General features: G+C 71.9%; 46 protein-coding genes, 3 tRNA genes and 1 pseudogene (1 of these 50 running past the window's edge). 21 read left to right on the plus strand and 29 right to left on the minus strand.

Annotated elements, in window-relative coordinates; all coding sequences use genetic code 11:
• Both ABD369_RS41560 and ABD369_RS25990 read left to right on the plus strand, forming a co-directional pair.
• Positions 1–96, plus strand: a pseudogene (locus ABD369_RS41560) (DUF4097 family beta strand repeat-containing protein); the annotation flags it as partial.
• 101 nt (positions 97–197) lie between these two features.
• Positions 198–1,007, plus strand: a complete 810-nt coding sequence (locus ABD369_RS25990) for an alpha/beta fold hydrolase (protein WP_344638967.1) — start codon at positions 198–200, stop codon at positions 1,005–1,007.
• A gap of 110 nt (positions 1,008–1,117) precedes the next feature.
• On the opposite strand, the gene ABD369_RS25995 is transcribed toward ABD369_RS25990, so the two are convergent.
• From ABD369_RS25995 to pdhA, 6 genes are all read right to left on the minus strand, one after another.
• Positions 1,118–1,837 carry a helix-turn-helix transcriptional regulator gene (locus tag ABD369_RS25995; protein WP_344638968.1) on the minus strand — a complete coding sequence of 240 codons (720 nt, stop codon included), beginning with the start codon at positions 1,835–1,837 and terminating at the stop codon, positions 1,118–1,120.
• Between the two features lie 16 nt (positions 1,838–1,853).
• Complete coding sequence (locus ABD369_RS26000) at positions 1,854–2,786, minus strand: alpha/beta hydrolase (protein WP_344638969.1); 933 nt, start codon at positions 2,784–2,786, stop codon at positions 1,854–1,856.
• Positions 2,787–2,925: 139 nt separating this feature from the next.
• On the minus strand, positions 2,926–4,605 hold the full coding sequence (locus ABD369_RS26005) for a globin domain-containing protein (protein WP_344638970.1): 1,680 nt from the start codon (positions 4,603–4,605) through the stop codon (positions 2,926–2,928).
• 284 nt (positions 4,606–4,889) lie between these two features.
• Positions 4,890–6,218 (minus strand): dihydrolipoamide acetyltransferase family protein, encoded by a 1,329-nt coding sequence (locus tag ABD369_RS26010; protein ID WP_344638971.1) that lies wholly within the window; start codon positions 6,216–6,218, stop codon positions 4,890–4,892.
• Positions 6,219–6,223: 5 nt separating this feature from the next.
• Positions 6,224–7,201 (minus strand): alpha-ketoacid dehydrogenase subunit beta, encoded by a 978-nt coding sequence (locus ABD369_RS26015; protein WP_425557783.1) that lies wholly within the window; start codon positions 7,199–7,201, stop codon positions 6,224–6,226.
• Positions 7,202–7,266: 65 nt separating this feature from the next.
• Positions 7,267–8,409 (minus strand): pyruvate dehydrogenase (acetyl-transferring) E1 component subunit alpha, encoded by a 1,143-nt coding sequence (gene pdhA / locus ABD369_RS26020; RefSeq protein ID WP_344638973.1) that lies wholly within the window; start codon positions 8,407–8,409, stop codon positions 7,267–7,269.
• Between the two features lie 232 nt (positions 8,410–8,641).
• Here pdhA and ABD369_RS26025 point away from each other — a divergent pair, with 232 nt between their 5' ends.
• Positions 8,642–9,088 carry an Lrp/AsnC family transcriptional regulator gene (locus tag ABD369_RS26025; RefSeq protein ID WP_344638974.1) on the plus strand — a complete coding sequence of 149 codons (447 nt, stop codon included), beginning with the start codon at positions 8,642–8,644 and terminating at the stop codon, positions 9,086–9,088.
• A 55-nt stretch (positions 9,089–9,143) separates the two neighbouring features.
• Here the strand turns inward: ABD369_RS26025 and ABD369_RS26030 are convergent, their stop codons facing one another.
• Entirely contained in the window at positions 9,144–9,734 is a 591-nt protein-coding gene (locus ABD369_RS26030) for a TetR/AcrR family transcriptional regulator (RefSeq protein WP_344638975.1), read from the minus strand.
• Positions 9,735–10,007: 273 nt separating this feature from the next.
• On the opposite strand from ABD369_RS26030, the gene ABD369_RS26035 reads away from it, so the two are divergent.
• On the plus strand, positions 10,008–11,300 hold the full coding sequence (locus tag ABD369_RS26035) for a hypothetical protein (RefSeq protein ID WP_344638976.1): 1,293 nt from the start codon (positions 10,008–10,010) through the stop codon (positions 11,298–11,300).
• A 144-nt stretch (positions 11,301–11,444) separates the two neighbouring features.
• The gene (gene paaN, locus ABD369_RS26040) at positions 11,445–13,145 is read left to right on the plus strand and encodes a phenylacetic acid degradation protein PaaN (protein ID WP_344638977.1); all 1,701 of its coding nucleotides are present in this window, start codon (positions 11,445–11,447) and stop codon (positions 13,143–13,145) included.
• Positions 13,146–13,312: 167 nt separating this feature from the next.
• Here the strand turns inward: paaN and ABD369_RS26045 are convergent, their stop codons facing one another.
• The gene (locus ABD369_RS26045) at positions 13,313–14,572 is read right to left on the minus strand and encodes a bifunctional glycosyltransferase family 2/GtrA family protein (RefSeq protein ID WP_344638978.1); all 1,260 of its coding nucleotides are present in this window, start codon (positions 14,570–14,572) and stop codon (positions 13,313–13,315) included.
• 110 nt (positions 14,573–14,682) lie between these two features.
• On the opposite strand from ABD369_RS26045, the gene ABD369_RS26050 reads away from it, so the two are divergent.
• From ABD369_RS26050 to ABD369_RS26065, 4 genes are all read left to right on the plus strand, one after another.
• Positions 14,683–16,164: an FAD-dependent monooxygenase gene (locus tag ABD369_RS26050; protein ID WP_344638979.1), complete on the plus strand. Its 1,482-nt coding sequence runs from the start codon at positions 14,683–14,685 to the stop codon at positions 16,162–16,164.
• Between the two features lie 559 nt (positions 16,165–16,723).
• On the plus strand, positions 16,724–18,889 hold the full coding sequence (locus ABD369_RS26055; protein WP_344638980.1) for a protease pro-enzyme activation domain-containing protein: 2,166 nt from the start codon (positions 16,724–16,726) through the stop codon (positions 18,887–18,889).
• Between the two features lie 189 nt (positions 18,890–19,078).
• Positions 19,079–20,080, plus strand: a complete 1,002-nt coding sequence (locus tag ABD369_RS26060; protein ID WP_344638981.1) for a hypothetical protein — start codon at positions 19,079–19,081, stop codon at positions 20,078–20,080.
• A 185-nt stretch (positions 20,081–20,265) separates the two neighbouring features.
• Positions 20,266–21,273, plus strand: a complete 1,008-nt coding sequence (locus tag ABD369_RS26065; RefSeq protein ID WP_344638982.1) for a peptidoglycan-binding protein — start codon at positions 20,266–20,268, stop codon at positions 21,271–21,273.
• A 109-nt stretch (positions 21,274–21,382) separates the two neighbouring features.
• On the opposite strand, the gene ABD369_RS26070 is transcribed toward ABD369_RS26065, so the two are convergent.
• From ABD369_RS26070 to ABD369_RS26090, 5 genes are all read right to left on the minus strand, one after another.
• Positions 21,383–22,039, minus strand: coding sequence for a TrmH family RNA methyltransferase (locus ABD369_RS26070; protein ID WP_344639047.1), 657 nt, complete (start codon positions 22,037–22,039; stop codon positions 21,383–21,385).
• A 5-nt stretch (positions 22,040–22,044) separates the two neighbouring features.
• Positions 22,045–24,159 carry an FUSC family protein gene (locus tag ABD369_RS26075; protein ID WP_344638983.1) on the minus strand — a complete coding sequence of 705 codons (2,115 nt, stop codon included), beginning with the start codon at positions 24,157–24,159 and terminating at the stop codon, positions 22,045–22,047.
• A gap of 9 nt (positions 24,160–24,168) precedes the next feature.
• Complete coding sequence (locus ABD369_RS26080) at positions 24,169–25,344, minus strand: HTTM domain-containing protein (protein WP_425557774.1); 1,176 nt, start codon at positions 25,342–25,344, stop codon at positions 24,169–24,171.
• Positions 25,341–25,982 carry a DUF5819 family protein gene (locus ABD369_RS26085; protein WP_344638984.1) on the minus strand — a complete coding sequence of 214 codons (642 nt, stop codon included), beginning with the start codon at positions 25,980–25,982 and terminating at the stop codon, positions 25,341–25,343. The genes ABD369_RS26080 and ABD369_RS26085 overlap by 4 nt, the downstream gene beginning before the upstream one ends.
• Positions 25,983–26,129: 147 nt before the next feature.
• A complete protein-coding gene (locus tag ABD369_RS26090; protein WP_344638985.1) occupies positions 26,130–27,341 on the minus strand; it encodes a rhodanese-like domain-containing protein in 1,212 nt (403 codons plus the stop codon).
• Between the two features lie 345 nt (positions 27,342–27,686).
• Here ABD369_RS26090 and ABD369_RS26095 point away from each other — a divergent pair, with 345 nt between their 5' ends.
• Positions 27,687–30,479 carry an ATP-binding SpoIIE family protein phosphatase gene (locus ABD369_RS26095; protein ID WP_344638986.1) on the plus strand — a complete coding sequence of 931 codons (2,793 nt, stop codon included), beginning with the start codon at positions 27,687–27,689 and terminating at the stop codon, positions 30,477–30,479.
• 288 nt (positions 30,480–30,767) lie between these two features.
• Here the strand turns inward: ABD369_RS26095 and ABD369_RS26100 are convergent, their stop codons facing one another.
• Positions 30,768–32,486: a phosphatidylglycerol lysyltransferase domain-containing protein gene (locus tag ABD369_RS26100; RefSeq protein ID WP_344639049.1), complete on the minus strand. Its 1,719-nt coding sequence runs from the start codon at positions 32,484–32,486 to the stop codon at positions 30,768–30,770.
• Between the two features lie 394 nt (positions 32,487–32,880).
• On the opposite strand from ABD369_RS26100, the gene ABD369_RS26105 reads away from it, so the two are divergent.
• Both ABD369_RS26105 and ABD369_RS26110 read left to right on the plus strand, forming a co-directional pair.
• On the plus strand, positions 32,881–33,552 hold the full coding sequence (locus tag ABD369_RS26105) for a response regulator (protein WP_344638987.1): 672 nt from the start codon (positions 32,881–32,883) through the stop codon (positions 33,550–33,552).
• Positions 33,549–34,730, plus strand: coding sequence for a sensor histidine kinase (locus tag ABD369_RS26110; RefSeq protein WP_344638988.1), 1,182 nt, complete (start codon positions 33,549–33,551; stop codon positions 34,728–34,730). The genes ABD369_RS26105 and ABD369_RS26110 overlap by 4 nt, the downstream gene beginning before the upstream one ends.
• A 119-nt stretch (positions 34,731–34,849) precedes the next feature.
• Here the strand turns inward: ABD369_RS26110 and ABD369_RS26115 are convergent.
• Positions 34,850–34,933: transfer RNA gene (locus tag ABD369_RS26115), tRNA-Leu, on the minus strand.
• 436 nt (positions 34,934–35,369) lie between these two features.
• On the opposite strand from ABD369_RS26115, the gene ABD369_RS26120 reads away from it, so the two are divergent.
• The 7 genes from ABD369_RS26120 (at position 35,370) to pknB (ending at position 43,905) form a co-directional block, all read left to right on the plus strand.
• Positions 35,370–36,254 (plus strand): FHA domain-containing protein, encoded by an 885-nt coding sequence (locus ABD369_RS26120; RefSeq protein ID WP_344638989.1) that lies wholly within the window; start codon positions 35,370–35,372, stop codon positions 36,252–36,254.
• 12 nt (positions 36,255–36,266) lie between these two features.
• The gene (locus ABD369_RS26125; protein WP_344638990.1) at positions 36,267–36,785 is read left to right on the plus strand and encodes an FHA domain-containing protein FhaB/FipA; all 519 of its coding nucleotides are present in this window, start codon (positions 36,267–36,269) and stop codon (positions 36,783–36,785) included.
• A 6-nt stretch (positions 36,786–36,791) separates the two neighbouring features.
• On the plus strand, positions 36,792–36,953 hold the full coding sequence (locus ABD369_RS26130; RefSeq protein ID WP_344638991.1) for a hypothetical protein: 162 nt from the start codon (positions 36,792–36,794) through the stop codon (positions 36,951–36,953).
• Positions 36,950–38,554: a PP2C family protein-serine/threonine phosphatase gene (locus tag ABD369_RS26135; RefSeq protein WP_344638992.1), complete on the plus strand. Its 1,605-nt coding sequence runs from the start codon at positions 36,950–36,952 to the stop codon at positions 38,552–38,554. Before ABD369_RS26130 ends, ABD369_RS26135 begins: the two co-directional genes overlap by 4 nt.
• Before the next feature lie 123 nt (positions 38,555–38,677).
• Entirely contained in the window at positions 38,678–40,066 is a 1,389-nt protein-coding gene (locus ABD369_RS26140; protein ID WP_344639050.1) for an FtsW/RodA/SpoVE family cell cycle protein, read from the plus strand.
• Between the two features lie 76 nt (positions 40,067–40,142).
• Entirely contained in the window at positions 40,143–41,606 is a 1,464-nt protein-coding gene (locus ABD369_RS26145) for a peptidoglycan D,D-transpeptidase FtsI family protein (protein ID WP_344638993.1), read from the plus strand.
• A gap of 256 nt (positions 41,607–41,862) precedes the next feature.
• Positions 41,863–43,905 (plus strand): Stk1 family PASTA domain-containing Ser/Thr kinase, encoded by a 2,043-nt coding sequence (gene pknB, locus ABD369_RS26150; RefSeq protein ID WP_344638994.1) that lies wholly within the window; start codon positions 41,863–41,865, stop codon positions 43,903–43,905.
• A gap of 55 nt (positions 43,906–43,960) precedes the next feature.
• Here the strand turns inward: pknB and ABD369_RS26155 are convergent, their stop codons facing one another.
• From ABD369_RS26155 to ABD369_RS26180, 6 genes are all read right to left on the minus strand, one after another.
• Complete coding sequence (locus ABD369_RS26155; protein ID WP_344638995.1) at positions 43,961–44,623, minus strand: hypothetical protein; 663 nt, start codon at positions 44,621–44,623, stop codon at positions 43,961–43,963.
• Between the two features lie 129 nt (positions 44,624–44,752).
• On the minus strand, positions 44,753–45,529 hold the full coding sequence (locus ABD369_RS26160; protein ID WP_425557784.1) for a class E sortase: 777 nt from the start codon (positions 45,527–45,529) through the stop codon (positions 44,753–44,755).
• A gap of 33 nt (positions 45,530–45,562) precedes the next feature.
• Positions 45,563–46,543, minus strand: coding sequence for a class E sortase (locus ABD369_RS26165; RefSeq protein ID WP_344638997.1), 981 nt, complete (start codon positions 46,541–46,543; stop codon positions 45,563–45,565).
• Between the two features lie 4 nt (positions 46,544–46,547).
• Entirely contained in the window at positions 46,548–47,210 is a 663-nt protein-coding gene (locus ABD369_RS26170; RefSeq protein WP_344638998.1) for an aminodeoxychorismate/anthranilate synthase component II, read from the minus strand.
• 67 nt (positions 47,211–47,277) lie between these two features.
• Positions 47,278–47,448, minus strand: coding sequence for a hypothetical protein (locus tag ABD369_RS26175; RefSeq protein ID WP_344638999.1), 171 nt, complete (start codon positions 47,446–47,448; stop codon positions 47,278–47,280).
• A 123-nt stretch (positions 47,449–47,571) separates the two neighbouring features.
• The gene (locus ABD369_RS26180; protein ID WP_344639051.1) at positions 47,572–48,321 is read right to left on the minus strand and encodes a DUF881 domain-containing protein; all 750 of its coding nucleotides are present in this window, start codon (positions 48,319–48,321) and stop codon (positions 47,572–47,574) included.
• A gap of 216 nt (positions 48,322–48,537) precedes the next feature.
• Between ABD369_RS26180 and crgA the strand changes: the two genes are divergently transcribed.
• The gene (gene crgA, locus ABD369_RS26185; RefSeq protein WP_344639000.1) at positions 48,538–48,786 is read left to right on the plus strand and encodes a cell division protein CrgA; all 249 of its coding nucleotides are present in this window, start codon (positions 48,538–48,540) and stop codon (positions 48,784–48,786) included.
• A gap of 308 nt (positions 48,787–49,094) precedes the next feature.
• On the opposite strand, the gene ABD369_RS26190 is transcribed toward crgA, so the two are convergent.
• On the minus strand, positions 49,095–49,988 hold the full coding sequence (locus ABD369_RS26190; RefSeq protein ID WP_344639001.1) for a rhomboid family intramembrane serine protease: 894 nt from the start codon (positions 49,986–49,988) through the stop codon (positions 49,095–49,097).
• 249 nt (positions 49,989–50,237) lie between these two features.
• Between ABD369_RS26190 and ABD369_RS26195 the strand changes: the two genes are divergently transcribed.
• On the plus strand, positions 50,238–51,122 hold the full coding sequence (locus ABD369_RS26195; protein ID WP_344639002.1) for a DUF5324 family protein: 885 nt from the start codon (positions 50,238–50,240) through the stop codon (positions 51,120–51,122).
• 102 nt (positions 51,123–51,224) lie between these two features.
• On the opposite strand, the gene ABD369_RS26200 is transcribed toward ABD369_RS26195, so the two are convergent.
• The 7 genes from ABD369_RS26200 to gyrB all read right to left on the minus strand — a co-directional run.
• Positions 51,225–51,297: transfer RNA gene (locus ABD369_RS26200), tRNA-Ala, on the minus strand.
• Between the two features lie 169 nt (positions 51,298–51,466).
• Entirely contained in the window at positions 51,467–51,598 is a 132-nt protein-coding gene (locus ABD369_RS26205; RefSeq protein WP_211785814.1) for a DLW-39 family protein, read from the minus strand.
• 478 nt (positions 51,599–52,076) lie between these two features.
• Positions 52,077–52,150, minus strand: a tRNA-Ile gene (locus ABD369_RS26210).
• A gap of 16 nt (positions 52,151–52,166) precedes the next feature.
• Positions 52,167–53,513 carry a class I SAM-dependent methyltransferase gene (locus ABD369_RS26215; RefSeq protein ID WP_344639003.1) on the minus strand — a complete coding sequence of 449 codons (1,347 nt, stop codon included), beginning with the start codon at positions 53,511–53,513 and terminating at the stop codon, positions 52,167–52,169.
• A gap of 221 nt (positions 53,514–53,734) precedes the next feature.
• Positions 53,735–54,331: a DUF3566 domain-containing protein gene (locus ABD369_RS26220; protein WP_344639004.1), complete on the minus strand. Its 597-nt coding sequence runs from the start codon at positions 54,329–54,331 to the stop codon at positions 53,735–53,737.
• 218 nt (positions 54,332–54,549) lie between these two features.
• Positions 54,550–57,144, minus strand: a complete 2,595-nt coding sequence (gene gyrA, locus ABD369_RS26225) for a DNA gyrase subunit A (RefSeq protein ID WP_425557776.1) — start codon at positions 57,142–57,144, stop codon at positions 54,550–54,552.
• A gap of 51 nt (positions 57,145–57,195) precedes the next feature.
• Positions 57,196–57,671 carry the end of a DNA topoisomerase (ATP-hydrolyzing) subunit B gene (gene gyrB, locus ABD369_RS26230; RefSeq protein ID WP_344639005.1) on the minus strand. Its footprint extends 1,558 nt past the window's final position, so 476 of the gene's 2,034 nt are visible here — the last part of the coding sequence; its start codon lies beyond the right edge, outside the window — the gene reads right to left on this strand; its stop codon occupies positions 57,196–57,198.

Genomic DNA, 57,671 nt, shown 5'->3' on the forward strand with positions numbered 1-57,671 from the left:
GGCCGCATCAGCAACGCCCTCAAGAACGACGGCACCACCGAACTCGACATCCGCGCCACCACCTCCAACGGCGACATCACCGCCCGCAGCCTGTGAGCAGCCCAAGGTGCGGCCGTGCTCGGAACCGCGGCCGCACCTGCTACGGCGACACCGTCCACCGCTCCTGATCCACTTCCGACCCCGGAGAGAGGCAGACCATGACCACCAAGCACTCCGCCACCGCCTGGACCGGCATGGTGTCGGTCGATGACACCGCACTGGCCGTGACCGACACCGGCGGCACCGGCACTCCCGTGGTCTATCTCAACGGCTCCTACGCCGACCAGTCGCACTGGCGGCGCGTCATCACCGGCCTCGGCGGCGGCTACCGGCACATCACCTACGACGAGCGTGCCCGCGGCAAGTCCAAGCTCTCGGCCGACTACTCCTTCGAGGCCTGCATCCGCGACCTCGACGCCGTCCTCAAGGCCAGGGGCGTGGAGCGGCCGATCCTGGTGGGCTGGTCCTACGGCGCCCTGATCGCGATGCACTGGGCCGCCCGCAACCCGGACCGCGTCCAGGCGGTGGTGTCCGTGGACGGCGCGTTGCCGAGCGAGTGGCTCGACGAGGCCACCCGGGAGCAGGTCCGCACGCTGTTCCGCCGCCTGAGCCCGGTGTTCCCGATCGCCCGCCGGCTCGGCATGGCCGCCCGGATGAGCGCCGTCCAGCACGCCGAGATCAACCTCGAACTCAACGAGCTGTGCGCACCCGCCGCCCTCGACCCGGTCTTCGACCAGGTGACCGCACCGACCCGCTACGTGCTCGGCACTGGCGGCAACCTGGGCGCCGACGCGAAGGTGATGGAACAGCTCCGCGCCAACCTCGACCCGGTCCTCGCCCGCAACCCGAACATCCGGGTCAGCACGAAGGTCGCGAGCAACCACTCCAAGATCCTGCGCAACGACTTCCGAGCCGTCGCCGACGCGGTACGCGAACTCGCCACCACCCGTGCCCTCCAGGCCGCCTGAGCCGTCACGAACGGCGTCACGGTGACAGCACACCCGTCCGCCCCCAGGAATGCGCGACACCTCAACACGCGGGCCCACCAGTCCCGAGGCCGATCCAGAACCTCCGGTCCTCACGACGGGGACGTGAGCGAAGCCAGCGAGGTTGGCCGCACCGCACCGGCGGCGGCCGAGCCGAGCAGCAGGCTGGCCAGGTCATGGGGCGGTGCCTGCTCACCGGTCGGAGTCGCCGCTGCGATCCGGTCCAGTCGGAAGCCCCGGCCGGCCCGCCGGGTGCGGCACCAGGCGATGAGGTACCACCTGCCCTCCGCGGTGAGCAGTCCGGCCGGTTCCACCACGCGGTCGCTCTCCCAGCCTGCCGCGTCGACGTAGGACAGTCGCAGCACCGTGCCGGTGGTGAGGGCCTGTTCCACCGCGGTTCGGACCGACTCCGCGGTCCGGGTCGGCAACGCGACGATCCGTGCGGCGAGTTCCTGGGCCGCGACCGAGGCGGGACCGGTCATCGAGGCCGCGATCTTCTGGGAGGCCGTGCGGGCCGCACCGGCGTAGGGGGCCGAGGCGTCGGCCGCGGCGAGTGCGGCGACCAACGCCGAGGCTTCATCGGTGGTGAAACGGATCGGGAGGAGGGTCATCGCCGGGTCGATCGACCAGCCCCCGCCCCGCCCGGGTGCGGCGCGCACCGGGACGCCGGCCTCCATCAGTGCCTGAAGGTCACGCTGCACCGTGCGCGTGCTGACCTCGAACCGCGCGGCGAGCGCGGCGACCGTCAGCAGCCGCGGCGCCGCGGCGCGCAACTCTTCCACCAGTGCGTAGAGCCGAGGAGTGCGGTTCACGGGGTCGACGCTACCGTCAGGCGCTAGCCAGGAAGTCCCGCTCACGCTGCAGTTCCCGCTCGGTGATGGTCAGTGGGAACAGAGTGAAACCGTGCATCGCGCCGGCGACGACGCCGAGCTGCACGGGCGCCCCCGCCGCCCGCCACCGGGCTGCCAGGAAGAGCGAGTCGTCCAGCAGTGGATCCTCGGTCCCGACGACGATCCGGGCGGGCGGCAGGCCGGTCAGGTCGGCGAAGAGCGGCGAGACCTCCGGGTCGCGGCGCTGCTCCGCCCCCATCCCCGGCGTGAAGAGTTCATAACTGCCCCGCATCGTCTCGGTGTTGCTCAGCAGCCGCCTGGAGCCGAACGACCGCTGGCTCGGTGTCATCGACAGGTCGTACGGGCCGAAGAGCAGGTGGGCCGCCCGGAACGCGCCGGTGATGCCGTGCCGGTCGCGGAGGCGCAGCAGCGTCAGGACGCTCAGGTGGGCGCCGGCCGATTCGCCACCGATCAGCAGCCGCTCGGTACCGAACTCGGCCGCGGCGTGGTCCACCAGCCACCGGGCGGCCGCTTCGCAGTCGTCGGGTCCGGCGGGGAACGGGTGCTCCGGCGCCAGGCGGTACTCCACGCTCACCACGGCCAGCCGTGCCTGTTCGGCGAGCCGCCACAACCTCTCGTCCTGCCCGTCCGCGGAGCCGAACGCCCAGCCACCGCCGTGGATGTGCAGGTACACGCCGTCGACGTGGTCCGGCACGAACGTCCGGACCTTCACCCCGCCGGCGACGACGCGGTCCCGGCCCTGCGGCAGTCGCACCGGTGGGGTGTCGCCACCGAGCCGGTTGCGCCGCAGGAGCGCCAGCACGGTTGCGTCCGGCGCCTGCCCACGAGCTGGGCGGCTCGCGGCGGCAGCCTCGAACTGCTCGTTGAAGGCCAGGGTCTCGGCGAGGCAGTCCTCATCAGTGATCATCATGCGTCGACAGTCGCAGCTCTCTGCGACAACACCCCGTCACCTTTTCCGAGTGAACCGCGTCACACTCCTGTCGCGCGACCTGTCCCCGTCGTCCTGGCCGCCCGACGCCGTGAGCGCGCCCGCGTCCGCGGCGGTCGGTTCACCGTGCCGCCGGCTCCCCCGGCAGGTCGTGGTGGATCCGCTCCGCCAGTACCCCGGACCGCCGAAGGGCCGCCGCGGTCCGTCGCACCATCGCCGGCGGCCCGCTGAGGTAGGCCGCGTGGCCGGACCACGGTCCGCGCCGTGCGATGGCGTCCGGGAGCTCTCCGCTCTCCGCGCCGGCCCCGCCGGACTCCTGTGAGAGGACCGGGCGGACGGTGATCCAGGGGTTGCCGCGGGCCAGCCGCCGCAGGGCGTCGAGGCCGTACAGCTCGGTGTGCCGGCGGGCGCCGTAGAACACCTCGACCGAGCGGCCCCGGGTGCCGTGGGCGGCCAACTCCTCGACCAGCGCGGTGACCGGCGCGATGCCGGTGCCGCCGCCCACGCAGAGCAGGTCGGCGCCGTCGGCGTGGTCCAGCACCATGCCGCCCTCGGCCGGTCCGAGCCGCAGTACGTCCCCGGGGGCGGCCCGGCGTACCAGGGCGTTGCTCACCCAGCCCGCCTGGACCGCCTTGACGTGGATGGTCAGCAGGCCGTCGGGGCGCGGCGCGGCGGCGAAGGAGTAGTGCCGCCAGACCCGGGGCCACCAGGGCGTCTCCAGGGCGGTGTACTGGCCGGCGCGGTACGGGTACGCCTGGTCGGGGCGGAGGGTGAGCACCGCGATGTCGGGGGTGCTCAGCCGGTGCGCGACGATCTCCGCCTGCCACCAGGGCGGCGAGGTCTTCGCCGCCTGCTCGGCCGCGTCGGACATCACCCGGGCGACCTGCCCGTACGCCCGGCGCCAGGCCAGTTCGGCCTCGGCGGTCCAGTGGCTGCCGCAGTACCGCTCCAGGGCCGCGACCAGGCACTCGCCCACCGAGCCGTAGTGGCCGCTCAGCGTCCCGTACTTGCGGTGGCTCCGGCCGAGCGGGGCCAGGTACCCGGCCAGCACGGCGGGGTCGGCGGCGTCGCGGACGGCCGTCAGCAGGGTTCGGAACAGCCGGTCGCGCTGGAGGTCCATGGCGGCCGGGAAGAGCGCCCGGATCTCCGGGTCGCGCAGGAAGAGCAGGGCGTAGAAGTGCGCGGTGGCGCGGTCGGCGACCGGTTCCACGACGGCCAGGCAGGATCGGATCAGCTCGATGTCCCCTGCGGTGGGCGGCTGTTCGGCTCCCCACCTGCCCGCTCCGGCGGCCACGGGCATCACGGCGGCGACCGGCTGCGGCAGCGCGGGGGCTCCGGGGACGGCGGCCAGCGCCGGGAGCGCGGGGAACGCCGACCCGCCGGGCAGAGCCGGCCGTGGCGGTGCTGCGGGGAGCGGCGGCGCGACCGGGAGCCGGGAGGCGTCCGACGCCCAGGCCCGGGACCAGTGGTCGCCCGGACCGGCCCAGTTGAGCCCGGGGGCCCGGGTGAACATCGGCTCGATCGCCGGCGCCAGCGGCAGTAACGGCAGCGCCACGGTCGAGCTGGTCGTCCCGGGCCCCGGCGGCCCCACCGGGGGGAGCGGGGGCTCCACCCGGGCCGGCAGCGCGGGCGCCGGCACGGCCGGCGGCCTGGTCGGGCGCGGCGGGATCGCCAGCCCGGTCCCGGGCGGCCTTGCGGGCACCGCCAGTGGGCCGGTGCCGGGCAGTTGGCCCAGCGGCGGCTCCGGCGCCGGCTCCAGGGCGGGCAGCTGATCCGCAGCGGCCTCCGGCAGCTGGGGCACGGGGTCCGCTGCGACCGAACCGAAGCCCGCTCTGACGAGTAACGGTGTTGACTTCAAAGCGACTTGACGAGTGCCCAAGAGAATCGTTCCGCCCCGGTCGTCCCTGCTACCACACCTTGCTCTGCTCTGCTGGAGCCCCGGTAGCCTGGCACGCTCGGACAGTTCATCGGGCAAATCGCGCAAAGTACGGACACCCGGGCCGGGAGCCCGGTACCCTCACCGCCCTGCCGGAACCCGCATGCACGTCGGGGCCCGGCCCCATCGGAACCGGACCCCGGCCGCCGCTACAACTGGCGCAGCAGCATCCCCGGCTGCTCGACGCAGTCCGCGACGAAGCGCAGGAAGCCGCCGGCCGTCCCGCCGTCGCAGACCCGGTGGTCGAAGGTGAACGACAGCTGGGTGACCTGCCGGACGGCCAACTCGCCCTCGTGCACCCAGGGTTTGGCCGCGATCCGGCCGACGCCCAGCATCGCCGCCTCGGGATGGTTGAGGATCGGCGTGGAGCCGTCCACTCCGAAGACGCCGTAGTTGTTGAGCGTGAAGGTGCCGCCGGTGAGCTCGGCCGGGGTGAGCGTCCCGGCGCGGGCCGACTCGGTCAACCTGGCCAGCTCGGCGCCGAGTTGCTCGGTGTTGAGCAGGTGGGCGTCCCGGATCACCGGGACCACCAGGCCGCGGTCGCTCTGCGCCGCGAAGCCGAGGTGCACCGCTCGGTGCCGTCGGATTCCCGAACCGTCGTTCTCCACACTGGAGTTGAGTTCGGGGAAGCGAACCAGACCGGCCGTGCAGATCCGGGCCAGCAGTGCCAGCACGCTCACCTTCGGACCGGCCGCCCGGTTCAACTGGGCGCGCGTCTCCATGAGTCCGGTCGCGTCGGCGTCCACCCAGCAGGTCGCGGCGGGGATCTCCTGGTGGCTGCGGGTGAGCTTCTCGGCGATCGTCCGGCGCAGCCCGCGCAGCGGTACGACCTCCTCGTCGGCGACCGCGGCGGGAACCGGCGCGACAGCCTCCGACAGCGCCCGCTGCACATCGGCTCGCATGATCAGGCCGTCGGGACCGCTGCCGGTGATCCGGGCCAGCTCAAGGCCGTGTTCGCGGGCCATCCGCCGCACCAGCGGCGAGATCACCGGGACCACCGCGGACGCCACCACCCGAGCGGCCTCCGGCACCGGAGCAGGAGCGGGGGCGGGGGCAGGAGCAATCGCCGGAGCGGGCCCATCGATCCGGACCCGGGCCCGGCGCCCGCCCTTGGGGCTCTCCAGCACGCCGTACCCGACCAGCGGACGCTCGTTCGCCGCACCGGGCGCCGCAGCCCCGTCCGCCGCAGCCTCACCGGCCGGTCCGGAGCCCGTCCCCGTGCTCCCGCCCGCCGCAGCGACGGCGACCGTCACCAGCGGCGCCCCGACCGCGATCTCCTCGCCGACCTCGCCGAACCGCGCGGTGACCACCCCGCCGTAGGGGCAGGGCACTTCGACCACCGCCTTGGCCGTCTCGACCTCGACCACCGGCTGGTCGACGGCGATCACCTCGCCGACCTCGACCATCCAGCGGACCACCTCGGCGCCGGTGAGCCCCTCGCCGAGGTCCGGCAGCGTGAACTCGCGTACCACGGGCATGATCGTCACTCCTCCCACTGCAGCCGGGCGACCGCGTCCAGGATCCGGTCCACCCCGGGGAGGTGGTGGTGCTCCAGCATCGGCGGCGGGTAGGGGATGTCGAAGCCGGTGACCCGCAGCACCGGCGCGGCCAGGTGGTGGAAGCAGCGCTCGGTGACCCGGGCGGCTATCTCCGCGCCGACCCCGCCGAAGCCGGTCGACTCGTGGACGACCACCGCCCGCCCGACCGAGCGGACCACCTCGGCGACCGTCGCGTCGTCGAACGGCACCAGACTGCGCAGGTCGAGCACCGCGAGGTCCCAGCCCTCGGCCCGCGCCGCCTCGGCCGCCTCCAGGCAGACCGGCAGCGAGGGCCCGTAGGTGATCAGGACCGCCGAGCGGCCGGTCCGCCGCAGCACCGCCTTGCCGATCGGCTCGACGGGCACGGCCGGGTTCCACTCCTCCTTGCCCCAGTAGAGCCGCTTCGGCTCCAGGAAGACCACCGGGTCGTCCGAGGCGATCGAGGCGCGCAGCAGGCCGTAGGCGTCGGCGACGGTGGCGGGGGTGACCACGTGCAGGCCGGGGGTGGCGGTGTAGTAGGCCTCGGAGGCGTCACTGTGGTGCTCGACGCCGCCGATGCCGCCGCCGTACGGGATCCGGACGGTGATCGGCAGCGGGAGCTTGCCGGCCGTGCGGTTGCGCATCTTGGCGACGTGCGAGAAGAGCTGTTCCAGTGCGGGGTAGGCGAAGGCGTCGAACTGCATCTCCACCACGGGCCGCAGCCCGTACATGGCCATGCCGATGGCGGTGCCCAGGATGCCGGCCTCGGCGAGCGGGGTGTCCAGGCAGCGCTGGGGGCCGAACTCGGCGGTGAGTCCGTCGGTGATCCGGAAGACGCCGCCGAGGGCGCCGACGTCCTCGCCCATCACATGGACGGTCTCGTCGGCCCGCATGGCGTCCCGCAGCGCGGTGTTGAGTGCCTGCGCCATGCTGGTGCTCTTCATGGCGGCGGAGGGCTGCCGCTCAGCGGCCCGGTCGAGGGCGGTGGCGGGCGAGGTGTGGGACGTGCTCATCGGCCCTGCACCTCGGCCTCCGCGGCCAGCTCGGCCGCCAACTGGGCCGCCTGCTCTCGCAGTTGCGGCGTGGGTTCGGCATAGACATGGGCGAACAGGGACATCGGATCCAGTTCGGCGTCGGAATGGAATTCGGCGCGCATCCGGGCGGCCAGCGCCTCGGCCTCGTCCGCGGCCTCCTGCACCAGCTGGTCCTCCAGCAGCCCGGCGGCGCGCATGTGACGCTCCATCAGCAGGATCGGGTCGTGCTCGCGCCAGGCGGCGACCTCCTCCTCCTGCCGGTAGCGGGTGGCGTCGTCGGCGTTGGTGTGCGCCTCGATCCGGTAGGTGAGCGCCTCGACCAGGGTCGGGCCGCCGCCGGAGCGGGCCCGCTCCACGGCCTCGCTGAGCACCGCGTGCACGGCGGGCGCGTCGTTGCCGTCCACCAGCCGGCCCGGCATGCCGTAGCCGACGGCCTTGTGGGCCAGGGTGGGCGCGGCGGACTGCTGGCTGAGCGGTACGGAGATCGCGTACCCGTTGTTCTGGACCAGGAAGACCACCGGAGCGTGCAGTACGGCGGCGAAGTTCAGCGCCTCGTGGAAGTCACCCTCACTGGTACCGCCGTCGCCGAGCATGGCCAGCGCCACCGCGTGCTCGCCGCGCAGGTGGGCCGCGTGGGCCAGCCCGACGGCGTGCGGCGCCTGGGTGCCCAGCGGGGTGCAGAGCGGCGCGGTCCGGGTGGCGCGCGGGTCGTAGCCGGTGTGGGCGGAGCCGCGCAGCAGGGTGAGCGCCTCCAGCGGGTCCACGCCCCGGGCCACCACGGCGAGGGTGTCCCGGTAGCTGGGGAAGAGCCAGTCCTGCTCGTGCAGCGCCAGTGCGGCGGCGACCTGGCAGGCCTCCTGGCCGGTGGAGGCGGGGTAGACGGCGAGCCGGCCCTGCTTGGTCAGGGTGGTGGCCTGCTGGTTGTAGCGGCGGCCGACGACCAACCGCCGGTACAGCTCGCGCAGCAGCACCGGGTCGGTCTTCTCCAGCAGCGGGGTGCCGAGGACCCGCACGGGGGAGGGGTCGGGCAGCAGCGGTGCCGGGTCGGTGCGGGCGGTGGTCGCGCCGGGGAGCCACCCCGGGACGGAGGCTGAAAATCTGTGGTCGAGAACGGTCATCTCGGCACCTCCGGTGGGTGGGGAGGGGGTGCGACAGGGGCGGGGGTGATGCCGTGGTGAGCGAGGGGCGGCGCGGCAGGCCGTCGGGCCTCGTCGCTCCCTACCGATTGTTCGGTTGTCTGGTCATTCTGGCCACAGCTGAGCCAAGGTGGTGGACAATCGGCCCGAACAGCGCTCTCCTGGTGCCACCATGTCCATTCCGAGAGAGCGGGGGGCCGTGTCCGCTGAACAGATGTCCAGGCTCGACCGAGTCGACCGTTCGATCCTCCGCCTGCTCCAGCAGGACGGACGGGCCTCGATCCGCTCGGTCGCCGAACGGGTGCACGTGTCCCGGGCGAACGCGTACGCCCGGATATCCAGGATGGTCGAGGACGGGGTGATCCGCGGCTTCACCGCCCGGGTGGACCACGAGCGGGCCGGCCAGGGCGCCTCGGCCTACATCACCCTCAAGATCGTGCAGAACTCCTGGCGGACGGTGCGCGAGCAGCTGCTGGGACTCCCCGGGGTGGCGCACATCGCGCTGGTCGGCGGCGAGTTCGACGTCCTGCTACTGGTGCACACCGCCGACAACCGCGCACTGCGCGAGCTGGTCCTGACCAGGATCCAGAGCATCTCCCAGGTGCTGGCGACCCAGACCCTGCTGGTCTTCGAGGAGACCGACCAGGTCCCGCCGGACTAGCCGGACCTCCCGAGGTCCGGCCGGATCGCCCGGACCGGGCTGGGGCAGGCCCTGACTACGCGGTCGGTGCACGCAGCCCGTCGAAGGCGAGGTGCACGACCGCCTCGGCGATCCCGTCCTGCGCCCGGACGCCCGGCCGGTACCACTCCACAATCGAGTTGATCATGCCGAACAGCAGCCGGGTGGCCAGCCGGGGCTCCACGTCCGAACGCAGCTCGCCCTCGGCGACCGCGGCCCTGAGCAGTTCGGCGACCTGGTGGTCGAACTCCCGCCGCCGCTCCAGCGCCCACTGCTCGGTCGGCGTGTTGCCCCGTACCCGGAGCAGCAGCGTGACGTACGGCAGCTCCTCCAGCAGCACCTCGGCCGTCCGCCGCACCACGTGCTCCAGCCGGTCCACCGGCCGGCCGCTCCGGGCGGCGGGCTCGTCGAGGATGGTGAACAGGCCGTCCAGCGCCCGGCCGACGGCGAGGCGCAGCAGCTCCTCCTTGCCGCGCACATGGTGGTAGATCGAGGACTTGGAGATACCGGCCGCCTTCGAGAGGTCCTCCATGGACGTCCCGTCGTACCCGCGCTCGTTGAAGACCTCGACGGTCACGGCCAGCAGTGACTCGACGGTGTACGTGGTGCGGGTGGTGTTCTCGGCCATGGGAACGAGTATCCTCGCCGCCCCGGGTGCACGTCAGCCTGGGGTCGAAACGTCCGGATGGCCTCGACAGCGCCCACCGGTGATTTCCGCACCTTTTCCGGCCAATACCGGATTCCGTCCGAAAATCGGCCAAAACTCCGCGAAAGCGAATTCCCGCACCACCCCCACCCGGAACCGAGAGCCCCGGGGTTTCCAAGGCGGCCGGATAGACTCGCCGTTCACCGCCGACGATCCCGGCGGGGTGGTGACGGCGACCGGTGGAGGGGCCCCGCAGTGAGCGCGATACAGGAGACGGTGGCAGCGGACCGCCGTCCGCTCCCCGGCGAGCCCCCGGTGCCACCGTCCTCCTCCGCGCCCCCGCCCTTCCCCGGCACCGAGACGTTCCGCGAGCGCCTGCGCCGGGGCGCGGCCGCGTTCGGCCCCGCCCTGGCGCTGTTCGGGGCGGTGAAGCTGATCGGCTTCTCGGTCTTCATGCTGCTGCTGGATTCCTCCGGGCGGTTCCACCAGCTGGACCCGAGATTCGGCGGCGGCGCGCACCCGTGGGATGTCGTGGGCAGCTGGGACGGCTGGTGGTACCAGCAGGTCGCGCAATTCGGCTACCACCCGGAGCTGATAGCGGACCACGGTGGATTCTTCACCGTCCAGCAGAATTCCTCGGCCTTCTTCCCGCTCTATCCGGGTCTGATGCGCTTGGTCTCCGACTGCACCGGCATCGGCTTCTACGGCGCCGGAATGCTGGTTTCGATCGTGTCCTCCTTCGCCGCCGCCGCCGGGATCTTCGCGGTCACCAGGCAGCTGGCCGGGGCCCGGGCCGGCGTGATCGCGGCCGCGGTATGGGGCGCCTTCCCGGGCGCGGGTGTGGAGTGGGCGGTCTACACCGAGTCGCTGTTCGTCGCGCTGACCGTCTGGTCCTGCTACTTCGTGATCAGCCGGCAGTGGCTGAACGCGGCACTGATCACCTTCATCGCCGGCCTGAGCCGGCCCACCTCGATGACCCTGATCGCGGGCGTCGCGCTCTCCGCCGCCGTCGCCCTGTTCCGCCGCCGGGACGGGGTGCTCGCTCCGCTGAGCGCGATCCTGCTGCCCCCGCTGAGCTTCTTCGGCTACATCGGCTGGGTCGGCTACCGGATGGGCCACTGGGACGGTTACCTCACCCTGCAGCGCGGCGCCTGGCTGCACTTCTTCGACTTCGGCAAGTACACCTCCGACGCGGTCACCCACATCCTCACCGGCGACAACAACTACCTCTTCGCGTACCCGACCGAGGACCTGATCGCCGTCCTGGTGCTGTTCGCACTGCCCTGCCTGCTGGTCCCGCTGCTGCGGCTGCGCCCGCCGCTGGTGATCACCGTCTACACCCTGGGCACCCTGGTGCTGGTCCTCGGCAGCCAGCAGATGTTCGGCACCCTCTCCCGCTTCGTGCTCCCCGTCTTCCCGCTCACCATCCCGATCGCCCTCGCCCTGCGCCGCCTCTCGCTGCCCTCCCTGGCCACCGTCCTCGGCGTGGGCGCCGTCGCCTCCGGCTGGTTCGCGGGCTACGTCGTCTTCGAACTCGGCATCCCGTAGACCGCGGAAGGGCCCAGGGGCGCGGAGCCAATCCCTCCGAGTCCACGACATCCGTCCTCGCGCGCCTCGCGGTTACCCCTGTGCCCCGACCGATCGTTCGGTTACTCTGAGGGGTGTCCCGTCCGCCCCTTGGAGGAGCGCACCATGGCCGCTGCGACCCCTGCCCTCTCGGTCGCCGAACTGATCGAACGCCACCAGGACACCCTCGACCGAGCCCTCGCGGCGATCCGCAGCCGCGACTACTGGTCCCCCTACCCCGAGTTCCCGAAGGCGTACGGCGAGAGCGGAGCGGCGGACGGCAAGGCCGCGTTCGAGGCTCTGCTCGGCGGCGTCTTCGCCCTCGACGGCCACCCCACCGACGGCGAGCTGGTCGGCGGCGAGACCTCGCCGTACGGCATCGAGCTGGGCATCAGCTACCCGCACGCCACGCCCGATGCGCTGATCGGCGCCCTGCAGGCCGCCCGCCCGGCCTGGGCGGCGGCGGGCCCGGCCGCCCGCGCGGCGGTCTGCCTGGAGATCCTGGACCGGATCAACAAGCGCTCGCACGAGTTCGGCCACGCGGTGATGCACACCACCGGCCAGGCGTACGGCATGGCCTTCCAGGCCGGCGGCCCGCACGCCCAGGACCGGGGCCTCGAAGCCGTGGTGTACGCCTTCGCCGAGCAGACCAGGCTGCCCGAGCGCGCCGACTGGACCAAGCCGCAGGGCAAGCGCGACCCGCTGACCATGGTCAAGGAGTTCACCGTGGTGCCGCGCGGGCTCGCGCTGCTGATCGGCTGCAACACCTTCCCGACCTGGAACGGCTACCCGGGCCTGTTCGCCTCGCTGGCCACCGGCAACCCGGTGCTGGTCAAGCCGCACCCGCGCGCCACCCTGCCGCTCGCGCTCACCGTACGGGTGGCCCGCGAGGTGCTCGCCGAGGCCGGGTTCGACCCCAACACGGTCTGCCTGGCGGCCGAGCACGAGGGGTCGACCGTCGCCCAGGTGCTGGCCGTCCGGCCCGAGGTGAAGGTCATCGACTACACCGGCTCGACCTCCTTCGGCGACTGGCTGGAGGCCAACGCCAAGCAGGCCCAGGTCTACACCGAGAAGGCCGGCGTCAACACGGCGGTGGTCGAGTCGACCGACAACTACCGCGGAATGCTGGCCAATCTGGCCTTCGCGCTCTCGCTCTACAGCGGCCAGATGTGCACCACCCCGCAGAACATCCTGATCCCCCGCACCGGCATCGACACCGACGAGGGAAGCAAGTCCTACGACGAGGTGGTCACCGACCTGGCCGCCGCGATCGACGGCCTGCTGGGCGACGACGCCCGGGCCGCCGCGATCCTCGGCGCCGTGGTCAACCCGGGCGTGCTCCAGCGCACGGTGCAGGCGGCGGGCGGCGAGTTCGGCGAACTCGCGCTCACCCCGCGGGTGGTGGCCTCGCAGGAGTTCCCGGGAGCGGCCATCAGGACGCCCGCCCTGGTCAAGGTGGACTCCGACAAGCCGGACGACCGGGCCACCTTCCTCAGCGAGTGCTTCGGGCCGGTCTCCTTCGCAGTCGCGGTGGAGTCCGCCGAGGCCGCGGTCGAGCTGCTCCGCCGCACCACCGCCGAGCAGGGCGCGATGACCGCCACCGGCTGGACGGTCGACGCAACCGTCGAGGCCGCCCTGGTCGAGGCCGCCCTCGACTCCGGTGTCTCGCTCTCCCTCAACCTCACCGGCGGCGTGTACCCGAACCAGACCGCCGCCTTCTCCGACCTGCACGGCACCGGCGCCAACCCGGCCGCCAACTCCGCCTACTGCGACGGCGCGTTCGTCGCCAACCGCTTCCGCACCGTCGAGATCCGCCGCCACAGCTGACCCCGGGTCGGGACCGGAGACGGTTCGGGGGCGCGGGGAACCACGCGAGTGACCATGCACGTCCGCAGCGGGCTGGTCGCGCGGTTCCCCGCGCCCCCGAGGGCATCACCCGCCTGCCCCGAGGGGTCGCGCCCACACCTCGGTCGGCCCCGGCCACTGACCCGGCGTCAGCGGTTCCGCTTCGGGTTGAACACCCACACCCGCATCAGCGCGAAGCGCACCACCGTGGCCACCGCGTTGGCCGCCACCAGCACCGCCAACTCCCCACCGTGCCGGGCCGACGGCCACGCCACCCCCTGCAGGCCGATCGCCGCACTGCTCAGCACCAGCCCGATCGCGAACGCGATCCCGCCTTCCGCCTGGGCCCGTACCGCTCCGCGCCGCCCGGTCACCCCGAAGGTGAACCGCCGGTTGGCCGCCGTGTTGAGCACCGCCGTCAGCACCTGCGCCACCGCGTTGGCGACCAGCGCGGGCGCCACCTGCCGCAACAGCAGGTACAGCAGCATGTACGAGGCCGTGCACACCGCGCCCACCACCGCGAAGCTCGCCAACTGCCAGGACAGGCCCGGCGGTAGCTGCGCCGCCCGCACCCGGGTCGGCAGGCTCTCGATCCGTCCGGCGCCGGTCAGCGAGCGCCGGGTGACCCGGGCCATGCCCTTGAGGTCGTCGATCACCGTACGGACGATGTCCACCCGGCTGTCCGGGTCGTCCACCCAGTCCACCGGCACCTCGTGGATCCGCAGCCCGGAGCGCTCGGCCAGCAACAGCAGTTCGGTGTCGAAGAACCAGGCGTCGTCCTCCACCTCGACCAGCAGCTGCTTGACCACCTCCGTCCGCGCCGCCTTGAACCCGCACTGCGCGTCCGAGAACTTCGCCGCCATGGTGGCCCGCAGCAGCACGTTGTAGCTGCGCGAGATGAACTCCCGCTTCGGCCCGCGCACCACCGCCGAACCCCGGTGCAGCCGACTGCCGATCGCCAGGTCGCTGTGGCCCGACAGCAGCGGCGCGACCAGCGGCAGGAAGGCCTCCAGGCCCGTCGAGAGGTCCACGTCCATGTACGCGACCACGTCCGCGTCGCTCGCGCCCCAGACCTGCCGAAGCGCCCGCCCGCGCCCCTTGAGGTCGAGGTGCACCGCCTCGACCTGCTCGATCTCCCCGGCCAGCGCGGTCGCCACCCGCCAGGTGCCGTCGACACTGGCGTTGTCGGCGATGGTGATCCGGTACGGGTAGGGGAAGGTCTCACCGAGGTAGGCGTGCAGCCTGCGGACACACCGCTCCAGGGTGTGCTCCTCGTTGTAGACCGGGACGACCACCTCGACCAGCCGGGTACGGGGGAGCGCGTCCACCGCGCCCGAGGGCAGCGGATCGACCGTGGGCATCCCCCGGCGCACGGACTGAGTCGGGTCGGCGAGCGCGGGCTCTGTCATGTCGGTGAGATTCACAGCCCGATCTGGGGCAGCGATGATGGAAGGCTGAGAGCGAGCTGAGAACCGGCTCGCCGGCACGCAACGCCGGTCCGACCACCAGGAGATGGCAGATGTCCGACAAGCAGCAGACCTCGGATGTCGTGATCGTCGGCGCGGGGCCCACCGGGCTCCTGCTGGCCGGCGATCTGGCAATGGCGGGGCTGCGGGTGACAGTGCTGGAGAAGCGCGCGGCCGAGTCCAACCTCACCCGCGCTTTCGCCGTCCATGCCCGCACCCTGGAGCAGTTCGACGATCGCGGCCTGGCCGACGAACTGATCGCCACCGGCCAGGTGATCGACTCGCTGCGACTGTTCGGCCACGTCGCGCTGGACACCAGGAAGCTGCCGACCCGCTTCCCGTTCGTCCTGATCACCCCGCAGTCCAGCACCGAACGCCTGCTCGCGGAGCGGGCGTTGAAGGCCGGCGTGACCATCGTCCGGGGCACCGAACTGATCGCGCTGCGCCAGGACAGCCGCGGCGTCGCCCTGGACGTGCGCACCGAGGGCGAGAGCGTCACGCACACCGCGAAGTACGCGGTCGGCGCCGACGGCGTCCGCAGCACCGTCCGCGACCTGCTCGGCATCCCGTTCCCGGGGGAGTCGGTGATCAGCTCGGTACTGCTGGCCGACGTCCGCCTCAGGCGGGAGCCCGAGGAGGTGCTCACCTTCTACGCGACCGCGCAGGGCTTCGCCTTCCTCGTCCCGTTCGGTGACGGCTGGTACCGGGTGATCGCCTGGGACCGCAGCCGGCAGCGCCCCGAGAGCGCCCCGGTCTCGCTCGCCGAGATCGCCGACATCACCCGCACCGTCCTCGGCGTGGACTACGGCCTGTACGAGGCCCGGTGGATGTCCCGCTTCCACAGCGACGAACGCCAGGTGCCCAACTACCGCTCCGGCCGGTTCTTCCTGGCCGGCGACGCCGCGCACTGCCACTCCCCGGCCGGCGGCCAGGGCATGAACACCGGCCTGCAGGACGCCGCCAACCTGAGCTGGAAGATGGCCGCCGTCATCCGGGGATGGGCGCCCGACGCCCTGCTGGATACCTACCAGACCGAGCGCCACCCCGTCGGCCGGATGGCGCTGCGCAATTCGGGCGCCATCGTCCGGCTCGCGCTGGCGCACTCCGCCCCGGCCCGCGCGCTGCGCACCGCCCTGGCGGCCGGCGCCGGGCGCGTCGGCCCGCTGGCCGAGTTCGGAGCCCGGCAGATCTCCGGGATCGGGATCAGGTACCCCGCGCCCAAGGGCTCGCACCACCTGGTGGGCCGCCGGATCCCCGACCTGCGCCTGGCGGTGGACCAGCCCGGCGGTCCCGCCCGCCTGCACGAGGCGCTGCGGGCCGGCCGGTCCGTCCTGATCAGCAATGACGAACTGTCGGTGGCCGAACCCTGGGCGAGCCGGATGGTCACCGCCGCGCCGGCCGACCCGCACGGCAAGCTGCGGGACACCGTCCTGCTGGTCCGCCCGGACGGCTACGCGGCCTGGGCCGGGATCGACCCGAGCCGCGGCGAGCTGCGCGCGGCGCTCTCCCAGTGGCTCGGAACTCCGGCAGACTGAGAATTCCGGACAATTTGCTGGAAATCAGCAGCTGTTGACCATCTCATGGCACCGGGCCGTTTTGGCCCGGTTTCCATAGCCGGCCATCGAGCACCGGTGGCGGTCGCCGGAGCGGGGGCGCAGCGGGTCGAGCGCTGCGCCCACCCGTCCGACCCACCGGCCCACCGCGGCCGAACACCTCCTCAGGTGAGTCGAGTTCGGCATCGCGCCGCACACGGACGAGGCAGGCCGAGGTGAGCCGGCTCGGACACCCGGCGTGACTCCTCCAGGCAAACCCGGTCGTACCGAAGGGTGTTGAGCGGATCTAGCGGGAGCGCTTCGCCGGCCAGCACGGGCACAGGCGACGGGGACCGACCGCGCTCCGGGTCCAACTCGGGCTCCTTGCCGCTCCATTCACTGTATGGAGGTTTCGTCATTCTGTGGATGAGTTGAAGTTCCACACTTGACTGTTTTTTAGGAACCAATTACTTGATCATGGGCCCAATCCTGAAAGTTTTCTGGGAAGTTCTGACCCAACGTTTTCTGGACCGGAACACCCCCCCACTTTCCGGAGGAGCCCGTGCGACCCCGCTCGCTCGCCCTTGCCTCGGCACTGGCCGTTCTGCCGCTGACTGCGGCCTCCCTGTGCGCGACCGCCGCGTACGCCGCCCCGCAGGCCAACGTCTCGGCCGCCCGTGTGGCACTGCCCAACACCGTGACCCCCGCGGTGGCCCACTCGCAGAAGCAGGGCGATGTCCCCGCCGCCCAGCAGATCTCGGTGGCCGTCAGCCTCAAGCTGCGCAACACCGCCGAGCTGGACACCTTCCTGGCGGCGCTGAGCAACCCGAAGTCGCCGCAGTTCGGCAAGTACCTGACCCCGGCCCAGTTCACCGCCCGCTTCGGCCCGACCCAGGCCGATGTCGCGCAGGTGCGCTCCTACCTGGAGGAGCAGGGCCTGAAGGTCACCTCGGTCAGCGCCAACCGCCAGGTGGTGAACGCCAGCGGCACCAACGAGCAGATCGCCAAGGCCTTCGGCACCCACGAGAGCCGTTACGTCGACAAGCTGGAGAACAAGGCCTTCTTCGCCAACGACGACGCCGCCTCCATCCCGGCCTCGCTGTCCGGCGTGGTCCAGGGCGTCTCCGGTCTGAACAACAAGACCGTGCGCACCACCCGGATCGCGAAGCCTCAGAACGCGGCCCAGCACGCCACCCCGAGCGGCTTCGGCCCGGCCCAGTACAACGGCGCCTACAACCTGAACAAGATGGGCACCGACGGCAGCGGCACCACGGTGGCGCTGTGGGAGTTCGACGGCTACTCGTCGTCCAACCTGACGACCTACGACGGCCAGTTCGGCCTGACCGGCCCGGCCGTGCAGACCGTCTCGGTCGACGGCGCCAGCTACGACAGCAAGCCGGGCGAGGGCCAGGGCGAGGTCGAGTTGGACTCCGAGATCGTCCGCGGTGTCGCGCCCAAGGCCCAGCAGCTGGTCTACGAGGCCCCCAACAGCGACCAGGGCGAGATCGACATGGCCGCCAAGATCGTCTCGGACAACAAGGCCTCGGTCATCTCCATCTCGTGGGGCTCCTGCGAGCCGGACACCACCGCCTCGTCGATGACCGCCATCGACAACACCTTCAAGCAGGCCGCCGCCCAGGGCATCAGCATCTTCTCCGCCTCCGGCGACGACGGCTCGCGCGACTGCACCCGCTCCACCAGCGGCTCCTCGGTCAAGGCCGTCGACTTCCCGGCCTCCAGCCCGCACAACACCGGTGTCGGCGGCACCAACCTCAAGGTGAGCGGCAGCACCTACTCCTCCGAGAGCGCCTGGAGCACCGCCGGCGGCGGCGTCTCCACCCAGTTCTCGAAGCCCAGCTGGCAGACCGGCACCAACGTGACCGGCACCATGCGCACCGTTCCGGACGTGTCCTCCAACGCCGACCCGAACAGCGGCTTCGCCATCTACACCCAGGGCACCAGCTCGGCCGGCTGGCAGGTCTACGGCGGCACCTCCGCCGCGGCACCGCTGTGGTCCGGCTACGCGGCGCTGTTCAACCAGAAGGCGAAGGCCGCCGGCCAGGCCGCGCTCGGCGAGGCCAGCCCGAAGCTGTACTCGGTCGCCAACAGCAGCAACTACAGCTCGGCCTTCCACGACGTCAGCACCGGCTCGAACCAGGACTTCCCGGCCAAGGCCGGCTACGACCAGGTCACCGGCTGGGGCACCCCGGTCGCCGACCAGCTGAGCAACGCCCTGCTCGGCGGTGGCAGCGGCACGACCCCGCCGCCGTCCGGTGGCTGCACCACGAGCCAGCTGCTCGCCAACCAGGGCTTCGAGAGCGGCAACACCGGCTGGACCGCCTCCAGCGGCGTGATCACCACCGACTCCGGTGAGGCCGCCCACTCCGGCTCGTACAAGGCCTGGCTGGACGGTTACGGCTCCGCCCACACCGACAGCCTCTCGCAGACCGTCAGCATCCCGGCGGGCTGCAAGGCCTCCTTCAGCTTCTGGCTGCACGTCGACACCGCCGAGACCGGCAGCACCGCGTACGACAAGCTGACCGTCCAGGCCAACTCGACCACGGTGGCGACCTACTCCAACGCCGACGCGGCTTCGGGCTACGTCCAGAAGACCATCGACCTGTCGGCCTTCGCCGGCCAGACGGTCACCCTGAAGTTCACCGGCACCGAGGACTCCTCGCTGCAGACCAGCTTCGTGATCGACGACACGGCGCTGAACATCTCCTGACGCCTGTTCACTGCCGGTTGCCGGTACGGGGTGCGCCCCGTACCGGCAACCGTGTTTCCGGGATGTTTCAGTATTCGAAAAGATCAGGTTTATCTTGCGTGACCACTGTCATACGTACGAGTGGATGACGTAGCCTCTCGAACGTACGTAGGGTTCCCACCGAACTCGCCGGGTGGGGAAGGTGTCCGGATGGCCTCACAGCAACCGCAGCACGCCGGACGGCTCAGGCTGGTCGGCGAGCACCGGGACGGGCCCGCCCGTGTCCCGGTCCAGCAGGCCGGCGGACCGCGGCCGGTGGCGTCGGCCAACTTCGCCGAGGCGCTGCACGCCGCCATCGAGAGCAACGGTCTCAGCCTCGACCGGATCCGCACGGAACTCGGCCAACGCGGCGTCAGAATCAGTGTGACGACGCTCAGTTACTGGCGTCGGGGGCGCAGCCAGCCCGAGCGTGCCACCTCGATGCGCGCCGTCCACCTCCTCGAGGAGCTGCTCGGCCTCCCGCACACCACCCTCTCCAACCTGCTCGGCCCGCCCCGCCCGCGCGGTCGCTGGGTCTCCCCCGCCGCCACCAGCAGCCTGCGGGTCGAGGACGTCTGGCCCGGCCAGGACGAGATCTCCGGAGTCTTCGCCGAGCTGGACGCCCCGCCGATCGGGGAGCTGGAGCGACTCAGCATCCACGACGCCTACTACGTCGACGAGCACCGGCGCGGCTACCTGCTGCGACTGCGCCAGGTGGTCCGGGCCACGGTCGGCGGGGTGTCCCGCTGCCTGGTGGTGCACAAGGCCGACGAGGAGGCCACCGGCTGCCCGGAGATCACCTCGGTCCGGCACGCCCGGCTCGGCCGGGTCCGCCGACGACCCGAGAGCGGCCTGCTGGTGGCCGAACTGGTGCTGGACCGCCCGCTCGGCCTCGGCGACAGCACCGTCATCGAGTACGAGGTGGAGATCCCGCCCGGCGCCCCGACCACCATCTACGCCCGGCGGTTCGCCGTCCCGGTGCGCGAGTACGTGCTCCAGGTGCACTTCGACCCGGCCGCGATACCGGCGCACTGCGAGCGCTTCGACCGCGCGCCGGGCACGGAGGAGGACCGCGCACGCCGGCAGCTGTGGATCGGCGCCTCGGCCAGCGTCCACGTCCTGGCACCGGAGCAGGAGCCGGGTCAGCTCGGCATCCGCTGGGAGTGGGAGTAGCCCGCCGGGCGGAGGCCGGACGGCCGGACTCCCGTAAGCCGTCCGGCTGACCTGCCGCCACCGGACCGCCCCGTGCCCGGGGCTCCACCACCTGTCTGATTTATCCCATCCATCCCGATATTCCAGCCTTCGGCGGGGAACGTATGGCTCCTTCCGACCCCCCGGACCGAGAGGCTGGAACCACCGTGCTGACGGACTTCACCCAGATAGAGCCCGCCGACGACGTCCACCGAGGCCGTGCCGCCGGCCCCCGCACCGGGCCGCGTCCGGCTCGCCCCGGTGACCGCGGCCACCGGGCCGCGCGCGGGGCCCGGCGGGCCGCCGTCCTGCTCGCCGCGGTCGGTGCGGTGTTGGGCGGCGCGTCGGGCGCGGCGGCCGAGTCCGCCCCGCGGCCCGGCGGCGGCGCTGCCACGGCCGACGCCCCCGACCCGACCACCGTGCCCGGTACCCCGCAGGGCGAGGTGGCCGGACTGTTCGGCACCGGGGCGCCCAGGCCGCACCTGCGCTCCCTCCCCGCCACCAGCCGCTCCGAGATCCTCGCCCGCGCCCAGCGCTGGGTGGACCAGCAGGTGCCGTACAGCATGAGCAGCTACTGGTCGGACGGCTACCGCCAGGACTGCTCCGGGTTCGTCTCGATGGCCTGGGGCCTGGGCAGCAGCCAGACCACCTGGACCCTGCCCGACTTCTCCGCCCGAATAGCGAAGGGCGACCTCCAGCCCGGCGACGCCCTGATCTTCAACGACCCGGACAGTCCGCAGGGCGGCTCCCACATCGCCCTCTTCGCCGGCTGGGCCGACTCCTCCCACACCTGGTACCTCGCCCTCGAACAGACCAAGCCGAACACCCGGCGGCAGTCCACCCCGTACGCCTACTGGAGCAACTCGGACGGCTACCTCCCGTACCGCTACCGGGGACTGACCGCTTCCGGTGGCAGCTCCTTCCCCGGCGCCGACAAGTTCGGCCCCGGCGCGCACAACCCGTACGTGAGGCAGCTCGGCGAGATGCTGATCGGCCGCGGCGGCAGGCGGTTCTACTCCGAAGGCCCGGACGAGAGTTGGAGCGAAGCCGACCACCGGGCCACCGAGGCCTTCCAACTCGCCCAGGGCTGGGCCGGTTCCGAGGCCGACGGTTATCCGGGCAAGGACACCTGGGACTACCTCACCAACCACGAGGGCCACGACATCCCGGCCTGAACGACCCGCCAGCGGCGCGGGGGACACGTGCGAGCACGGTTCCCCGCGCCCGCGGCGACCGCCCTCGGCGGACCTGGCCCAGGGCCGCGTGCACGACGCCGGCCAGGCCCTAGCCGAGGGCGGCGTGCACCCGCACCCAGGCGTGCATGGCGATGGCCGCCGCCGCGCCCGCATTGATCGACCGCGTCGACCCGAACTGCGCGATGGAGCACACCGCCGTCGAGTGCGCCCAGGCCTCCTCGGTGAGTCCGGGCCCCTCCTGCCCGAACAGCAGCACACAGCGCTCGGGCAGTTCGTACGTCTCCAGCGGCACCGCGCCCGGCAGGTTGTCGATCCCGATGATCGGCAGGCCCCGCTCGGCGGCGAAGGCCGCCAGGGTGGCGACGCTGTCGTGGTGCCGCACGTGCTGGTACCGGTCGGTGACCATGGCGCCGCGCCGGTTCCACCGCCGCCGCCCGACGATGTGCACCTCGCCCGCCAGGAAGGCGTTGGCCGTCCGCACCACCGAGCCGATGTTGAAGTCGTGCTGCCAGTTCTCCACCGCGACGTGGAAGCCGTGCCGCCGGGTGTCCAGGTCGGCGACGATCGCCTCGCGGGTCCAGTAGCGGTACCGGTCCAGTACGTTCCGCCGGTCGCCGCCCGCGAGCAGCTCGGGGTCGTACTGCGGCCCGGCCGGCCACGGTTCGGGATGCGGTCCCAGACCGACCTCCCGGTCCTCGGGAACGAAGGCGTCGTCGTACTGCTCGCCCTCGTGGGGCACACCGATGCTGCTCACGCCCCCGAGGGTACGGTGCGCCGGGTCCTGACCGCCCGGTCGAGGTCGGTGACCGCCGCCATCACCAGCCGGGCGCCGGCCCTGGCCACCTCGGTGCGGTCCTCCTTCGGCAGCTCGGCCAGCCGGCTGTCCCAGCGCTCGTGCGCCGAACGCAGCCCGCCGAAGTCCACCCGGTCCCCGACCAGCAGCGCGGCCGCCGCGACGGCGGTGGCGTAGCGCAGTTCCTCGGCGAACGCGGCCGCGCCGGGCACCGGCCCGGTGTCCGGGCCGGGCAGATGGGCCTCCATCAGGAGGGTCGAGCGGCCGAGCAGCCCGACCGCGGCCCACGCCTTGTCGAGCTGCTTGCGCGAGAGGTCCGGCTGCCTGGCGGCGGGCGAGACCGGCTCGGCGTCCGCCCGCTCCATCGCCAGCAGCAGCTCGGAGCGGGCCTCCCGGTAGTCCAGCAGCGTCGTCCGGACCCGGTGGCCGCCCTGCGCCGGATCCCCGTACACGGTCAGCACCGCCGCCGAGTACCGCCCGGCGGCGGCCAGCCACTCGGCGAGGCGCTCGGTGAGCCTGGCGGTCTGCCAGGTGGGGAAGAGCGCGTAGGCGACCAGCGCGACCAGGCCGCCGAGCAGGGTCAGGGCGACCCGGTCCAGCGCGGTGTGCACGGGATCGCCGGGCTGCAGCCCGAGCAGGAAGACGACGTAGCTGGAAACGCAGGCGGTCATCACCGCGTACCCGGTGCGCAGGGTGAGGTACGCGCCGCCCATGAAGGCGACCGCGAGCGCGGCGGACAACCAGGGCCCCGGGTGCAGCAGCTGGACCACGGCGGTGGAGACCGCGACCCCGGCCACCGTGCCGGCCAGCCGGGCGACACCCCGGCTGAAGGTCTGGGCGAAGTCCGGCCGCATCACCATCGCCGCGGTGAGCGGCGCCCAGTAGCCGTGCTCCAGGCCGAGCAGCCGCGCCGCCAGGTAGGAGAAGGTCACCACGCCCGAGAGCCGTACCGCGTGGTGGAAGACCGCCGAGTGCGGCTGGAGCTGGCGCCGGACGGCCTGGAGGGCGACCGGCAGCAGCCGGAAGATCGACGGCCGGTACAGACCGGTGCCGATCGCGGGGGAGCTGACGGTGTCCTGATCGTGCTTGTCGAGGGTGTCGGCGGCGGCGCGCAACAGCGCGGCGAGCCGGCGGGCGGAGCGCCGGGCGGCACCAGTGAGCCTGGGCCCCTCGGGGTCGGAGCCGGCCAGGGTGAGGGTCGGGGTGGTCCTGGGTGAGCGCAGCGGCTCGCCGGTGCGGACCGCCCGGGCGAGCGCGTCCATGGACTCGGCCGCGGCGGCGAGCACCTCGCGGGCCCGGTCCCGCGCCGGGCCCTCGGCGGGAGCTCCGACCCCGGGGTCGGCGAGCGCGGCCAGGGTGGGACGGATCCGCTCGGCGATACCGCGCAGGCCGTGCAGTTCGGGCGGGCGGTGCCGGGCCTGCCAGGGGGTCAGGGCGGCGGCCTGGCGGGCGAGGATGAACGGGTCCGGGTCGAACAGGGCGACCGGGTCCTGGCGCAGCCGGCGGGCGTAGTCGGCGAGCGAGGCGTAGGTGTCGGCGAGCGCGTCGCGCTGGGCGCGCCAACTCTCGATCGGCCAGAGGGTGACCACCAGCGCCTGGGCGGCGCCGCCGAGCGCGCAGAGCAGCCCGTGCCACAGCGCGGCGGGCACGCTGACCGGCAGTTGGACCACCACCAGCATCACCGAGACCGTGGTGGAGGCGACCACACCGCCGCTCGGTCCGACCGCCCAGGCCATCCCGGCGGCGAACGCCCAGACGGCGAGCAGCACCGGGAAGGCGCCGGGTACGCCGACGGCCAGGTAGCCGAGGAAGGTGCTGACGCCCAGTCCGGTCCCGGCGGCAACGGCCAGCGAGACCCGCGGGCGGAAGCTGCGCTGGAAGGTGGCGGTGCCGGCGGTGAAGGCACCCATCGCCGCGGAGGTGGCGAGCGCCGGCCCGCCGGCCGCCAGCGCCGGGAAGATCACCAGGGCGGCACCGAGCGCACCGCGCACCGCGCGCCTGGGGTTGGAGAGCGAGCGGTCCAGGGTCAGCCCGGCGCGCGCGGTGGCGCGGAGCGCCGTAGACCAGGACATACCGGAAGTCTAGGGTTCGCGCCGCCACCGGTGCCCGAGCGCCCGGGCCCCGCGGCCCACCCGCAGGAGCGCGGAGGTCGGCAGGAAGACCGCGTCCGCCGCGATCATCGCCAGCGAGAAGAACGGCAGCCCGAGGGTGACCGCGATCCCCGCGTGCTCCGCCATCATCACCGCCAGCAGCACGTTCTTCACCCGCCGGTTGGCCAGCGTGAAGGGGAAGGCGACCTGCGTGATCACCGTGCCGTAGCTGAGCAGGAAGACCGGCAGCAGGCCGGCGCCGAGCACCCCCGACAGCCCGGGCCAGGGCGTGAAGTAGTCCAGGTGCAGCGGGTAGTGCAGCGCGGTGCCGTCCTGCCAGCGCGAGCCCTGCACCTTGTACCAGCCGGCGGTGGAGTAGATCAGCACCACCTGTCCGGCGATCACCGCCATCGCGCAGTTGTGCAGCATGTTCGCCAGCGCGTCCGGTACGTCACGCCACTCGCTGCCGGGCAGCGAGCGGTTGACGGCCCACCAGAGCCCGGCGACCGCCCACGGCACCCACAGCAGACCCACCGGTCCGGCCGGTCCCGCCGAGGAGGTCAGTCCCGTCGGCCCCAGCAGCAGCACCAGCCCCAGCAGCGCCCAGAGCCAGACCGCGCCCCCGTCCCTCGCCCGGCGGGCGTCCAGCGACCACACCCGGGCGCAGCGGGTGAACACCAGGTACACGGCCATCAGATGGATCACGTTGTCGCCGCCGTCACCGGCGAAGACGGCCCGGTTCTGCAGCGAGAGCACGGTGACCAGGAAGAGCACACCGCTCGCCCGGGTCCGCCAGCCCAGCGTGAACAGCACCGCCGCGACGATCGCCAGGTGGTAGACCAGCTCGAACCAGAGCCGCCCGTGGTACCAGGAGAGCACCGTGAAGGCGTGGTTCTCGGCGAGGAGCCGGGCCGCCAGTTCGTCCGACCAGGGCGAGCGGTCCCCGTACAGCACCCGCCGGTTGGGCCACTCGCGCAGCAGGAAGCCCGTCCAGGTCAGGCCGAACCCGATCCGCACCACCGCCGCCTGGTACGGGAAGGCGGCCTTGGTGGTGAACAGCTCGAAGGCCCGCGCGAACCGGCCCGGCGGGGGAGCGGCGGGCGAGGTCCCGGGCCGCCGGGGGACACCGGGCGGCAGCGGCGGGCACTCCTGCTGGGCACCCGTCACAGCAGCCCCCGGTAGTCGTCCTCGTCCACCGGCCACCAGGCCAGCTCCCGGTAGGAGGTCCCGGTGGGGACCTCCTCCCCGCTCCAGGCGGGCGGCGCGATGGTCGCCGTCCCCACCCGGAACTGGATCTGCAGGATCCGCTCGCCCCCGGCCGTCCGCCCGAAGCGCTGCAGCGCGACCCGCTTGAGGTACTCCTCGGCCGCCTTGCCGCGCTCGCCGACCGCCGTGCCGTCCCCGGCGGAGTGCGTGGAGTCGTAGAGGTCCCAGGCCCGGCGCAGCAGGTTCTGGTCCGCATGGCTGGGAGCCGGGTTGTGCCGTATCGCCGCGATGTCCTGCGCGGTCAGGCCGACCCAGTCCCGGGTGCGTATCCGGCCGGTGTCGGAGATGGTCTGCACCCGGGCGTCCACGGTGATGTTCTGCTGCAGCGGGTTCGGCGCGAACAGCTTCCAGTTCTGCTCGAACTCCGGGTACACGATGCCGCCCAGCTGCGCCCGGTAGCGCTGCGACAGCGCGTTGGGCGGCGCCGACTGCAGGAACAGCGCCCCCAGGAAGACCGCGCTGCCGCCGATCAGGAACGCCGCCGCGCAGCAGAGCACCGCCAGTGCCGGCAGCGACCAGCCACGCCCCGACTCAGCCATGCACGCCCCCCAGCGGCGCGAGGTACCACGCGCCCGGCCCACCACCGCGGATCCCGATCCCACCACGAGCAGGTTGCACTATCTCAGGGCCCGGCCGAACCGCGCGACGGGGGTGCCGCGCCGCGCCCCGCCGGGACCCGACGGGGATCAGAGCACGAACGGGTCCCGCCCGTTCGCGCTCACCATCGGCCGCCCGGCCGCCTCCCAGGCGAACATCCCGCCGTCCACGTTCACCGCGTCCCGGCCCTGCGCCACCAGGTACTGCACCACCTGCGCCGAACGGCCGCCGACCCGGCAGAGCACGTACAGCCGCCGGTCCGGCTCGGGCAACTCGTCGATCCGGGCGATCACCTCGCCGATCGGGATGTGCAGCGCACCGTCCACGTGGCCGGCGTCCCACTCGTCCTGCTCACGCACGTCGAGCAGAGCTGCGTCGGCGGGCACCGAGGCGGCGTCCGTACTGGGTAGCTGGGTGAACATCGTCGGGTTCTCCTGAGGGTCTCGGTGGTCTCCACCATTGTCCGGTACTGCACGACCACGGGAGGCGCCGTCCGGTACGGGGGCGAGCAGCCGGTCGAGCTCGGCCTGCCGCTCGGCGGCCTTGGCCAGCAGCTGCTCGGCGAGCTCGGTCAGCAGCCCGTCCGGGTCCTGCGGCGCCAGCCGCAGCAGCTCGCCCATCGCACTGCGCTCCAGGCGGACCTGCTCGGCCGCCACCTGCCCGATCTTCGCCTTCAGCCACTCCAGCCGCTGGCGCAGCCACTCCAGCCGGTCCGGGGCGTCGGGCTCCGGCGCGGTCTCCGGCGCGGTGGACCACTCCTCGGCCAGCTGCTCCAGCGCCCCGGTGTCACCGTGCGCGTACGCCTCGTTGACCCGGGCGATGAAGGCGGAGCGGCGCTGCTGCTCGGCCTGGTCGGTGCTCAGATCGGGATGGGCGCGCCGGGCCAGGTCGCGGTAGATCCGCTGCGCGTCCTTGCCGGGGCGGACCCGGCGCGGCGGCTCGGGCTCGGCCACCTCCGGCGGCAGATCGGCCAGCAGTGCCTCCAGGTCGGGCAGCGCCTCGACCCGGCCGCGGGCCTCGGCGGCCCGCCGGATGTCCTCCGGACTGCCGCTGCGGACCGCGACGGTCTCCGCGATCAGCGCGTCCAGCTCGTCCAGCCGGGCGTACAGCGGCCCGAGCAGCTGATGGTGGACGAGTGCGAAGTTGTCGATCTCGACCCGCAGGGTCTCGACGTCGACCTCCAGCGTCAGCCAGGCGAGTTCGGTGGCGGCCACCAGCTCCTCCAGCTGCTGCCGTTCCGGGTCGGTCCACTGGACGGGGCTCTCCGCGCTCACCTGCTCGCCTTCATCCGTCACGGCCATCCGCCACGGCCGTCCACCGCGGCCGTACGGGCTGCCACCCTACCCGGGCCCCGACGGCCGCAAGTGCTCCTCCGATCGGATGAACCGGAGGTACAAGCCCGGCGCGCACCACAAGACACGCAACTGATACTGACGAATCTCCCCGATTCGCTATCAGTGGCGGCGCTCTCCGTGCTTCGCTGGAAGGCGCACGACCAGCCGCACCGGCAGCCGGGCGGCGGGGACACGCAGCGACACGAACAGCACCGGCACCCAGCATCCGAGCACCGCCACGACAGCACACGTACACAGGAGCTCACAACGGCCGCCCTCCGCGCGACGGCCAGGCGGGAGCAGATCGAATCCATGGTGGACGAGCCCAACTCCACACCGCGCCCGGACGGCCCCCCGGGTGACCAGCACCCCGGGGTGGTCGCCTTACTGCGCCTCGCCTCCGTGCTGATCGGCCCGGACCGCCGGATCGCCCAGTGGAACCGGGCCGCCGAGGAGCTCTTCGGGCACCGCGCGGAGGTGGCCTGCGGCCGCACGGCCTCCGGCCTGCTCCCCGCCGTCGACCCGCGCGCCGAGACCGCGGCCGCCCGCCCGCCCGGCACCGCCCGGCGCTGCGACGCCTTCGACACCCTGGACGACCTCACCCAGTTCGAGCAGGGCGCCTGGACCGGGTCGATGACGGTGACGGACCGCGAGGACCGCCCCCGCGACGTCCTCTGGTGGGCCTACCCGCTGACCGAACCGGGCGGGCGCAGCCTGCTCGCCCTGGCCACCGACGCCCGCCAGCTGCGCGCCTCCGGCCCCCGGATCGCGCTCGGCACCCGGCTGCTCTCCTACGCCGCCGCCCAGGGCGCACCGGGCGGCGCCCACCGGGTGTTCGCCGCCCTGGCCCCGGCCGGGGAGCGCGGCGCCGACGCGCTGGCCGCCCTGCTGCCCGGCGGTTCACCCGAACGCCGCGCCCGGCTGCTCGCCCAGCTGGCCGCCGCCGGCCTGCCCGCGCTCTGGGTGGACGCCACCACCAGACTCCCCGTCCTCCCCTACGAGCCGGCCGGCTCCGGGGTGGCCCGGATCGCCGCCGGGCTGGGCCGCCGCTACCCGACCGCGCAGCAGCGGGCCGTCCAGCCCAGAGCCACCCGGCGCCCACCGGAGGCGGGCCGCCCCGGCGGCGGGCCGGTCGCAGCAGGCCTGCAACTGCTGCCCGCCGAAGGCGCCGACGGCTCGCGTAGTCTCAACACCGCCGTCCCCGGGCCGCGCGAGGCCGCCGCCGCGGCCATGGCCGCGGACGGCGACCAGAGCACCGCCGCACCCGCCGATACGGACGGTCACCGGGTCAACCGTCCGCACGGCACGTCCCTCGGCCCGTCCGGCCCGATCCCGGGAGGCTCCGCCATCGAGTCCGCCGCCAACGGCCGCACCCCCGTGCGCGACGCCGACCTCCCCACGGGGCCGGCCGCCCCCTCCTCCGTCGAGGTGCTGACCAGCAGCCAGGCCGGCGAGCAGCTGGCCCTGCTGAGCGATGTCGGCAGCAGCGTCGGCACCACCCTCGACCTGGACACCACCGCCCGCGAGCTGTGCCAGGTCCTGGTGCCCCGAGTCGCCGACTTCGCCTGTGTGGACCTGATGGACGGGCTGATCTCCGACTCCGAGCTGCCCGCCAACCGGCCGGACGACCAGACCATGCTGCGCCGGGTGGCCCGCGCCTTCAACGCCTCCTCCGGCCACTGGGAACACGTCCTGGACGAGGGCGCGCTGCTGGCCATGCCCCGCTCCACCCCGCCGGGCCTCGCCCTGCAGGAGAACCAACCGGTCCTGGTCCCGGTGATCAACCCGGACGTCGCGGTGGACTACGCCGCCTCGCTCGGCGGGCCCGACCTGGTCCCGGTGGTGGTCGGCCGCTCGATGCTGGTTCTGCCGCTCTCCGCCCGGGGCACCGTGCTCGGCATCCTCAAGCTGCTACGGCTGCCGGACCGGGCCGCCTTCGACAAGAGCGACGCGGCGACCCTTCGCGAACTGGCGGCCCGGGCCGCCCTCTCGCTGGACAACGCCCGGCTGCACCGGGCCGAGGCCAAGGTCGCCACCACGCTCCAGCGCTCGATGATCCCCACCCGCCCGCCGAAGATCCCCGGCGTCCAGATCGCCCACCGCTACATGCCCGGCGACCGGCGGGCCGAGGTCGGCGGCGACTGGTTCGACGCGATCCAGCTGCCCGGCAGCCGGGTCGCCCTGGTGGTCGGCGACGTGATGGGCCACGGCCTGCACTCGGCCGCCGCGATGGGCCGCTTCCGCACCGCGATGCAGACCCTGGCCGCCCTCGACCTGCCGCCCGGACAGCTGCTGCGCCATCTGGACAACCTGGCCCAGAAGCTCGGCGACGACCATCTGGCCACCTGCCTGTACGCGGTCTACGACCCGATCAACCGCACCTGCGAGCTGGCCAGCGCCGGCCACGTCCCCCCGGTGCTGGTGCACCCGGACGGCCGGGGCGAGCTGCTGGAGATCCCCGAGGGCGCGCCGATCGGCGTGGGCGGGGTGCCGTTCGTGGCCAAGAAGATCGACGTCAGCGACGGCTCGATGCTGGTGCTGTGCACCGACGGCCTGGTCGAGGTCCGGGGCGGGGACATAGGAGCGGGGCTCGCCGCCCTCTGCGGCAACCTGATCGACCCCAAGCAGACCCCCGAGGAGGCCTGCGACGTCGTCCTGGACCGGCTGCACTCGGAGGACCGGCAGGACGACATCGCCCTGCTGGTGGCCCGCTTCGACGGGGTCGCCCCGACCGAGGTGGCCACCTGGGAGCTGTCGGTCGGCGACGCCGAGGTGCGCCGCTCCCGCGCCCTGGTCCGCGAGCAGCTCGCCGCCTGGCAGCTGACGGCGCTCGCCGACACTGCCGAACTCCTGGTCAGCGAACTGGTCACCAATGCGGTGCGGGTGGCCAGGGACCACGTCCAGCTCCAGCTGATCCGGGTCGACAAGCTCCTGGTCGAGGTCAGCGACGACAACCACAACCTGCCCTCGCTGGAGCCCGCCGAGTCCATGGACGAGAGCGGCCGCGGCCTCCACCTGGTCAGCAAGCTGTCCGAACGCTGGGGCACCGCCCGCAAGGCCGTCGGCAAGGTCGTCTGGTTCGAACTCGCCCTTCCGCGCCGCTGAGCACCCCGGCGGCACGGTGATTCCGTGCGGCACTGCAGCAACCACAGGCAACGGATGAACGCTGCATCTCAGCTCGAAAGGGAGATCACGGGTCATCCTGGAGGCGGAGAAGAAGAGGGGGCACCGCCGATCGGCGGTGCCCCCTACTCGGGTCACGGTATTCGGTTCTGTTCAGCCGGGCATTCGAGCGAGTCGTTCCCGTACGACCGGAGCCGCTCCGGACGGGCTCCCTCCGCCCCCCGGCGGAGGGTCACCCCACCCATTCCCGCTCGGCTCCGCCACCGGCAGCTAGGAGTTGTCCGCCGAGACGGCGGCCTTCGCATGCCGGCGACGGAACAGGGCGGGGAGGCTCGGCACGGTGATGAAACCCTCCGCGCGGGCGCTGGCGATACCGATCCGGGGAATCTCGCTGCTCTTCTCGAAGAGCAGATAACGCGGCTCCCAGATCGGCCGGTACTTCGCGTTCGCCCGGTAGAGGGATTCGATCTGCCACCACCGGGAGAAGAAACCGAGCACCGAACGCCACAGCCGCAGCACCGGCCCGGCACCCAGCTTCGAACCCCGCTCGAAAACGGACCGGAACATCGCGAAGTTCAGCGAGACCCGGTCGATCTCGACCTCCTTCGCCCGCTGCAGGAGTTCGATCACCATGAATTCCACCAGGCCGTTCTCGCTCTCCCGGTCCCGGCGCATCAGGTCCAGCGAGAGGCCCCGCTCACCCCACGGCACGAAGCTCAGCAGCGCGCTCAGCTGGCCTTCCGCGTTGTGGCACTCCAGCATCACGCAACGGCCGTCCCCCGGGTCGCCGAGGCGGCCGAGCGCCATCGAGAAGCCGCGCTCGGTGGCACCGTCCCGCCAGTGGTCCGCCTTCCCGACCAGCTCGGCCATCTCGGCCTCGGGAATCTCCTCGTGCCGGCGGATCCGCACCGTGTACCCGGCCCGCTTCACCCGGTTGTACGCCTGCCTGACCACCCGCATGGCCCGGCCGTCCAGCGAGAACTCGTCCAGCTCGACGATCGCCTCGTCGCCCAGTTCCAGCGCGTCCAGACCGTGCCGGGCGTAGATCACCCCGGCCTCCTCCGAGGCACCCATCACGGCCGGCGCCCAGGCGTGCTCCCTGGCCTCGGCCAGCCAGGCGTCGATCGCCCCCGGCCAGGCCTCCGGGTCGCCGATCGGATCGCCGGAGGCCAGCGACACACCGCCGACCACCCGGTACGCCACCGCGGCCTTGCCGCTCGGCGAGAAGATCACCGCCTTGTCGCGGCGCAGCGCGAAGTACCCCAGCGAGTCCCGCTCGCCCTGCTTGTCCAGCAGAGCGCGCAGCCGCTGCTCGTCCTCCCCGGTCAGCAGCTCCTGCCCGCGCGGGCTGCGGAAGGCCAGGTAGACCACCAGCAGGAAGAGCACCGCGCTCATCGCGTTGATGAAGGCGTTCACCCAGGTCGGCACGTTGATCACGTCGATCACGTGGGCGGACGGCTCGACGGTGACCATCCGGGCGATCGAGTAGCCGAAGCGGTCCCAGAAGCCGGCACCCGTCACGGTGTTGGTCGTCTGGACCAGCAGCGCACCGACCGCGCCGCCAAGCGCCAGGCCGACGACCGCCGCCGCCAGCCCGGTCTTCGGGTTGGAGCGGTCCCCCTTGGAGGTGAACTCCTTGCGGCTGACCACCAGGGCCAACAGGAACAGCCCGGTGATGACCATGGAGAACCAGTTGAACGGATGCCGGACGAAGTCCTCGCCCTCTCCGGACACGGTCATCAGCAGCACGAAGACCAGGAAGGTCAGCCCGCCGACGACGGTGTTGAAGATCCAGGCGGCCCGCTTGCGCCGCCGCATCGCCACGGCCAGGAACAGCGACAGCACCGCCGAGGTCAGACCGGCGGTCGCCAGGTACGGGGTGAAATACCCACCCTCGTTGTGCGACTCCACCTGGTTGCGGAACGGTACCGCCAGCACCGCCACCAGGTTCACCAGGGCGATCAACCTCAGATACCAGACGGTCGCCATGGCGGCCCTCGGCCGCCAGCGCGCCAGCAGGCTCGCCAGAGCGCCGGAGCGCGAACCGGGAACGGCGGACGACTCCGGCTTCACAGTGGAGGACACGGCTCAATTCCAAACGATCAGTTGTGGGGGCGCATCCGCACCGCGCCCACGGCACGAGCCGGGCCATTGCGGCCGCGTTCTGATCGGCCCGTTCCGGGAGGGGGGCGCCGCAATCCATGGTTGCTCACCAAAGATGAGAATGACGTGAACCAGGTAGCCGATTCAGGCCCCCGCCGATCGGCGGGGGTGGTTTCCCGCCGATCCGGGCGTCACCCGCTCCCACCTGCCCCTAGGCTCGGACCCGGCAGACCGCCTTCGCCGTGCCCGGCGACCCGCCCCACCCGAGGAGAAGAAGACCATGACGCCGATCCGCGTACTCATCGTGGACGACGAGATCCTGGTCCGCTCCGGCCTCGGCCTGATCGTCGGATCCGCCCCGGACCTGGAGGTCGTCGGCGACTGCTCCGGAAGCCAGGCCGAGGACCGGGTCACCGCGCTGCGCCCGCACGTCGTCCTGCTGGACATCCGGATGCCCGACCTGGACGGCATCTCGGTGCTGCGCCGGCTGCGCGCACTGCCCAACCCCCCGGCCGTGGCCATGCTCACCACCTTCGACACCGACGAGTACATCGGCACCGCACTGCGCGGCGGCGCGGCCGGCTTCCTGCTCAAGGACACCGCCCCCGAGCAGTTGGTGCACGCCGTCCGGGTGCTCGCGGCCGGCGGCAGCGTGCTCTCCCCGGCCGTCACCCGGACCGTGATCAGCGGCTACGTCGGGGGCGGCGGCCCGGACGCCGAGGCAGCCGCGCTCACCCGCGGCCTGACCGGCCGCGAGCTGGACGTGCTGGCCCTGCTCGGCGAGGGGCTGTCCAACGCCGAGATCGCCGACCGGCTCTTCCTCGGCACCGGCACCGTCAAGGACCACATCAGCGCCATCCTCGGCAAGCTGGGCGCCGCCAACCGGGTCCAGGCCGCCGTCGTCGCCAACCGGGCCGGCCTGGTCCGCAACCCCGAGCAGAACAGCGAATGACCCCCGACACCGCCCCGGCCGAAGACCATCCGCCGTCCGCGACCTCCCGCCGCACCTGGCCGGGCTGGCTCACCGCGCCCTGGCTGATGCTGCTGCTGCCCGTCCTCGCTTCCACCGTGGACTCCGTCCTCGTCGCCCTGGACACCCCGTGGTGGCAGCGCGCCCTGACCGCGCTGGCCACCCTGGCGCTGCTGCTGCGACGCCGCTACCCGGTGCTGGTGCTGCTGCTCACCCTGCCCGCGAGCTTCGTCACCTTCATCTGGATCGCCCAGATCACCGCCGTCTACTCGGTGGCCTCCCGGCGGCCCCGGCCGTGGGTCGCCGCAGTCTGCGCCTGCGCCTTCGCCCTGTCCGAGTTCTTCCACTGGCCACTCACCGACCACCCGTTCGCGTTCAACCGGGACAATGCGCTCTACGCCATCCAGTGCGCGATGCTCGGCGCCGCGCCCACCGCGCTCGGCCTGCTCGCCCGCACCCGGCGCGAGCTGGCCCTCCGGCTGGACGAGCTGACCAAAGGCCAGCAGCGCGAGAGTCGGCTGCTGGCCGAGCGGGTACTGGCCACCGAGCGGGCCCGGCTGGCCCGCGAGATGCACGACGTGGTCTCCCACCAGGTCAGCCTGATCAGCATCCAGGCCGGCGCCCTCCAGGTGAGCACCGCGGACCCCGCGGCCAGGACCGCCGCGCTCACCATCAGGGAGCTGTCCGTACGCACCCTGGTGGAGCTGCGCCAGATGGTGGGTGTGCTGCGCGCCGCCGGCGTGCGGCAGGACGAGCCGCTCGTCCCGCAGCCCAGGCTCGCGGACCTGCCCCGGCTGATCGAGGACAGTGGGCTGTCCGTCAGCAGTGAGCTCAGCCCCGGCGACCGGCCCTGGCCCGAGGCGGTCGAGCGGGCCGCCTACCGCACCGTCCAGGAGGCGCTCACCAACATCACCAAGCACGCCCCCGGCGCCCCGGTCGCGGTCCGCCTCGCCTCCAGGGGCACCCGGCTGCTGGTGGAGGTCCGCAACGAGCGCCCGCCGCTGCGGCGGGGCACCGGTCCCGGTCCGCTCCCCGGCGGCGGCCACGGCCTGGTCGGCCTGCGCGAGCGCGCCCAGTTGCTCGGCGGCTCCTTCAGCGCCGCCGCCACCCCCGACGGCGGCTTCGCCGTCCAGGCGGAACTCCCCGTCGTGGGCGAGTAGCCGGCCCGGCACCGGAGCACCGGGCATTCCCGGGAGAACCCCGGTGCTCCGAAATCACCACCGGGCCCGTGAGTCAACAAAAAAGCCCCGCAGATCCGAAGATCTGCGGGGCTTCGCTGTGCGCGAGGGGGGAGTTGAACCCCCACGCCCTTTCGGGCACTGGAACCTGAATCCAGCGCGTCTGCCTATTCCGCCACCCGCGCATGGGTGTTGTCGTTGGAGTGTTTCCGCTCTTCCGACCCGCCGGTAAGTTTACCTTATCTCGGCTGGTCTTCCGTTCGGCTCCCTTGCGGGCGCCCCTTCCGACGTGGAAAACATTAGCACGACCTGCGGGCCGCCTACGAATCCGTTCCCCCTGCCCCGCAACCGGAGGCGGCCCCGGTACCCCCGGACGGAGTCCCGGCCCGATCCGCCAGGGGTGAGCGGGCCCGTGTCCGGGTAGCCCTGGCTTGCCACTCCCGAACACCGTCCCGAGCGCCCCGCCGAAGCGGTCGTCACCGCCCCGCGCAGGGGTCCGTGGCGGCCACCACATCCCCGGGGAACCGTACGGACGGGCCGGGCGTGGATACGATCAGTACGGAAGTACCGCAAGTAGGCCGAGCAGCGGGCCCGACCGAAGCCCTTGGAAGGGGGTGCCCCATGGGAGTCCTGAAGAAGTTCGAGCAGCGGCTCGAGGGTCTTGTGAACGGCACCTTCGCCAAGGTGTTCAAATCCGAGGTCCAGCCGGTGGAGATCGCCGGGGCGCTGCAGCGCGAGTGCGACAACAACGCCACCATCTGGAACCGGGACCGCACCGTGGTCCCGAACGACTTCATCGTCGAGCTCAGCCCGCACGACCACGAGCGGCTCAGCCCGTACTCGAGCCAGCTCGGCACCGAGCTGGCCGGCATGGTGCGCGAGTACGCCGACGCGCAGCGCTACAGCTTCATGGGCCCGCTCCAGGTCACCCTGGAGAAGGCGGACGACCTCGACACCGGCCTCTACCGGGTGCGCAGCCGCACCCTCGCCTCCGAGGAGCCTCCGCAGGCCGTCCCGCCGCCGGCCCAGGCCGGCTACGGACGCCAGCCCACCCCGCCCGCGCCCGGCGCGCCGTGGCAGCAGGAGGGCGCGGGCGCGTACGGCGCGCCGCCGCCGCCCGCCTCGCCCCCGGCGATGCCCCCGATGCCGCCGGCGCCCCCGACCGTGCCGCCCGCCGCGGGCGGCAACGTCCGCCCGTTCCCCGGCTCGGGCGGTGGCGCGCCCACCACCCGCCGCTGGATCGAGGTCAACGGCGCCCGGCACCAGGTGACCGGCAACGGCGTGGTGCTCGGCCGTTCCACCGAGGCGGACGTCCGGATCGACGACCCCGGCGTCTCCCGCAAGCACGCGGAGATCCGTCCTGGCACGCCCGCCATGGTGCTCGACCTGGGGTCCACCAACGGCATCGTGGTGGACGGACAGCACACCCAGCGCGCTACGCTCCGCGACGGCTCCAGGATCGTCCTGGGGAGCACGACCATCGTCTACCGACAGGTCGAAGGGTAGAACGGGCCACCTATGTCAGATCTGACCTTGACGGTCATGCGGCTTGGATTCCTCGCCGTGCTGTGGCTGTTCGTCATCGTCGCGGTGCAGGTGATCCGCAGCGACCTGTTCGGCACCAAGGTGAACCCGCGGTCCTCGCGGCGTGCCACCGGGGCGCCGGCCCAGAGCGCCTCCGGCGCGGCCCGGCCCGCCGGCTCGCCGCAGACCGCCCCGACCCAGTCCAGGCCGCGCCGCGGCGCGCCGACCCAGCTGGTCGTGGTGCAGGGCTCGCTGGCCGGCACCACCGTGGCCCTGCAGGGCCAGACGATCACGCTCGGCCGGGCGCACGACTCCACGATCGTGCTGGACGACGACTACGCGTCCTCCAGGCATGCCAGGATCTACCCGGATCAGACTGGGCAGTGGACGGTCGAGGATCTAGGCTCCACCAACGGCACCTATCTGGACCGGCAGCGGCTCACGACGCCCACCCCGCTCCAGCCGGGTATGCCGATCCGTATCGGCAGGACCGTCATCGAACTGCGGAAGTAGTAGCGCATGAGGGACAGCATCCCGTTCACGCCCGGCCGGGCACGCGGCTGCCACGCTGCCGCCCTGGTGCGCGCCGACGCCCTGAAGGGGGTCCCGTTCCGCATGAGCGAGCACATCGTGTCCGGGTCCGGTGGGAACACCGCCGAGCGAAGCGAGGCGGGGGCATGAGCTTGGTGCTGCGTTTCGCGGCCGGGTCCCACAAGGGTCTGATCCGGGAGGGCAACGAGGACTCCGGCTACGCCGGGCCGCGGCTGCTGGCCGTCGCCGACGGCATGGGCGGCGCGGCGGCCGGCGAGGTCGCCTCCTCCGAGGTGCTCGGTTCGATCGTCCGCCTGGACGAGGACATCCCGGGCGCCGACCTGCTCACCCTGCTCAAGGACGCGGTCCAGGGCGCCAACGACCGGCTGCGCCAGATGGTCGAGGAGGACCCGCAGCTCGAGGGCATGGGCTGCACCCTCACCGCGATGCTCTGGACCGGCCAGCGGATGGGCCTGGTCCACATCGGCGACTCCCGCGCCTACCTGCTGCGCGACGGCGCCCTGAGCCAGATCACCCAGGACCACACCTGGGTGCAGCGGCTGGTGGACGAGGGCCGGATCACCCCGGAGGAGGCCGAGACCCACCCGCAGCGCTCCCTGCTGATGCGCGCGCTGGACGGCCGCGGCCAGGTCGAGCCCGACCTGTCGATCCGCGACGTACGGGCCGGCGACCGCTACCTGATCTGCTCGGACGGCCTCTCCGGGCCGGTCAGCCACCAGACCCTGGAGGAGACGCTCGGGAGCTTCTACGCCCCGCAGCAGACCGTCCAGGAGCTGATCCAGCTGGCGCTGCGCGGAGGCGGCCCCGACAACATCACCTGCATCGTCGCGGACGTGATCGACGTCGGCGCCACCGACACCCTCAGCGGCCAGCTCGCCGACATCCCGGTGGTGGTCGGCGCGGTCGCCGACGCCCCGCCGTCCAGCGCGCACGACCAGGCCATCCTGAACACCCCGGCCGGCCGCGCCGCCGGTCTCGGCCGCCCGCCGCAGGGCCCGCAGGGCGCCTTCGGCCCGGCCAGCGGCTACGAGCAGCCGGGCTTCGGCCCGGCCGAGGGCTACGGCGACGGTTACGGCTACCCCGAGGGCGAGCCCCAGGGGGCCGGCTACGGCGAGGCGTACGACACGTACGGCACCCCGGAGCCGCAGCAGCCGTACCAGGACGACGACTACGAGGACGACGAGGACGCCCCGCGCCGCAAGGGCCGCGGACTGAAGATCTCGCTCGCCGTGGCCCTGGCACTCGGGCTGATCGGCGGGGCCGGCTGGTTCGGCTGGCAGTGGACCCAGGACCAGTACTACGTCGGTACCGACGGCGACCACGTCGCGGTCTACCGCGGCCTCAACCAGAACCTGGCCGGAATCAACATGTCGTCGGTGTACGAACGCCATGATGACGTCGAACTCAAGTTCCTGCCCGCCTACCAGCGCACCCAGGTGAGCAACACCATCCAGGCCAAGAGCCTGGACGACGCCCACGACCAGGTGAAGCGCCTCGCCGCCCAGGCGGAGATCTGCAAGAAGATCTCCGAGGGGGCGAAGCCCTCCGCCCAGCCACCGGCCGCCACCCCGAGCGCGAGCCCCAGCCCCGCGGCCGCCGGCAGCGCCATCGGGACCCAGAGCAACCCGGCCCCCGCGCAGGACGCCGCCCACCCGGCCGGCAGCCCCGGCGCCGCGCCGACCCTCAGCGAGCAGGAACAGCAGCTGGCCAACTCCTGCGCGACCCAGTAACCCCGGTCCCCGCACGGGCCCACTCAGCCGTCAGGGGGCGGTTACCACGTGAGCACCTTTGACCTGAGCAGCAGCCATGGCGGCGGTCGGCGCGGAGCCGACCGTCCCAGCGTCCGCTCCGGCATGCGCCCTGGGCGCCGTGCCAACACCACCATCACGCCCCAGGGCACGCCCAACCGGCGCAACACCGAACTGGTCCTGCTGGCCTTCGCGGTCCTCGTGCCGATCCTCGCCTACGCCAACGTCGGCCTCGCCATGGACAACCGGCTCCCCGCCGGCATGCTGGCGTACGGCGCCGGGATGGGGGCGCTCGCGCTGGTCGCACACCTGGCGATGCGCCGCTTCGCGCCGTACGCCGACCCCCTGCTGCTGCCGCTGGGCACCCTGCTCAACGGACTCGGCCTGGTGATGATCTGGCGCCTCGACAAGGCCGGCAAGCTGCTGCGCGGCAACTTCCCCGCCGCGGCCAACCAGCTGATGTGGTCCGCACTCGGCATCGCCCTGTTCATCGGCGTGATCGTGGTGCTCAAGGACCACCGGATCCTGCAGCGCTACACCTACATCTCGATGGCCGTCGCCCTGGTGCTGCTCGCCGCGCCCGCCTTCTTCCCCTCCCGTGCCGAGGACTTCGGCGCCAAGATCTGGATCCGCTTCGGCAGCTTCTCGATCCAGCCCGGCGAGTTCGCCAAGATCATCCTGACCGTGTTCTTCGCCGGCTACCTGATGGTCAAGCGCGACGCCCTCGCCCTGGCCAGCCGCCGCTTCATGGGCCTGTACCTGCCGCGCGGACGCGACCTCGGCCCGATCATCGTGGTCTGGCTGCTCTCCATCCTGATCCTGGTCTTCGAGACCGACCTCGGCACCTCCTTCCTGTTCTTCGGCCTCTTCGTGGTGATGCTCTACGTCGCCACCGAACGCACCAGCTGGATCGTGGTCGGCCTGCTGCTCTCCTTCGGCGGCGCCGCCCTGGTCGCCACCTCCGAATCGCACGTCAAGACCCGCATCGACGCCTGGCTCGACCCGATGGCGGCCTTCTCGCCGCACCCCCCGCCCGGTTCCACCGAGCAGATCGGCCAGACCCTGATGGCCTTCGGCTCCGGCGGTGTCACCGGCACCGGCCTCGGCCAGGGCCGCTCCTGGCTGATCCAGTTCGCCGCCAAGAGCGACTTCATCCTCGGCTCCTTCGGCGAGGAACTCGGCCTCACCGGCATGATGGCGCTCTTCCTGCTCTACGCCCTGGTCGTCCAGCGCGGCCTGCGCACCGCCGTCGCCGCCCGCGACCCGTTCGGCAAGCTGCTCGCCGTCGGCCTCTCCTCGGCCTTCGCGCTCCAGGTCTTCGTGGTCGCCGGCGGCGTCACCGGACTGATCCCGCTCACCGGTATGACCATGCCGTTCCTCGCCCAGGGCGGGTCCTCGGTGGTCGCCAACTGGGCCCTGCTCGCCCTGCTGCTGAAGATAAGCGACAGCGCCCGGCGCCCCTCGGCGGAACCGACCCAGGCCGCCCAGTCGTGAATACCCCCACAGCGGACGTAAAGAAAGATGCGGTTGAATCAACCCCAGTGACCGCACGAAGGAGGCGAGGAGCCCAGTGAACAAGCCCATCCGACGGGTCTCGATCTTCTGTTTGGTCCTGATCCTCGCCCTGATGGTCCGGACCAACTGGGTCCAGGGCGTCCAGGCCGACGCCTGGGCGAGCAACAGCCACAACGACCGCAACAAGTACGACCGCTACGCCTACCCGCGCGGCAACATCATCGTGGCCGGGCAGCCGGTCACCAAGTCCGACTTCGTCAACGGTCTGCGCTACAAGTACAAGCGCGCCTGGATCGACGGTCCGCTGTACGCCCCGGTCACCGGCTACTCCTCCCAGGCCTACGACAGCACCCAGTTGGAGAAGCTGGAGGACGGCATCCTCTCCGGCACCGACTCCCGCCTGTTCTTCCGCAACACCCTCGACATGCTCACGGGCAAGCAGAAGCAGGGCGGCGACGTGGTCACCACGATCAACCCCAAGGCGCAGAAGGCCGCCTTCGACGGCCTGGGCAACAAGAAGGGCGCCGCCGTCGCCCTGGACCCGAAGACCGGCGCGATCCTCGCCCTGGTCTCCACCCCCTCGTACGACCCGTCCACCTTCGCCGGCGGCGACCCCGCCACGGACGGCAAGGCCTGGACCGCGCTCCAGAGCGACCCGAACAAGCCGATGCTCAACCGGGCGCTGAAGGAGACCTATCCGCCCGGCTCGACCTTCAAGCTGGTGACGGCCACCGCCGCGTTCGAGAACGGCATGTTCCAGGGGCCCGACGACAAGACCGACACCCCGAAGCCGTACATCCTGCCCGGCACCAAGACCGAGCTGAAGAACGACAGCGACGGCGAGCCCTGCGAGGGCGCCACCCTCAGGGACGCCATGGCGGTCTCCTGCAACACCGTCTACGGCAAGATCGGCGCCGACCTGGGCCGGGACAAGCTGCGGGCCGAGGCCGAGAAGTTCGGCTTCAACAACGACAAGATCGACATCCCGATCCGGGCCACCGCCAGCTACTTCCCCAAGAACTCCACCCCCGACGGCACCGCGATGGACGCCATCGGCCAGCACGACACCCGCGCCACCCCGCTGCAGATGGCCATGGTCGCCTCCGCCGTCGCCAACAACGGCACCCTGATGCAGCCGTACCTGGTCAGCGAGGAGCGCTCGGCCAACCTCACCCCCGTCTCCACGCACTCCGAGCACCAGTTCAGCCAGCCGATGAAGCCCGAGACGGCGCAGAAGCTGCAGCAGCTGATGGAGAGCGTGGTCAAGAACGGCACCGGCCAGAAGGCCCAGATCGACGGCGTCACGGTCGGCGGCAAGACCGGCACCGCCCAGCACGGCCAGGACAACTCCGGCCTGCCGTTCGCCTGGTTCGTCTCCTACGCCAAGGCCTCCGACGGCCAGCAGGTCGCGGTCGCCGTGGTGGTCGAGGACGGCGCCGCCTCCAGCAACGAGATCAGCGGCGGCAGCATCGCCGCGCCCATCGCCAAGTCGGTGATGGAGGCCGTTCTCAACAAGTAGGACCCGAAGAGTGGCCGCTGTACGGGTGGCGGTCTTGTCACAATGGGACGCGGCCGGTCGATACCGGTCTGGTCTCAGCCGGCCGCCTGTCCCGGCAGGTCCCGGCAGGACCGGTAGCGTATCCGCAGCAGCGGGTGTGCCCGCCGCTCGCCCACGTCGTCGCAGAACCATCACGACGGCGGACAGCGTCCAACAGAGCGTGCGCGGACACCTACGTCACATCCTCACCAGCTAGGTGAGGGAGAGGGTCGGAACTATGGAAGAGCCTCGTCGCCTCGGCGGCAGGTACGAGCTCGGCGGCGTCCTCGGACGCGGCGGCATGGCCGAGGTGTACCTCGCCCATGACACCCGACTCGGCCGCTCCGTCGCAGTGAAGACGCTCCGGGCCGACATGGCCAGGGATCCGTCGTTCCAGGCCCGCTTCCGCCGCGAAGCCCAGTCCGCGGCGTCCCTGAACCACCCCGCCATCGTCGCCGTCTACGACACCGGCGAGGACTACATCGACGGCATCTCCATTCCGTACATCGTGATGGAGTACGTCGAGGGGTCCACCCTGCGCGAACTGCTGCACTCCGGCCGCCGCCTGCTGCCCGAGCGCGCCCTGGAGATGACCATCGGCATCCTCCAGGCCCTGGAGTACTCCCACCGGGCCGGCATCGTCCACCGCGACATCAAGCCCGCCAACGTCATGCTCACCCGCCAGGGCAACGTCAAGGTCATGGACTTCGGCATCGCCCGTGCCATGGGTGACGCCGGCATGACGATGACCCAGACCTCCGCCGTCATCGGCACCGCCCAGTACCTCTCCCCCGAGCAGGCCAAGGGCGAGACCGTCGACGCCCGGTCCGACCTCTACTCCACCGGCTGCCTGCTCTACGAACTGCTCACCGTGCGCCCGCCGTTCATCGGCGACTCGCCGGTCGCCGTGGCCTACCAGCACGTCCGTGAGGAGGCCATGCCGCCCTCCTCGTACGACCCCGAGGTCCGCCCCGAGATCGACGCGATCGTGCTCAAGGCCCTCGCCAAGGAGCGCGACTACCGCTACCAGAGCGCCGACGAGATGCGCGACGACATCGAGCGCTTCCTCGACGGCCTCCCGGTCGCAGCCGCCCAGCAGGCCGCCGCCTTCGGCATGGGCGCCCCCGGCTACGGCTACGACCAGCAGGGCTTCCAGGCCCAGCACGACCCGTACGGCCAGACCAACCTGCTCCCGCAGCAGGGCGGTTCCGGGCCGACCACCATGATGGCCCCGGTCGGCGGACAGCAGTCCGGCTACGGCTACCAGGACGGCGGCGACGACGGCTACGAGTCGGGCGGCCGGCGCCAGGACCAGTCGAAGAAGGGCAGCACCTCCTGGATCATCCTGGGGATCGCGGCCGTGCTGGTGCTGGTCGGCGCGTACTTCGTGGTCGACGCCATGACCCAGTCGAACAACACCTCGGGCTCCAAGGTCACCGCGCCCAACCTGGTCGGCAAGTCGCTGAAGGACGCCCAGGCCGCCGCGGCCGCGGCGAGCCCCAAGCTCCAGGTGACCGCGGCCGACGCCGTGGCCTGCCCGGACAACAACATCCAGAAGGACGCGGTCTGCACGCAGGACCCGGCCGCCGGCACCCAGGTCGACGTGAACACCCCGATCAAGGTGCACCTCTCCAGCGGCCCGGCCGCCGTCCCCGTCCCGGACGTCACCGGCAAGTCCCAGGACGACGCCAAGACCGCCCTGCAGAAGGCGGGCTTCACGGCCGGCAACGTGACCTACAAGAACGACGACAGCACCCCGCAGGACAAGGTCATCTCCCAGTCGGTCACCGGCAACGCCGCTCCGGGCACCTCGGTGGACCTGGTCGTCTCCTCGGGCAAGCAGCAGACCAACGTCCCCAGCGTGATCGGCCAGCAGGTCGACGCGGCCCGCCAGGCCCTGGAGAGCGCCAGCTTCACGGTCGCCGTCAAGTACACGGCGGCCCCCGACCCCAGCAAGGTCAACATCGTCTCGGACCAGGACCCTCCGGGGAACAGCAAGGCGGCCCAGGGTGCCAGGGTCACCTTGACCGTCTACAAGCAACCCGACAAGGTGCCCGTCCCAATCCTGGTGAACAAGACCTACAAGGCGGCCTTCGACGCCCTGAAGGCAGCGGGTCTGGTCCCGCAGGTGGTCATGGGCCCGGTGGACGAGAACGCCATCGTGATGAACGCCAACCCGGCGACCGGACAGGTCGACCCGGGCACCACCATCCAGCTCTGGACCAGGCCGGGTGACCCCCGGGGCAACAACAGCCCCACCGCGCCGGGTCAGACCCACTGATCACCGCACACACGCCGAAGGGGGCCGCCACCGCGGCCCCCTTCGCGTTGCCCCGCTACCGCCTGCCCGACCCCGGGTGCCGCCGCCTGCCGGGCCCCGGGGCGCCGCTCAGGGCGCACAGCATGTCCATCCGGCCGCCCAGGGTGCGCACCTCGCCCACCGTGTCCGCGAGCCGGACGCTCATCGCGGCCACCAGCGCCCGCTCCGTCTCCAGCCGGCGGACCAGGCGTGTGTAAGCCTCGCGCAGCTCGGCCAGCTCCGCCCGCGTCCCCGCCGCCGCCCGCTCGGCGATCTCCGCGACCATCGCCTCCGGCCAGGTGGCCGGGGCCTCGGCCAGGTCGAGCAGCTGGCGGCGGACCTGCCGCGCCACCTCGCTGTCCCGCAGCAGCATCGCCACGTTCAGCACCGCCCGACGGGGGAAGACCAACAGGCCGCGGCCCGGGGATTTTCTAGGGGTCATATTGACCCCTAGAAAATCCTGCAGGTCAGCGCCCTTCAGCAGTGCCATGCCGCTGTCCGTCAGCTCCTCGCGGTGGCGGCGGACCAGGGTCCGGACGGCCTCCTCGTCCACCTCGAAGTAGGTGGCCACCATGGACCGCGTCACATGCACCCCGTCCGGAAGCAACCGCAGCGCCCGGACCTTGTCCAGCACCTCGGTGCGCTCCACCAGGCTGCCGCGCATCGTGCGGGATTCGAGAAGTACGGCTTCGTGGTTCATCGGCGCTCGCCTCAACCCGTCGTCAGGCACTGTTCTGCCGAACCTCCAACGACCCAGGTTGACGCCGCGTCACCTCTGCGGATGAGCGCACCGAGGCGCGCACCCCGCGCGCACCTCCTGCCACACGCCTCAGCGCAGCTCCGCCGGCGGGGTCCGCCTCGCGTCCACCTGATCCACCCTCACCAGGCTTCCCCAGACCGCCATCCGATACGTGGAGGTGTACACCGGGGTGCAGGTGGTCAGCGTGATGTACCGGCCTGGAGCGGTGTGGCCGGAGCCGGCCGGGACGGGGGCGATGACGCCCGTGTCGTACTTCGAGGTCCGCGGCAGCGTGCCGTCGACCCGGTAGACGTACCAGCGGTCCTTGGTCTCGACCACGATCGGGTCACCCTCGGCGAGCCGGTCGAGGTCGTGGAACTTGGCGCCGTGGCCGTCCCGGTGGGCGGCGAGGGCGAAGTTCCCCTGCTCCTCCCAGGGCATCGCGGCCCGGTACGGCTCCTCGTAGACCCCGGCCACGCCCTCGTCGAGCACCTCGCTGCCGGTGCCCATCCGAATCAGCACCTGGTAGTCCCGGCCGAGTGCGGGCAGGTGCAGGAAGCCCACCCCGTCCCCGGCCCGGTACACCGGGGGAGGAGCCTGCGCCGAGGTGCTGGGCAGCAGCGGGGCGGACCAGCTGCCGCGCAGCCGCTCCGCCTGCACCCCGGCCCGCCGGTCGGCGACCAGGTCCGTCCACCACAGCGAGTACCCGACGAACAGCGCAAGCACCAGACCGACGGTGATCAGCAGTTCCCCGGCCACGCCCGCCACCGCGCCCACCCGGCGGCGCCGCCCGCGCCGCCGGGTGGCCCGTGAAGGTCCACAGGGCCCCGACGGCTCCGAGGGTCCTGAGGGTCCGTCCAGCACGATGTCCACGCCGCCTCGCCCCTCGGGTACGGGTGCCTAACCGCCGGTCAGCGCAGGAGGCTGCCCCTGGCTCCGCGGCCGTTCCTCGACCATCTTGCCAAACACGATCAGCCTTCCCCGGGCACTGAACTCGGGTGTGCACGTCGTCATCGTGAGGTAACGACCCGGTTGGGTGAACGGCGACCCCTTCGGCACCGGCTGGAGCACCGTGACGTTGGACGGCGGCGTCTCCGGGATGCCGCCCGCCACCTCGTACGTGTAGAACGAGGTCGCGGTCTCCACCACGATCTTGTCCCCCGGCACCAGCTGCCCGATCTTCCGGAACGGCTGACCGTGCGTGGTCCGGTGCGCCGCGACCGCGAAGTTGCCGGTCTTGTCGGAGGGCATCGCGGTGCCGACGTAGTGCCCGACCAGGCCCTTGTCCAGCACCTGCTGCTTCCCGGTGCCCTCGGCGATCGGGTACGTGAGGCCGAGCTTGGGGATGTGGATGATCGCGAAGCCCTGGCCCGGTTCGAACGCCCCGGCGGGCTTGTCCGTACCGCCCGGGGTCGATGTGGGCTGCGGCTTGCTCCACTGCTGTTCCAGCTTGCTGCGGGTGCCGTCGGCGGAGGCGTCCGCCTGCACGTTGGTCCACCACAGCTGGTAGGCGACGAAGAGCAGCATCACCACGCCGAGGGTGATGAACAGTTCGCCGACCAACCGGCCGAGCACCACCTGCTTGGACTCCTTGGGCCTGGGCTTCGGCCCGCTCGGCCGGCCAGCGGCCCGCCGCCGTCCGCTGCCCGAGCGCGCCGCGGCGCGGCCCGCGGCGCGGCGCCGCTCTGCCCGGGAACCGGGCGCGGCGCTGTCCGGGCCGGCCGGGTCCTCCCCGGGCACCGGCCGAAGCTTCAGTGTCTGTTCAGCAGGGGGCCAGGCGGACTCGCGGGCCGGCTCGTAGACGCCCCACTCGCCCGCGTCCGCGTCCCGCCCCGGTCCCGCCCCGGTCTGCGCGCCCCCCTCCGGGCGCAGCGTCGTCACCCCGTCAGCTCCGGCCGATCACCGGGGCGAGCCCGGCCGAGCGGGGCACCGCCTCCGGGAAGCCGCACTCCGCCAGCCAGTTGGCGAGCATCCGGTGCCCGCCCTCGGTGAGCACCGACTCCGGGTGGAACTGCACGCCCTCGACCAGGAGATCGCGGTGCCGCAGCCCCATGATCACGCCGCTGTCGGTCTGCGCGGTGACCACCAGGTGGTCCGGGACGGTGGCCGGCTCCACCGCGAGCGAGTGGTACCTGGTCGCGGTCATCGGCGAGGGCAGCCCCGCGAACACCCCGCCGTCCTCGTGCGTCACCGGCGAGACCTTGCCGTGCAGCAGCTCCGGCGCCCGGCCGACCACCGCCCCGTACGCCACCGCGATCGACTGCAGGCCCAGGCACACCCCGAAGACCGGCAGCCCGATCGACGCGCAGTGGCGCACCATCTCGATGCACACCCCGGCCTCCTCCGGCGCCCCGGGCCCGGGGGAGAGCAGCACCCCGTCGAATCCCAACTCGCCGTCACGGCGCACCGCGTGCTCGACCGTCACCTCGTCGTTGCGCACCACCTCGCAGGTGGCGCCCAGCTGGTACAGGTACTGGACGAGGTTGAAGACGAAGCTGTCGTAGTTGTCCACCACGAGGATCCGTGGCGAACTTCCGGCGGAGGTCATACGCGCGCTACTCCTGAAGTGCGGTCCTGCCGGCCGGCAGGGGGGAAGAGCGGGAGAGCGGGGCCGGTCAGCCGGCTCCGCCTTGGTCCACCGTGACGTTCCCGAAGGGCAGCAGCGGCTCGGCCCACGGGAAGACGTACTGGAACAGGACGTAGACCACCCCGAGCACGAGCAGCACCGCGAGGACCAACCGGACCAGGGTGTTTCCCGGCAGATGCCGCCAGATCCAGCCGTACATGCCGCTCCTTCGGGTTCAGGTCGGTGTCAAGACTAGACCGCACCACCCGCCGGACAGGCCACATCGCCGGACTTGTCCACTTCCGCGCCCCGGCGTCCGCCGACCGCCCGGGCCATTCGCCCGCTAACCGTCCGCCGAGTGCAGATCGACACTGCCCGCGTACCCCGGCAGGGTCAGCCCGGTGCTCTCCTGCACCTTCCAGCCGAGCCCGTACGCGGCGACGTACTTGAGGTAGTTGCCGATCGCCGGATCGGCGTTGACCGCCGCCCGCAGCGCGTCGGTGCGACCGACCGCCCTGATCACGTACGGCGGCGAGTAGACCCGGCCCTGCAGCAGCAGGGTGTTGCCGACGCAGCGGACCGCACTGGTGGCGATGAGCCGCTGGTCCATCACCTGGACGCCCTCCGCACCCCCGCGCCACAGCGCGTTCACCACGGCCTGGATGTCCTGCTGGTGGATCACCAGATCGTTGACCCCCGGCTCGGGGACGCCCGGGATGCGCGCGGTGGCGTCCGGTGGGGCGTCGTTGAGCGTGACGACCAGGCCCGGGCCCTTCAGCGGCTCCAGCCCGGCGGCCCCGCGCAGCGGATCGAGACGGCCCGTGTCGGACGGGCCCGCCTGCTGCTTGGCGAGGACGTCGGCACGGTGCTGGAGATCGGTCAGCTGCGCCTGGAGCTGCTGGTTCTGGGTGCTGCGCTGGCGTATCACGTCGCTCATGCGCAGCAGCGAGTTGTCGGTGCGCAGATCGGTGCCGTGGGCGGTCTCCGCGCTGATGTAGAAGAGCAGACCGGCCAGGGCGAAAACGGTGCAGGTCAGGGCGCGTCCGACAATTCGGGTGCCGGGGCGGCGAGCAGCGCCGGAACCCCGGGGAATCGTGAAATTCGGCACCGTACCCTTATCTCCCTCAGACCCGGCGAGCCACTACGCTAACGGACGCAGGTGGCATGTGCGGAGCGCCCTGTCCGGAACGTCCCCAGGTTCGTCTGGCGGAGGTCCGGACCGATCGTTCCCCCCGCACAGACCGGTCGCCACCGCCGCCCGCCCCGCTGCACCCTGCGCGGTCACAGCGCATCGACAGGAGAACCCCTCGTGCCGAAGTCTCGACTCCGCAAGAAGTCCGACTACACCCCGCCGACGACGGCCACGGTGAAGATCAGCTCCGGACGCAGCTGGGTCGCACCGCTGATGCTGGCGCTGTTCCTGATCGGCCTGGTGTGGATCGTCACCTACTACGTGACCAGCGGCACCTGGCCCGTCCAGAGCTGGGGCAACTGGAACATTCTGGCCGGTTTCGGATTCATCGCCGCCGGCTTCGGCGTCTCCACCCAGTGGAAGTAAGTCCTATTTGACCTGTTTCCAGCACCGCTTCGGGCTCCGACCCGGAGCGGTGCTGCTTCCTGCGCTCAACTCGGCCCGGGCCATCGCACCGTACGTTTATCCACACAGTTATCCACACTGGGGAAAAGTCGCCCCAGCCTGTGGATAACTTCTGCCCCACACCCGGTGGAAAGCGTCCGTGCGACTCGATAAAGACACAGCTGGACGCGCGTAGAAGCGATATCCCCAGCCAGTCCTCCACACGGGCTGTGCACAGCCCCGTGCACGCTGTGGACAACCGGGCGCACCACCGCCGCGCGGCTCGCCGCTCACACCCCGAGCCGGGCCGTCTCCACCACCACGAGCAGCACGCAGAGCCCGAGCATCCCGGCCACCGTCAACCCCTGTACCAGGCCGCGGTGCGCCCGAGGGGCGTACATCAGGCCCACTCCGGTGACGGCCCCGGCCACCAGGCCGCCGACATGGGCGCGCCAGTCGATGTACGGCACCGAGAAGGTGATCACCAGGTTGAAGACCAGCAGCGCCATCAGCGGCGCCAGCGGCGTCCTGGTGGCCCGGAACAGCACCGCGGTGGCTCCCAGCAGCCCGAAGATCGCCCCGGAGGCCCCCATCGAGTAGAGGCTGCCCCCGGAGACCAGGTACGCGAAGGCGTTGCCCGCCAGTCCCGAGACGGCGTACAGGCCGGTGAAGCGCAGCCGGCCCAGCATCCGCTCCAGGTTGGGGCCGATCACCCAGAGCGAGACCATGTTCATCACCAGGTGCAGCGGCCCGGTGTGCACGAAGGCGGCGGTCACCAGCCGGTACCACTGGTCCGGCCCGGCCGCGACGCCGTACGGCTGGAACCAGTAGGGCGGGACCAGGCTGTGCAGGGAGAGCGTCTCCTTCAGCTCCGGGCGCAGGTACTCGGTCAACAGGAAGACCGCGGCGTTGATCCCGATGAGGATCTTGGTGATCAGCACGCCGTCCTGGGCGTGCACACCGCCGAAGCGGGTGCGGGCCTGCGTCCGCACGGCCTCCTGGCGGGTGCCCCGCACACAGTCCGGGCAGTGGAAGCCCACCGAGGCACTCACCATGCACTCCGGGCAGATCGCGCGCCCGCAGCGGGCGCAGGCGATGCCGGTCTCCCGCTCGGGGTGCCGATAGCAGCGGGACAGGCCCGAGGCCGCCTCGGGCTGTGGTCGGGCCGACTCGTCCGGGAGCATCCGGGGTTTCCCTCCTCAAGAGCGATCCCGGCGACACCGCCGAGAACGGGGTACCGCCGGGACCGTCAAGGCTACTGCCGACGCACCCCGCCTCCCAGCGTTTCGGCCGGTCGGACACCGGCGGGCACCGTAACCGGCCGGCCCCGGCGGCGGGGGAACTCCACCGGCTCGATGCCGGCGCCCCGCCCGCGACCGGCCATGACCCGCGTACGGCCCAATCCGGCGTGCCAGAGGGACAAAACCCAATGCATGATCTCCAAGCAGGTGGAAATGTGCATAAAGGACGCCACCCAGGAGGAGAAGCTCGTGACCCACTCAACTCGTGAGACGGCCGGCCGGACCAGGGACACACTGGCGCCCTATGCCACCACCGCCAAGGTGACCGCGCTGCACTACGCCGACGAGGCCAAGCACCGGCTCGGGCCCGCTCTGGAGGCGCTGGGCCCCAAGGTCAGCTCGGCCGGTACCCAGGCCAGGGCCCAGGCCGCACACGCCACCAAGGCCGCCCGCACCCACTACACCAAGCACGTCGCCCCGCAGCTGGAACAGGCGTTCTCCGCGCTGCCACCGCAGGCCCAGCAGAACGCCCTGAAGGCCGTCCACCGGGCCCAGGAGGCCGCCCTGGCCGCCCGCCATTCCGCCGGCAAGGCCGCCGACGCCGCCAGGACGAACGTCGCCCCCCGGGTCTCCGACGCCATCGGCGGCGCGCGCGCCACCATCGTCCCGGCCGCCCAGGAGGCACAGAACCGCGGCGCTGCCGCCCTGGCCGCCCTGCACGGCAACGTCAGCTCCGCCGAGATCGCCGAGATCGCCGCCAGGAACGCCAAGCGCAGCGCCCGCTGCCGACGCGGCTGGACCACCGGCCTCGCCGTCGCGGGCAGCCTGGCGATCGGCGCCGGCGTGGTCGCCTGGCAGTGGTGGCACCGCCAGAGCAACCCGGAATGGCTGGTCGAACCCCCCGGCAGCACCGCCGGCGCACCGACCGCCGAACCCCAGCTCAACGGCTCGGGCCCGCGGGAACAGGCCACCGACCAGCCCGACGGCCAACCCACCGACCCGACGCCCGGCCCGACGCCCGGCAAGCCCGCCCCCGACGACCGGCCCAAGCCGCACGACCCGCGCAAACCGCACTGACCCCGCACCACCCGGACGCGGAACCCGTGCGGATCACCGCCGACCCCACCGAAAACACCAAACGGCCGCTGACCTGATCCCAGGTCAGCGGCCGATTCCAGGTGGAGCTTAGGAGATTCGAACTCCTGACATCTGCCTTGCAAAGGCAGCGCTCTACCAACTGAGCTAAAGCCCCGTACGGTGTGCTGCGCATAGCCTACCCGGTCCCGCCGGAAATCTTCAGCAGGGATCCGTACCGCAGCCACACAGTGCGGGTGGGCCCCGGCCGTCGAGGCCGGGGCCCACCCACCGGAGACCACGTCCGGTCTCCGGAAGATCATCCGTTTGGAAGATCGTCCAGTGTCTCAGCGGGCGCCGGCCGGGACCGGGTCGGTGGCCTCGGTCCACAGGTCCTGCTCGGCGCGGTCCGCCTGGACCTGACGGTAGACAAAGAAGCCGCCGAGGGCGACCAGGGCGACCAGGAGAAGCTTCTTCACCGCGGGACCTCGTCCTTCTTGCTTGCTTGTGGACTCAGCAGGGCTCTCCCCCGGGAGAGATCGCTCGCGAGTCCTCTGGTGTACGAGCACGAACCAGCGGCCGGGGTCGCAGACCGCCTTGCGGCTGATGATACACACCGGTAACGGCTGACCGAGCGGCCCCCGCCAGGTCCAACCGCCCGATCTCCGGGCCTGATTGACGCCCCGCCCCGCCCCGGCCGGCCGACTGGCGACACACCCGTCCACGGCCCCACCTGGGCGTACCGCTCCGCCCCGCTCCCACAAGGCGCACGCGGCGATTCCTGACGGAGCCGGGCGCCGCTCACCGCCGCCGGGGCGGGCGGGCGCCGAGTCGCGCCAGGCCGCTGCGCAACTCGGCCGGGTTGCTCTCGAGCTCCTCGCGATGCCGTTGGACGAGCCCGTTGAGAGAACGCCAGAAGGCCCGGAGTGGATGTCCACTCCGGGCCTTCTGCGCCGGTGGGCCTAACAGGACTTGAACCTGTGGCCTCTTCCTTATCAGGGAAGCGCTCTAACCGTCTGAGCTATAGGCCCTTGCCGCACTGAAAGATTAGCGGACCGACGGCCGATCTCCCAAATCAGTAGTGGCAGGCATCCTGGTGAGCCACTCCTCGCGGGTCGCGGGCAGGTGACTGAGCCCTCCGGGCGTGGTGCGGACGGCGAGCACCTGGTTGACCCCGATGCGGTTCTCCTCGAAGGCGAGGGCCGAGGCAGCCATGTACAGGCGCCAGACCCGGGCCCGGCCGCGGCCGACCAGCCCGACCGCCTCGGACCAGTGCGTCTCCAGGTTGGCCACCCAGTCGCGCAGGGTGAGTGCGTAGTGCTCGCGCAGCGACTCGACGTCCCGCACCTCGAAGCCGGCCTCCTCCAGCAGCGAGACGGTGCTGCCGACCGGGGCGAGCTCGCCGTCCGGGAAGACGTAGGAGGAGATGAAGGGGCTCGGCACGTACGGCGCGCCGGGGCGGCCCGGGCGGCGGGCGATCTGGTGGTTGAGCAGCCGGCCGCCGGGGGCGAGCAGCTCGTACAGGCCGCGCGCGTAGCGCAGGTACTGGGCGGAGCCCACGTGTTCGGCCATGCCGACGCTGGAGATGGCGTCGAACGGGCCGTCGGGGATCTCCCGGTAGTCCTGTAGGCGCACCTCGACCCGGTCGGCCAGGCCGGCCTCCGCGGCCCGTGCCCGGGCCCGGTCGACCTGTTCCCTGGAGATGGAGACGCCGACCGCGCTGACTCCGTAGTTCTTCGCCGCGTGCAGCAGCAGCGAGCCCCAGCCGCAGCCGACGTCCAGCAGGCGCATCCCGGGCCGCAGGCCGAGCTTGCGGCAGATCAGGTCGAGCTTGGCCTCCTGGGCGTCCTCCAGGCTCTTGCCCTCCGGGGTCCAGTAGGCGCAGGAGTAGACCAGCGAGGGGCCCAGCACCAGCCGGTAGAAGTCGTTGCCGACGTCGTAGTGGTGGCTGATGGCGGCACGGTCGCGGCTGCGGCTGTGCAGCCGGCCCTGCTGGTGGGCCTCCTCCGGCGGAGGGGCGGGCTGCAGGCCGATCACCCCCGTCCGGGCGGCGACACCCAACAGACGGCGCCCCGCGGGGCCGAACAGCTCGCGCGCGCCCAGCCGGAGCCCGTTGATCCGCGGCAGCTCGGCGAAGTGGGCGACCGCGGCCAGCGCCTCGTAGATGTCGCTCTCCGGGGCGAGGTCGAGGTCTCCCGAGACATAGGCGCGGGCCAGGCCCAGCTCACCCGGCTGCCAGATCAGCCGGCGCACCGCGCGCCGGTTGCGCAGCACCACCACGGGAGCCCCTGCGGGGCCCGCCACACTGCCGTCCCAGGCCCGCACCCGGAGCGGGAGCCCCACCCCCAGCAGCCCCTCCACCGCGCCTACGAGTTGCGTTGCCACCTCAGCCATCGAACGCCTCCGACCAGCCGTAACAGCCCACCCTGTCGCCTGCGGGGCCCGCTCCAGGACAGGCCGCCAGCTAACCCAGGGCGGCCGTCACGGGCTCGGACGGCACGCCGGGGTCGCCGGGGGTGTCACTCGAACGCCAGTGGGCCCTGGAGATTCCAACGGACTCCAGGGCCCATCGATTCCGGTCGGGGGCAACCCGACGGAGTGTGTTCGACGGTGTGTCAGTCCTCTTCCGCCAGCGTCAGTTCGACGCCGCCGGTGAAGCCCGCGGCCGTGTTGTAGACGAACGCCGCGAGGGTGGCCAGCGCGGTCATCAGGACCACGTCCACCACCGCGATCAGGAAGGTGAAGAACATCACGCGGCCGAAGCCCACGTAGTCCATCAGGTTGAAGCCACCCGAGGTGTCCGCGCCGGTGGCCTCCTTCAGCGTGCTCCCCAGGGAGTCGAAGACGCCCAGCCCGTCCAGGGTCATCCAGAGCACCGCGGTCGCCACGATGATGATCACGCCGACGGCGAGGGAGAGCAGGAAGGCCACCTTCATGACCGACCACGGGTCGACCGTGGTGAGCCGCAGCCGGGCCTTGCGCACCCGGGCACCGGCCGCACCCGACGAGGCGGTGGCAACCGGAGAAGTGCCGGGCCGGCGCGGGGAGGGGGTGCCGGTCTTGGTGCCCCGGGCCGGGGTCGGCTGGCCCTTGGCGTACGTGGTCGGCGTCGAGAAACCACCGGGGGAGTCCGGAGCCGCTCCCGGCGCCCCGCCGACCGGCGGCATCACCGAGGTGGACGCGGCCGGGGGAGTCGCCGGCGGCTGCGGCACGCCACCGATCGGCGCCCCGCTCTGTGTGGCGCCCGGCAGGCCGCCCGGGGCCCCTCCCGCAGCACCTGTGGCTCCACTCACCCTGGTCCTCCCGCAGTCAACCGCCAGGCCGGCGGTCCGCCCTGGTCACTCCGTGTCCGGCCCCGGCCACCTCGGCCGGGAACCGCTCGACCGGCGTCCGCCCCGGGTGGGCGGACGCCGGTCAGCCGGGCGTGCGATCAGGCCTGCTCGGCCGGGCCACCCGCCGTGGTTCCCTCAGTCCGGGGCGAGGTCTCCGCAGAGTCCTCGTCCTCCGAGCTCTCCTCGTCCTCGGCCTCCGCGTTGCGGGCCATGCCCACCACCGCGTCGCGCTTCCCGAGGTTGATCAGTTGGACGCCCATGGTGTCACGTCCGGTTTCACGGACCTCCGAAACCCTGGTCCTGATCACACCACCCGACAGGGTGATGGCCATGATCTCGTCGGTCTCCTCGACCACCAGCGCCCCGACCAGCGAGCCGCGGCCCTCGACGATCTTCGCCGCCTTGATACCGAAGCCACCGCGTCCCTGGACACGGTACTCGTCCACCGAAGAGCGCTTCGCGTAGCCGCCGTCGGTCGCGGTGAAGACGTAAGTCCCCGGACGGATGACGTTCATCGAGAGCAGCTCGTCGTCCTCACGGAACGACATGCCCTTCACGCCCGAGGTCGCCCGGCTCATCGGACGCAGCGCCTCGTCGGTGGCGGTGAACCGGATCGACTGCGCCTTCCTCGAGACCAGCAGCAGGTCGTCCTCGGCGGACACCAGCTCGGCGCCGATCAGCTCGTCGTCCCGGCCCTCCTCGTCCTGCCGGAGGTTGATCGCGATCAGGCCGCCGGAGCGCGGCGAGTCGTAGTCCTTCAGCGGGGACTTCTTCACCAGGCCGGCCCGGGTGGCGAGGACCAGGTACGGCTTGTCCTCGTAGGTGCGGACCGACATCACCTGGGTGATGTGCTCCTCCGGCTGGAAGGCCAGCAGGTTCGCCACGTGCTGGCCGCGGGCGTCCCGGCCCGCGTCGGGCAGCTCGTAGCCCTTGGCCCGGTAGACCCGGCCCTTGTTGGTGAAGAACAGGATCCAGTTGTGCGTCGTCGTCACGAAGAAGTGGTCGACGATGTCGTCCTGCTTCAGCTGCGCTCCGCGCACGCCCTTGCCGCCGCGCTTCTGCGAGCGGTACAGGTCGCTGCGGGTGCGCTTGACGTAGCCGCCACGGGTGATCGTGACGACGATGTCCTCCTCGGCGATGAGGTCCTCGATCGAGAAGTCACCGTCGGAGGGGATCAGGGTGGAGCGCCGCTCGTCGCCGTACTTCTCGACGATCGCGGTGAGCTCCTCGGAGATGATCTCGCGCTGGCGGGCGGGCGAGCCCAGGATGACGTTGTACTCGTCGATCCGGCGCTGCAGCTCGTCGTGCTCGTCGGTGATCCGCTGGCGCTCCAGGGCGGCCAGCCGGCGCAGCTGCATCTCCAGGATCGCGTTGGCCTGCAGCTCGTCGATGGAGAGCAGTCCCATCAGGCCGGTACGGGCCGCGTCCGCGCTCTCCGAGGCCCGGATCAGCGCGATGACCTCGTCGATCACGTCCAGGGCGCGCAGCAGCGCACGCAGGATGTGCGCCCGCTCCTCGGCCTTGCGCAGCCGGAAGGTGGTCCGGCGGATGATGACCTCGACCTGGTGGTTGACCCAGTGCCGGATGAAGGCGTCCAGCGAGAGCGTGCGCGGCACGCCGTCGACCAGGGCCAGCATGTTGGCGCCGAAGTTGGTCTGCAGGTCGGTGTGCTTGTAAAGGTTGTTCAGCACGACCTTGGCGACGGCGTCGCGCTTGAGCACGATCACCAGGCGCTGGCCGGTGCGGGACGAGGACTCGTCGCGGACGTCGGCGATACCGGCGATCTTGCCGTCCTTGACCAGGTCGGCGATCTTCAGCGCGAGGTTGTCCGGGTTCACCTGGTACGGCAGCTCGGTGATCACCAGGCACTGGCGGCCCTGGATCTCCTCGACCTCGACCACCGCGCGCATGGTGATCGAGCCGCGCCCGGTGCGGTACGCGTCCTCGATGCCGCGGCGGCCGACGATCAGCGCGCCGGTCGGGAAGTCGGGGCCCTTGATCCGCTCGATCAGGGCCTCCAGCAGCTCCTCGTTGGAGGCGTCCGGGTGCTCCAGCGCCCAGAGCGCGCCGGAGGCCACCTCGCGCAGGTTGTGCGGCGGGATGTTGGTGGCCATGCCGACCGCGATGCCGGTGGCACCGTTGATCAGCAGGTTGGGGATGCGCGAGGGCAGGACGGTCGGTTCCTGCGAGCGGCCGTCGTAGTTGGGCGCGAAGTCGACGGTCTCCTCGTCGATGTCGCGCATCATCTCCATGGCCAGCGGCATCATCTTGCACTCGGTGTAGCGCATGGCCGCGGCCGGGTCGTTGCCCGGGGAGCCGAAGTTGCCGTTGCCGTCCACCAGCGGCATCCGCAGCGACCACGGCTGGGCCAGGCGGACCACGGTGTCGTAGATCGAGGTGTCGCCGTGCGGGTGGTAGTTACCCATCACGTCGCCGACGACGCGGGCGCACTTGTAGTAGCCCTTCTCGGGCCGGTAGCCGCCGTCGTACATCGCGTAGAGCACGCGTCGGTGCACCGGCTTGAGGCCGTCGCGGACCTCGGGCAGTGCACGGCTGACGATCACGCTCATCGCGTAGTCGAGGTACGAGCGCTGCATCTCGGTTTCGAGCTCGATCGGCTCGATCCGCAGGGCGCCCTGTGCTTCGGTGCTCTCCGGCTGCTCGTCGCCGTCGGGACGGTTGTCGTCGACCACTGGTGGTCAGTTTCCTTTCACGCGTGACTGGTTCGTGGGATCCGCTCGGGATCACACGTCCAGGAAGCGGACGTCCTTGGCGTTGCGCTGGATGAAGGACCGGCGGGCCTCCACGTCCTCGCCCATCAGGACGGAGAACAGGTCGTCGGCGCGGGCGGCGTCCTCCAGGGTGACCTGGAGCAGCAGGCGGTGCGCCGGGTCCATGGTGGTGACCCGCAGCTCTTCGGCGTTCATCTCGCCCAGACCCTTGAAGCGCTGGATCGCGTCGTCCTTGGGCAGCCGGCGTCCGGCCTCCACGCCGGCCGCGATGACCGCCTCCTTCTCCTTGTCGGAGTAGACGTACTCGAAGTCGTCCTTGCCCCACTTGATCTTGTACAGCGGGGGCATCGCCAGGTAGACGTACCCGGCCTCGACCAGCGGCCGCATGAAGCGGAACAGCAGGGTCAGCAGCAGGGTGCGGATGTGCTGTCCGTCGACGTCGGCGTCCGCCATCAGGACGATCTTGTGATAGCGCAGCTTGGACTCGT

The organism is Kitasatospora cystarginea, from assembly GCF_039533515.1.
Classification (GTDB): domain Bacteria; phylum Actinomycetota; class Actinomycetes; order Streptomycetales; family Streptomycetaceae; genus Kitasatospora; species Kitasatospora cystarginea.

Bases quoted from the DNA above. Each gene is read 5' to 3' on its own strand.
- ABD369_RS26175 (WP_344638999.1), bottom strand. From the start codon at position 47,448: ATGTACGGCTGGATCTGGCGGCATCTGCCGGGAAACACCCTGGTCCGG.
- ABD369_RS26060 (WP_344638981.1), top strand. From the start codon at position 19,079: ATGGCCTCACAGCAACCGCAGCACGCCGGACGGCTCAGGCTGGTCGGC.
- ABD369_RS26045 (WP_344638978.1), bottom strand. From the start codon at position 14,572: ATGACAGAGCCCGCGCTCGCCGACCCGACTCAGTCCGTGCGCCGGGGG.
- ABD369_RS26110 (WP_344638988.1), top strand. From the start codon at position 33,549: ATGACCCCCGACACCGCCCCGGCCGAAGACCATCCGCCGTCCGCGACC.
- ABD369_RS25990 (WP_344638967.1), top strand. From the start codon at position 198: ATGACCACCAAGCACTCCGCCACCGCCTGGACCGGCATGGTGTCGGTC.
- ABD369_RS26015 (WP_425557783.1), bottom strand. From the start codon at position 7,201: ATGAAGAGCACCAGCATGGCGCAGGCACTCAACACCGCGCTGCGGGAC.
- ABD369_RS26000 (WP_344638969.1), bottom strand. From the start codon at position 2,786: ATGATGATCACTGATGAGGACTGCCTCGCCGAGACCCTGGCCTTCAAC.
- ABD369_RS26090 (WP_344638985.1), bottom strand. From the start codon at position 27,341: ATGGCCGTGACGGATGAAGGCGAGCAGGTGAGCGCGGAGAGCCCCGTC.
- ABD369_RS26075 (WP_344638983.1), bottom strand. From the start codon at position 24,159: ATGTCCTGGTCTACGGCGCTCCGCGCCACCGCGCGCGCCGGGCTGACC.
- pknB (WP_344638994.1), top strand. From the start codon at position 41,863: ATGGAAGAGCCTCGTCGCCTCGGCGGCAGGTACGAGCTCGGCGGCGTC.
- paaN (WP_344638977.1), top strand. From the start codon at position 11,445: ATGGCCGCTGCGACCCCTGCCCTCTCGGTCGCCGAACTGATCGAACGC.
- ABD369_RS26120 (WP_344638989.1), top strand. From the start codon at position 35,370: ATGGGAGTCCTGAAGAAGTTCGAGCAGCGGCTCGAGGGTCTTGTGAAC.
- ABD369_RS26130 (WP_344638991.1), top strand. From the start codon at position 36,792: ATGAGGGACAGCATCCCGTTCACGCCCGGCCGGGCACGCGGCTGCCAC.
- ABD369_RS26100 (WP_344639049.1), bottom strand. From the start codon at position 32,486: ATGGCGACCGTCTGGTATCTGAGGTTGATCGCCCTGGTGAACCTGGTG.
- ABD369_RS26050 (WP_344638979.1), top strand. From the start codon at position 14,683: ATGTCCGACAAGCAGCAGACCTCGGATGTCGTGATCGTCGGCGCGGGG.
- ABD369_RS26170 (WP_344638998.1), bottom strand. From the start codon at position 47,210: ATGACCTCCGCCGGAAGTTCGCCACGGATCCTCGTGGTGGACAACTAC.
- ABD369_RS26085 (WP_344638984.1), bottom strand. From the start codon at position 25,982: ATGGCTGAGTCGGGGCGTGGCTGGTCGCTGCCGGCACTGGCGGTGCTC.
- ABD369_RS26125 (WP_344638990.1), top strand. From the start codon at position 36,267: ATGTCAGATCTGACCTTGACGGTCATGCGGCTTGGATTCCTCGCCGTG.
- ABD369_RS26140 (WP_344639050.1), top strand. From the start codon at position 38,678: ATGCGCCCTGGGCGCCGTGCCAACACCACCATCACGCCCCAGGGCACG.
- ABD369_RS26105 (WP_344638987.1), top strand. From the start codon at position 32,881: ATGACGCCGATCCGCGTACTCATCGTGGACGACGAGATCCTGGTCCGC.
- ABD369_RS26010 (WP_344638971.1), bottom strand. From the start codon at position 6,218: ATGCCCGTGGTACGCGAGTTCACGCTGCCGGACCTCGGCGAGGGGCTC.
- ABD369_RS26030 (WP_344638975.1), bottom strand. From the start codon at position 9,734: ATGGCCGAGAACACCACCCGCACCACGTACACCGTCGAGTCACTGCTG.
- ABD369_RS26095 (WP_344638986.1), top strand. From the start codon at position 27,687: ATGGTGGACGAGCCCAACTCCACACCGCGCCCGGACGGCCCCCCGGGT.
- ABD369_RS26195 (WP_344639002.1), top strand. From the start codon at position 50,238: ATGATCTCCAAGCAGGTGGAAATGTGCATAAAGGACGCCACCCAGGAG.
- ABD369_RS26025 (WP_344638974.1), top strand. From the start codon at position 8,642: ATGTCCAGGCTCGACCGAGTCGACCGTTCGATCCTCCGCCTGCTCCAG.
- ABD369_RS26135 (WP_344638992.1), top strand. From the start codon at position 36,950: ATGAGCTTGGTGCTGCGTTTCGCGGCCGGGTCCCACAAGGGTCTGATC.
- ABD369_RS26190 (WP_344639001.1), bottom strand. From the start codon at position 49,988: ATGCTCCCGGACGAGTCGGCCCGACCACAGCCCGAGGCGGCCTCGGGC.
- pdhA (WP_344638973.1), bottom strand. From the start codon at position 8,409: ATGACCGTTCTCGACCACAGATTTTCAGCCTCCGTCCCGGGGTGGCTC.
- ABD369_RS26215 (WP_344639003.1), bottom strand. From the start codon at position 53,513: ATGGCTGAGGTGGCAACGCAACTCGTAGGCGCGGTGGAGGGGCTGCTG.
- ABD369_RS26155 (WP_344638995.1), bottom strand. From the start codon at position 44,623: ATGAACCACGAAGCCGTACTTCTCGAATCCCGCACGATGCGCGGCAGC.